Consider the following 57671-nt stretch of genomic DNA (forward strand, 5'->3'; position numbering starts at 1 on the left):
GCCGATGGTACTGCACTCGTGGGAGAGTAGGTCGCCGCCTTTTTAAAGCTCCAATACAACAGTATTGGAGCTTTTTTTATGCCATAAAGTTAAGGGGATGTAAGTGTTTAACCCGCTGTTCCTTAATTAAGTGGGTTGTTGGACTCGATTGGTAGCTATCTAAAATTAAATTTGCTTAATTGAAAGTTCTTGTGCTTTCTACCGACTCTTACTTTACAATTTTAAACTACAAATAAAGTATAGAGTTTCTTTCTTTCATGTTTATCTGATTGTTAGTTACAGAGTCTTTATATGATATTTTATGACCTCTTGTAATTCTCTTTTCTTATATTCAGATTAATTTTATACAAGATAATGTTGTTGTGTAAATAGACTTATACCAGTAAAAAACTATAATTAAGAATGTATGCGAAGAGAAATCGTTAGTGTTATCAATCAAAATCTAGGAAATGCAATTACTTTAATAGATACTATATCAGAAGATACCTACATTGATAATAGTGTTGGTCCCTATTATAGTAGTATAGGTTCCCATATCAGGCATGCATTAGACTTTTTTGACTGTATCATCAATGGTATACAATCTAATAATATTGATCTTACAGCACGCAAGAGGGATGAAGTTATTTCAACAAATCCAGATGCTGCAAAGAATAAGATATATGAGATCCAAGAGCAATTAGTATCATTTATAGGAGTCAATACAGACTACTTATTGCATGTTACAGACAACCTAGGGGCCGGTAAAGAAACAATCATGTACACACTTGAGAGTGTACTTGCTCAAGCTAATACGCATGCCACACATCACTATGCAATTATAAGTTATATGTTGCAAACCCTTGGAGTAGAAACTGTGATCGAAGGTTTTGGATATAATCCATCTACGCCAGTTCCCAAAAGAGAGGGTATTTAAAATCTATTTAATCATTAAATAATGCCTTCATAAGCATTTTTATTCCCTTGAATCCAAAATAAATAGCAGCTACAAATAGTATTATCCCTATGCCTAGAATAGGAATAAACATCGGGTGATCCTGATTTTTAAAGGAAGAGTTAAGAATTATAGGTGCTGTAACTAATAATAAAAGGGTTCCTCCCATAAGCTTAACACCTTTGGCAAGCTTTTCTTTATTTGTGTGCATGATATTCATTTATTGCTTTACGTACGCTGCCGTGGGTTAATAATAAAGTATTCGCTTCTTTTTCAGGTATATTTAGTGAGGACATTATCATATTAGTTCCTCGTTGTACTAACTTCTCATTACTGAGTTGCATATCTACCATTTTATTTCCTTTAATATGTCCTAGCTTAATCATGGTAGCTGTAGATATCATATTGAGGACTAACTTTTGAGCTGTTCCTGCCTTCATGCGTGAGCTTCCCGTAACAAATTCTGGACCCACAACTGGAACTATTGGATATATAGCAGTTAATGCTAGAGGACTTCCTTCATTACATGTTATACAGCCTGTAGTTATTCCTCTATTATTACATTCTTTAAGAGCACTAATAACGTATGGAGTAGTTCCTGAGGCCGCAATGCCAATTACAACATCCTTTGCAGAAATATTATGTGAATTTAGATCTTCCCAGCCCTGATTACTACTATCCTCTGCAAATTCTACAGCATTTCTTATTGCATCATCTCCACCCGCAATTAACCCAATTACCATTTCTGGTGATACACCAAAGGTAGGAGGGCACTCACTTGCATCTACAACACCTAGGCGACCGCTGGTTCCCGCTCCCATATAGAAAAGTCTTCCACCTTTTTCTAATTTTGATACAACAATATCAACTAATTTTTCAATCTCTGGGATTACCCTCTCAACTGCGTTTGGAACAGTTTTATCCTCGTTGTTAATATTTGAGAGCAGCTCTGTGGTAGTCATCTTTTCAAGATCATCGTAGTGCGAGTCTTGTTCTGTTGTTCGTGTAAATGTCACTGTGTGTGGTTTTGTCTTATGTAAAGGTACAGTGTTTCTTTTTATTTGCTCTTCATGTATAGTTAATTGTGCTACTACGCTATCAGATAATAGATTGACAGTGGTTAAATCATGTTTTCGCGTAAGCATAATTTATATCCAATAAAATTTAACTCGTATCCATTGTATGAGTATCTTTCAAATGTTAACTTTGTGTAACGTAGTAAATGCAGACATGTTATGAGTAGTCTTTCTAAAGTTGTGGATTCTCTTGAGTATAGAGTCGCTACTTTGTTGAAAAAATACGAAGATGTTAAGCAAAAGCGGATAGATCTAGAAATAGAACTTACCGCAGTGCAACAAGAAAACAAACAACTGAGAGACGCCATTATGGCGAGTGAACAGAAGGTGAAGACTCTTAAAACGGCAAATGCATTGCTAGGCAGTAACGATTATAAAAGGGAAACCAAACTGAAGATAAACGCTCTTGTACGTGAGATTGACACGTGTATTGCGTCACTGGCTGAATAATTATGGCAGACAAACTTAAAATCAAATTGTCTATTGCAGATCGCGTATACCCGCTTACAATTGATCCAGCTCAAGAGGAAGGATTGCGTAAAGCGACTAAAGAGATTGAGGCAATGGTGAAGCAATTTGAAGAGAGTTATGCCGTTAGAGATAAACAAGATGTTCTTGCCATGTGTGCATTGCAATTTGCCTCAAAGGTTACCCAAAAAACTATAAATGAGGACTCTCTGAGTGATGAGACTGCGGCTAGATTACAAAAGCTGGCTGTACTTCTTGATGAGAGCTTAACATAGACGTTCTTTACATACAACAGCATATTACTGCCTGCATTGGATATTTTTTTGATAAACTCAACAGTTATTTTTTATAAAGAGTGACTCTAAGTTGTAAAAGCATGCCGTTACTAGACTCGTTCTAGGTAGACGGAACCTTGATCAGCTTTCTAGCTCTAATCCTTACTATTAGGAGTTTATACAAAATGCACTTCTAATGCAGGCTTTTTTATATCTCATCGTGAGATGTTAAGGTTGTAAAACCTTATAAATCAACCATTAGTATTGCTCTTTAGGGCATTAAAAATATTTACTAGAATTATGGAACATAACGCACTCTTGTTTATCGTAGGTGTGATTGCACTAGCTTTAGGTTTTCTAATAGCAAAAATGCTAGAACGCAATAATGCATCGCAGATTATCAAACGCGCAAAGAAAAGTGCTCAGGGTATCTTAAAAGAAGCTAAGTCTGAGGGCGAGTCTATTAAAAAAGACAAAATACTTCAAGCCAAAGAAAAATTTATCGAGCTTAAAGCAGAGCACGAAAAAGTAATTCTAGGAAGAGATAAAAAAATGAACGATGCAGAGAAGCGCACTCGTGACAAAGAATCTCAAGTAAGTGGTGAGCTTTCGCGAAATAAAAAATTAAATCAATCTCTTGAAGATAGAATTAAAGATTACGATAAGCGTTTAGAATACGTTGATAAGAAAAAGGCCGAAGCTGAAAAAATGCACCAGAGTACGGTGCAGCAACTTGAGGTAATCTCAGGACTTTCTGCCGAAGAAGCAAAAAGTCAACTTGTAACTACTCTGAAGGACCAAGCCAAGGCAGATGCTATGAAGCACGTGCAAACTTCTATCGAAGAGGCAAAAATGACCGCAGAGCAAGAAGCCAAAAAGATTATCATTAACACCATACAACGCATAGGAACAGAGGAAGCAGTAGAAAACTGTGTATCTGTTTTTAACTTAGAAAGTGACGATGTAAAAGGTAGAATTATAGGTAGAGAGGGTCGTAACATACGTGCTATAGAAGCAGCAACTGGTGTTGAGATTATTGTAGATGATACTCCAGAGGCAATTATACTTTCTTGTTTTGACAGTGTGCGTCGTGAGGTGGCTCGTTTATCACTACACAAACTTGTAACAGATGGTCGTATACACCCAGCAAGAATTGAAGAAGTTGTACAGAAAACAACGAGACAAATTGAGCAAGAGATTGTAGAAGTAGGAAAGCGCACAGTAATCGACTTAGGAATACACGGTTTACACCCAGAGCTTATTAAAGCGGTAGGGCGTATGAAGTACCGTTCTTCTTATGGTCAAAACCTACTACAACACAGTAGAGAAGTTGCAAAACTTTGTAGTGTGATGGCAGCAGAGTTAGGCGTAAATGCAAAACTTGCTCGTAGAGCTGGACTTTTACACGATATAGGTAAAGTGCCAGATACAGAGACAGAAACACCACACGCAATCTTAGGAATGCAATGGGCAGAGAAGTATGGAGAGAAGCCAGACGTGTGTAATGCTATAGGTGCTCACCACGATGAGATTGAGATGACAAGTTTACTTTCTCCTATTGTACAGGTTTGTGATGCTATAAGTGGAGCGAGACCAGGTGCACGCCGTCAGGTATTAGATTCATACATACAACGTCTCAAAGATCTTGAGGAAATAGCTTTTGGATTCCAAGGTGTTAAGAAGGCTTATGCTATTCAAGCAGGACGTGAACTACGTGTTATTGTAGAGAGTGAGAAAGTTAATGATGATAAAGCTTCATCACTATCTTTTGAAATTTCTCAGAAAATTCAAACAGATATGACCTACCCAGGTCAAGTAAAAGTTACCGTAATACGAGAGACCAGAGCGGTCAATATTGCTAAGTAACTGTAAGATTTAGTTATTATTTTTATAAAGAGGCTAGCGTATTATGCGCTAGCCTCTTTTGTTTTAAACGCCTTACGTTGAGTATTTCACAATCTAAAACCCATTAAGTAAGATTCTTATAGTAAAGTCTAAAAATCTTATTTAATTATATAAAAAAGGTAGTTTTTATATAATTAATTCTAAAAGTGTATTGCTAGCTCAAATAAGTTGCTACCTTTGACCCATTAGTATGAATAGAATAATTGCACATATCTCAAATAGCCTTACAGCACTTCTTGCTGCAAGACCTGCTATGCAATTACTTCCTGTTCCTGTACGACGCTTCCGCCGCCGCCCGTAAGGGTAGCTCATTAATGAGGGATGGTAGGTGAGTCCTATCCCGTTTTCCACAAAAGGAACCGTCACATTTTCAATATACATTTTAACTTAAATCATCGCTATGCAAATTGTTGTAGCCACGATTTCGCACACACCATATGCTCAGATTATCTGTGATACCATCGCAGAGTCATCTAAGGTGCGTGGTACAGGAATCGCTCGTAGAACTCCAGAATATGTCATCTCAAAGATGGAAGCAGGTAATGCTGTCATCGCTTTAGAGGGAGATGTTTTTGCGGGCTTCTGTTATATAGAAGCCTGGGGACACGAAAAATTTATTGCCAACTCTGGACTTATTGTTCACCCAGACTTCAGAGGACAGGGACTTGCCAAAAAAATTAAAGGAGAAATATTTACGCTTTCGCGAAAGCGTTATCCAGATGCAAAAATCTTCGGAATCACTACGGGTCTTGCCGTGATGAAGATTAATAGTGACCTAGGTTATAAACCCGTCACGTTTTCTGAACTCACAACAGACGAAAGCTTCTGGAAAGGTTGCCAAACCTGTAAGAACTTTGATGTACTCACACGTACAGAGCAAAAGATGTGCTTATGCACAGGGATGCTCTATGATCCATCAAAAGAATCCAAATCCACAGAAAAAAATACTGTAAAGGCACCTGTTTTTAACAGGCTAAAACAAATAAAGGAAAAGCTATTCCTTAAAAAAAATAAGTAATGAAAAAATTAATCTTAGCATATTCAGGAGGACTCGATACAAGCTATTGTGTAAAATATTTCACTGCAGAAATGGGGTATGAAGTACACGCTGTAAGTGTAAATACAGGTGGATTTACAGATCAAGAAATCGCAAATAACAAAGAGAAAGCGCTTGCCCTAGGAGCGACATCATATACTAATATAGATGCTATAGCTACCTTTTATGATACGGTGGTGAAGTATCTAATTTTTGGTAATGTACTTAAGAACAACAGTTATCCACTTTCTGTAAGTGCAGAGCGTATCGTGCAAGCCATAGAGATTGCAAAATTTGCCAAAGCTCAAAACGCAGATGCTATTGCTCACGGTAGTACGGGTGCAGGTAATGATCAAGTACGTTTTGATATGACGTTCCAGACTATTGTGCCAGAATTAGAAATAATAACGCCGATAAGAGATCAAACGCTTTCGCGAAAACAAGAAATCGATTATCTACAGAGTCACGGTATTTCTTGGTCTTGGGAGAAAGCACAATATTCTATAAATCAAGGTTTATGGGGTACAAGTGTAGGAGGTGCTCAAACCCTAACCTCACATCAAACACTGCCTGAGGATGCATATCCTAGTCAGCTAGAGGCTAGTGATTCTCAAACCTTAAAAATTGGATTTACACAAGGAGAACCTACTTCGCTTAATGGAAAGCAAGGTTCACCAGTGGAGATTATAGAGCAACTAGAAGACATTGCAAGTAAGTATGCCATAGGTCGCGGGATGCACGTGGGAGACACCATCATTGGTATAAAAGGAAGGGTAGGTTTTGAAGCTGCAGCTCCTATAATTATACTAGAAGCACATCGTACTCTTGAAAAACACACACTTTCAAAATGGCAATTACAACACAAAGAAAACATCGCGTTGTGGTATGGTACTCACTTACACGAGGGATTATACCTAGAGCCTGTAATGAGAGACTTTGAAGCATTTTTACAAAGCAGCCAGAATACGGTGACTGGAGAAGTAGAAGTAGTATTACATCCATATAGATTTGAGGTAGTAGGCATCACATCAGATTATGACCTTATGCAATCTAAGGTAGCGAGTTATGGAGAAGAAAACCAAGGATGGACCGCCGCCGAAGCAAAAGGGTTTATAAAAATACTAGGTAACCAGTCTAGAATCATAGCAAACCAAAACAAATGAAAAAAATAGGAATCATAGGTGGTGCAGGTTATACTGCTGGGGAGCTCATTAGACTGCTTATTCATCACCCAGAAGTTGAGATAGATTTTATATATAGTACAAGTAATGCTGGTAATGCAGTAGGCGTGGTGCATCAAGATCTTGCTTATGTAGATCTTGCTTTTACAAGTGATGTAAACACAAAGGTAGATGTAGTTTTTTTATGTTTAGGTCACGGTAACTCTGGTAAATTTCTGGAGCAATATAGCTTTTCTTCAAGTACGAAGATCATTGATTTGAGTAATGAGTATAGACTTAAAAGTGATGTCACTTTTAAGGATAGAACATTTGTTTACGGCTTGCCAGAAATCAATAAAGAGAAAATTAAAAACGCGCAAAATATTGCAAATCCTGGATGTTTTGCAACTGCTATTCAGCTTGCATTATTGCCGCTGGCAAGCGCTTCTTTACTCAGCCAAGATGTGCATATTAATGCCGTAACAGGCGCTACGGGAGCCGGAGTAAAACCTAGTGCTACCACGCATTTTGGGTGGAGAGATAATAACTTCTCACACTACAAGGCTTTTAACCATCAGCATCTTGGGGAGATAGGAGAGTCGGTTGTGCAGCTGCAAGAGAGTTTTAACAGCGAACTTCATTTCATTCCGCAGCGTGGTAATTTTTCTAGGGGGATTTTTGCAACTGCCTACACATATTTTGAGGGTACGATTGAAGAGGCATATGCGCTTTATGAGGATTTTTATAAGGATTCCGCTTTCGCGAAAGCGGTAAAAGCACCTTTACACCTCAAACAAGTGGTAAACACAAACTACTGCTTTATACACTTAGAAAAACACGGCAATAAATTATTGATTACCAGTGTGATTGATAATCTATTAAAAGGAGCGAGTGGTCAAGCTGTAGAAAATATGAATCTAATGTTTGGTTGGAAACAAGATACGGGACTCCAACTCAAAGCAAGTTATTTCTAATAGTTAAGATATAGACATATGAAAATAGCAATCATAGGAACGGGGAATTTAGGTCTTGCCATCGCAAAAGGACTCATCACAAATAATGCGGTGACTAGCTTATATCTTACGAAAAGAGATATTTCTAGTATCGAAAAATGGGATGCGTACAAGGAAGTAACAACTACGAGTGATAACCGTGAGGCTGTTGTAAAAAGTGACATTCTCATTTTTGCAGTACAGCCAGGTCATTTTGCAGGTATACTTGAGGATATTAAAGAATTGCTTACTGAGAAACACATTATTATCTCTACGATAACTGGTTTTAAAGTGCCACAAATCGCTGAAATTGTAGGAGACAATCAATTTATAATACGAGCGATGCCCAACACCGCTATTGCTGTAGGTCAAAGTATGACCTGTTTATGTAGTAATACACTAGGTGAAAAGCGCATTGCCATAGCCGAAGCCATTTTTAACAAACTAGGCACAACTCTTATTATTCCAGAAGGACAAATGCAAGCTGCTACGGTAATCTGTGCGAGCGGTATTGCTTTTTGGATGAGATTGATAAGGGCAACTACGCAGGGAGCCATACAGTTAGGTTTTGACGCAAAAGAAGCGCAAGAACTTGCTATGCAAACCTGTCTAGGAGCTGCCACGCTCGTTATTAAATCTGGAAACCACCCAGAAGCAGAAATTGATAAAGTAACTACGCCTAAAGGCTGTACCATAGAAGGTCTCAATGAGATGGAACATTCAGGTTTAAGCTCTTCTCTCATAAAGGGAATCGTGGCTAGTTATCAAAAAATTAATAGCATCTCATAGTGCAAAAAAATAGAGAGTATGAAATTATTTGATGTATATCCACTTTATGATGTTGCTCCTGTTAAGGCACAGGGATGCTATGTGTATGATCAAAGTGGTCAAGAGTATCTTGATTTATATGGCGGTCACGCGGTGATCTCTATAGGTCACGGGCATCCTCATTATATAGAGAAATTAAAAACGCAGATGGATGCCATAGGGTTTTACTCTAACGCAGTTCAAAATCCGCTGCAGGTGGAGGTTGCTCAGAAATTAGGAGCGCTTTCTGGTTGTGATGATTATGATTTGTTTTTCTGTAACTCAGGAGCAGAGGCAAATGAGAACGGATTAAAACTAGCGTCATTTGACACAGGTAAAAGTCGCGTGCTAGCGTTTAAAAACAGCTTTCACGGGAGAACATCTGCCGCCGTAGCAGCTACTGATAATCCTAACATCGTGGCACCTATAAATGCACAACACAAAGTATCCATACTTGATCTGGGCAATACAGAGCAACTAGAGGAAACTTTGCAACAAGGAGATTGCTGTGCAGTGATTTTAGAATTTATACAAGGTGTAGGAGGTTTAGATCAATCTACAGAAGTGTTTTATCAAGATGTTGCCGCGCTTTGTAAAAAGTATGATGTAAAACTCATTGCAGACGAGGTGCAATCTGGTTTTGGTAGATCTGGAGAGTTTTTTGCTTTTCAGAAATATAATATCACGCCAGACATTATCACCATTGCAAAAGGAATGGGTAACGGTTTTCCTGTGGGCGGTGTGCTGGTGCATCACTCTATTGAGGCGCGATATGGGATGCTGGGAACGACCTTTGGCGGTAATCATCTTGCTTGCGCTGCTACACTGGCAGTTCTCGAAGTGATTGAGAAGGAGCATTTGATGGCACACGCAAAGGAAATAGAAACCTACTTTAGGGAGAAAGCACTTGCATTTGGCAATCGGGTGACTGTTAAAGGTCGCGGACTAATGCTAGGGCTAGACTTAGGCTACGATGTAGGAGCATTACGCAAAAAACTAATCTACGAGTACCACATTTTTACGGGAGGGGCAAAAAACAAACACGTGCTCAGAATACTTCCACCACTTACGATTCAAAAACCACAGATAGATTTACTATTTGAAGCATTACACAAGGAGTTATGAAGAACTACATATCTATAAATGATATCCCAAATTTAGAAATGGCGATTAAAGAAGCGCTGTATATGAAGGAGTATCCGTACGCTTTCGCGAAAGCGGGAAAACAAAAAACCTTAGGTCTTCTATTTTTTAACTCGAGCTTACGTACAAGATTAAGCACAGAAAAGGCTGCCAAAAACCTTGGGATGGAAACAATGACACTCAATGTAAATAGTGATAGCTGGCAACTAGAGTTTGAAGATGGTACTGTGATGGATGGCACAAAAGCAGAGCATATTAAAGAGGCTGCGCAGGTGTTATCGCAATATTGTGATGTGCTTGCCGTGAGAGCTTTTCCTGGGCTGGTAGATAAAAGTCAAGATGAGCTAGAGGTCGTACTTTCTGCATTTATGCAATATGGGAGTGTGCCGGTTGTAAATTTGGAGAGCAGTACGGCGCATCCGCTACAAGGCTTTACAGATGCAATCACGATTTACGAACTCACCGAAAGTTTACGTGCAGTAAATAAAAAACCTAATGTCGTGTTGACCTGGGCGCCACACCCTAAAGCCTTGCCGCACGCAGTTGCAAACTCATTTGTACAGACTATGCAAAAGGCAAATGTAAATTTCACAATTACTAATCCAGAGGGTTATGATCTTAACCCAGAGATACGTGGTGAAGTACCGGTGATTCATAACCAGAAAGAAGCCTTTGCAAATGCTGATATCATTTATGTAAAAAACTGGAGCAGCTATGAAGATTATGGTAAGGTGCAATCGCAAGACAGTAACTGGATGATTAATGCCGAAAAACTTAAGGGAACCAATCAAGCCAAAGTAATGCATTGCCTACCTGTGCGTCGTAACGTTGTCATTGCAGATGATGTGCTAGACACCGAGTCAAGCGCTGTAATCGAGCAAGCTGGTAATAGAACGTGGGCTGCACAATGGGTGCTTAAAAACATACTCGACAATGATGAATAAACAGCAACTTACCGTAGTGAAAATAGGTGGAGACATTGTAGATTATGATGAGCTACTCACCTCATTTTACACGCATTTTAAGGCAATTTCTGGTCCAGCTATAATCATACACGGTGGAGGAAATAAAGCATCTACTTTACAAGAGCAGCTGGGTTATGTTCCAGTAAAAGTAGACGGGAGAAGGGTAACAGATGAGACTACGCTGGAGGTTGTGACAATGGTGTATGCTGGACTTCTCAACAAGAAACTTGTCGCTGGCCTGCAGGCAAAAGGTAAAAACACCATAGGACTTTCTGGAGCAGATGGTGATGCCGTGAGAGCGCATAAACGCGAAGTGACGACGGTAGATTATGGTTTTGTAGGAGATATTAATAGAGTGAATGTGAGTTTTATAAATGACCTCCTTTCTGATGGTAAAGTACCTGTGTTTTCTGCAATTACGCACGATGGTAATGGGCAATTACTCAACACCAATGCAGATACACTCGCTGCCAAAATTGCGGTAGCAATGAGCTCTCTCTACAACGTTCAGTTGTTTTATTGTTTTACAAAACCAGGTGTTCTTGAAGATGTAAACAATGATGAATCGATAGTAACGCGCATAGATAAAGGGCTTTATAAAGAGATGAAAACAGCAGGACAAATATTTGAAGGTATGATTCCAAAACTAGATACTGCTTTTGAGGCGCTAGATCAAGGCGTTATGAGAGTGCATCTGGGCGAGGTTGATATACTGAGTGATAACACTATAAAACACACGACACTATGTCTTTAAAAACTCAAATAGATAGCGCCGTAGGACTACTGCAATCACTCATTGAGACCCAAAGTTTTTCTAGTGAAGAAGATGGCACAGCTCTACTTATCATAAACTGGCTAGAGGAGAAGGGGATTACGCTTTCGCGAAAGCGTAACAACATCTATGCATTTAATAAACATTATGACGCATCAAAACCGTTATTGCTTCTCAACTCGCATCACGATACGGTTAAGCCAAATAAAGGATACACAAGAGATCCTTATAATGCCGAAATTAAGGACGGAAAATTGTACGGTCTAGGAAGTAACGATGCAGGTGCAAGTCTTGTAGGGTTGCTTACTGCGTTTGTACATTTTTATGAGCGTGAGGATTTGTCTCATAATATTGTAATTGTAGCTTCTGCCGAAGAAGAATCAAGTGGTCCTAATGGTCTTAATAGTATGCTTGCGCATCTGCCAGAGATAGATGTTGCCATTGTAGGCGAGCCTACACTAATGAACCTCGCCATTGCCGAAAAGGGGTTGGTGGTTTTTGACGCCGTAGTAAAAGGAACGGCAGGTCACGCAGCTCATATAAAGGAGAATATGGCTATTTATAATGTGATAGAAACCCTGCAGTGGTTTGAAAATATAACTTTTGATAAAGTGTCTGATACGCTGGGAGCTACTAAGGTTACAGTTACTCAAATTAATGCAGGTAGTCAGCATAATGTAGTGCCTAGTCAGGTAGAGCTCGTTATAGATGTGAGAGTAAATGAACATTACAGCAATCAAGAAATCGCCGATTATATGGTGGCAAATGTGCCGTGTGACACGATACAACCACGGTCATTGCGGCTAAATAGTTCGCGTATCCCAAAAGAGCACAAGCTCGTACAAGCAGGAATAGCGTTAGGCAGAGAGACCTATGGATCACCTACCTTATCTGATCAAGCCTGCTTGTCTTGCCCATCTTTAAAACTAGGTATAGGTGACAGCACTCGCTCTCATATGGCAGATGAGTTTGTCTATGTACACGAGATAGAGCAGGGGATTCCATTATATATTGATCTTCTAGAAAAATTTTTAACCGCATAAATAATAAGGGTTGTTGCAATAGTGTGAACAGCATAACCTTCTAATAAGATACCTATGAAACTTTGGGAAAAAGGAATACCAACAGATCAAAAAATAGAAGCATTTACGGTGGGTAATGATCGTGAGATTGATATCCATATTGCTAAGTATGATTTGCTAGCCAGCAAGGCACACGCAACAATGCTTGCATCTGTAGGCCTACTTACACAAGAGGAGAGCGAGCAGTTAAATAAGCAATTAGACCTTATGCTCAATCAAGAGCAGGAAGGAGCATTTGTTATAGAAGCAGATTTTGAAGATGTACATTCTAAGATAGAAAGTGACCTTGTAAAAGCACTGGGAGATACCGGTAAAAAAATACACACAGCGAGATCTCGTAATGACCAAGTTCTTGTGGCGTTAAACCTTTATTTCAAAGCAGAGTTATCTCAAATAACTGAAGGCGTAGAGAAGTTGTTTGACACACTTCTCAAACTTGCAGAGGCGCATAAAAACACCTTGCTGCCTGGATATACGCACCTTCAAGTGGCAATGCCGTCATCATTTGGGCTTTGGTTTTCTGCCTATGCGGAGTTACTTATAGATGATCTTTACTTACTCAAAGCAGCGCAGAAGGTAGTAGATCAAAATCCGCTGGGGAGTGCAGCTGGATATGGATCTAGTTTTCCTATCGATAGAGAGATGACTACCGCGCAACTTCAATTTGCCGATTTGAAATATAATGTAATTGCAGCCCAACTCTCAAGAGGGAAGTCTGAGCGTACGGTAACGCAAGCAGTTGCAAATATTGCAAATACCTTGAGTCGTTTTGCAATGGATATATGTTTGTACTGCTCTCAAAATTTTGGATTCATTAAGTTTCCAGATGCACTTACTACGGGCAGTAGTATTATGCCGCACAAAAAGAATCCAGATGTATTCGAGCTTTTGCGTGGTAAGTGTAATCAGTTACAAGCAATCCCACAGGAAATGATTATGATAACAAATAATTTGCCAAGTGGTTACCATAGAGATTACCAGTTACTCAAAGAAAATGCTATCAAGTCTGTTGAGGATCTCAAAGTAGTGCTAGATATTTTTGAGTTCTCTATTGCTCAGGTACAAGTGCAGGATGTTAATCTAGATGATGAGAAGTATCAACACCTCTTTACAGTAGATGCTATTAATGATCTTGTAACCGCAGGAGTGTCTTTTAGAGAAGCATATAAGCAAATAGGGGAGCAGGTAGAAAATGGTTCTTTTAAAGCGGGAAATACAAAGGAGCACTCACACTTAGGAAGTATACATAACCTAGGTCTAGATAAGATACAAGCCAAATTTGACAAGGCGGTATCTTAATGAGTATAGAAGACTTTAGACACATAATGAGCTTGTGTAAAATAGTATCTTCGCACTATGAGTAGCATTAAAACCTTTTTGCGTTCATTACTAGAAATAGTAGAAAACGTATATGAAAACTCTCGCAAGGCAAGTAGAAAACGTACTTGGCATCAGCACGTGGTCCCCTATGAAGGGGACTGGGCTGTAAGGCGCGAGGGTAACAAGCGTATCACTTCAAAGCATCAAAAGCAGAGTACTGCCATACGTAAAGCAAAGAGTATTGCACGTAAACGCAAGGCAGATGTGATTATACACCGTGCAGGTGGTGGCATACGCGAGCGTATAAACTACGATTAAATAATCGTGCTTTGTCCTGCGTGAATGTTTTTAAAATTACGGTTTGTGTCTTCTGGGTTTAAGATATAGTCTGCAATAAAATCACCCACTTTTGAAGTGCTTAATGGGTTTTCTGGTTTGAGATCTTCTGTTGTAAAACCTAGTTCTAAAGATTTTTCTACAGCGGTTTCTATGCTAGCAGCCTCGTCTTGAAGCCCTAGATGTCTCAATAACATCGCAGCAGATAAGATAGAAGCCAGCGGATTTGCAATTCCCTTGCCAGTAGCTTGTGGGTAAGAGCCGTGTATAGGCTCAAAAAGTGCATTTTCTGTACCTACAGAGGCAGAAGCTAAAAGTCCTATAGAACCTCCTATCACACTTGCCTCATCAGAAATAATATCACCAAACAAGTTTTCTGTCAAAATCACGTCAAACTGCTTTGGGTTTAAAATCATTTGCATCGCTGCATTGTCTACAAAGAGAAAATCTACCGCTACATCTGGATATCCTTTTGCTATCTCAGTTACTGTTTTTCTCCACAGCCTTGACGTTTCTAGCACGTTTGCTTTATCTACGAGCGTCAATTTTTTTCGTCTGTTTTGAGCCTCTTTAAATGCTAGATGTGCCATTCTTGTAATTTCTTTTACAGAATATGAGCAACCGTCTGAGGCTACTTGACCATCATCACTAAGGTGTTTCTCACCAAAATAGATACCACCTGTGAGTTCGCGATAGATAGACATATCTGCGCCAGAAATGATCTCTCTTTTAAGAGGTGAATTATCTATAAGTTGCTCGTAAGCCTTCACAGGGCGTACATTACAAAAGAGTCCTAGTGATTTGCGAAGTCTCAAAAGGCCTTGCTCTGGACGAACTTTTGCTGTAGGGTCGTTATCATATTTGGGATCACCAATGGCCCCAAACAGTATAGCGTCTGATGCCTCGCAAATATCTAGTGTTTCCTCAGGAAGCGGGTTGCCCGTTGCGTCTATGGCGCAAGCACCCATCATTGCTTCTGTATATGTAAAGTGATGTCCGTATTCATCTGCTACTGCCTCTAGGGCTTTTTTTGCTTGAGCAGTAACTTCTGGTCCTATCCCGTCTCCAGGTATGATTGCAATATTAAAATCCATAGTGTGTGTTTGAATTATGTACTAAATCCCCGCCTTAGTAGGCGAGGATCTGGTAACCATTTATATATTGTGTTTTCTTAAAACACCATTCGTTCTTTTTCAAAGGCTTCTATTTCGGCCTTTTTACTTAGTAGAAAGTCGATATCATCATATCCATTAATCATACAAACCTTCTTGTAAGGATCTATTTCAAATTCCGCTTTCGTACTTCGACCTTGCTCAGCATAAACTCCGGCCATCTCAACTACCTGATTTTCTAGATCTATTGTAATAGGTAACTCAGGGTTTGCTTCTATACCTGCTAGTAATTCCTTAAGATACTTCGGCGTCACCTGAATAGGAAGCAAGCCGTTGTTAAGTGCATTACCTTTAAAAATATCTGCAAAAAAACTTGAGATCACGACCTTAAAACCATATCCTACAATTGCCCAGGCAGCGTGCTCACGGCTAGACCCACAACCAAAGTTATCTCCAGCTACCAGAATTTTTGCTCCAGCATATTGTGGTTTATTAATAGGAAACTCTGCATCCAGCGTTCCATCTTTTTTAAAGCGCCAGTCTCTAAAGACGTTATCACCAAATCCTTTTTTATCTGTCGCCTTCAGGAAGCGCGCAGGGATAATCTGGTCTGTGTCTATGTTTTCTATAGGTAGCGGTACCGCTGTGCTTATGAGTTTTGTGAATTTTTCCATTAGGCTACAGCTTCTTTTGTGACGTCTACTATTTTTCCTGCAATGGCAGTTGCGGCAGCTACAAGGGGAGAAGCGAGTATTGTTCTCGCACCTTGACCTTGGCGGCCTTCAAAATTTCTATTTGAGGTAGAAACACAGTACTCTCCAGCGGGAATTTTATCATCATTCATCGCTAGACAGGCTGAACAGCCAGGCTGCCGTAAGGCAAACCCAGCCTCTTCAAACACCTCTTTAAGCCCCTCTTCTTCGAGTTGCTTTGCTACTTGTTGTGAGCCAGGTACGAGCCAGGCGTTCACATTTGCAGCTTTATGTTTTCCGCGCACGTATGATGCGGCTATTCTAAAATCTTCTATTCTTGAGTTTGTACAACTTCCTAAAAACACATAATTAATCGGCGTGTCTAGTAATTGTGCTCCACCTTTGAAGTTCATATACTCCAGCGCTTTCTCAAAGGTCATATCGCCTTTTTCAGGTATGGCGCCGTTTATTTTTATTCCCATTCCTGGGTTTGTGCCGTAGGTGATCATAGGTGCTATATCTTCGGCATCAAAGTGATATTCTTTGTCAAAAGTGGCGTCTTGATCTGTAGGGAGTGTTTTCCAGTAGGATACCGCTTTCGCGAAAGCGTCACCCTGCGGAGCAAATTTGCGTCCTTCTACATAATCAAAAGTGGTTTGATCTGGGGCAATCATACCGCCACGAGCACCCATCTCGATACTCATATTACAAACCGTCATACGACCTTCCATACTCATCTCCTCAAAAACATTACCCGCATACTCACAGAAGTAACCTGTACCGGCATTAGTGCCAATTTTTGAAATGATGTACAAAATCACATCCTTAGGAGAAACGTGTGGTGCAAGTGTTCCATTTACAGAAACGCGTAAGCTTTTAGGCTTGTTAAGTAACAAGCTCTGACTCGCAAATACTTGTCCCACCTGACTCGTCCCGATACCAAAGGCAATAGTGCCAAAAGCTCCGTGCGTTGAGGTGTGACTATCGCCACAAACCATAGTCATACCTGGTTGTGTGATGCCCAGTTCTGGTGCCATCACGTGTACAATACCATTGTACTTGTGACCTAGACCATAGAGGGTGATGTTGTGTTTCTCACAGTTTTCTGTGAGTTGTTGTAATTGCTTGCGAGACATCTCATCTCTAATAGGTAAATGCTGATCTTGAGTTGGGGTATTATGATCCGCCGTGGCAACTATTTGATCTGGACGCGCTACAGCAATGCCACGTTCCTCAAGCTCATTAAATGCCTGCGGACTTGTCACTTCGTGTATCAAGTGCTTGTCTATATATAAGATTTGGGGTCCGTTATCTACCGTGTCTACCACGTGTGCATCCCAGACTTTATCAAATAGTGTTTTTCCCATTGCTATGTATGCTCTCGTAAATTACGTGTGTAATTATGATTTTTTATAAGTTATGCTACGGCTCCAGCTTTGCACTGTATGTGTTGCATAATCATATGTATGTCGTTATCTTTTACTTCCTTTTGTCTATCTGCCACATTAAGAAACTGCTCATAAGCAGCATCTAGTTGAAGTTTTGTTAGTTCGTATCCTACTTTTTTTGATCTGTAGGCGAGTGCTGCTCTACCGCTTCTTGCTGTAAGCACGATAGATGTCTCGTTTACTCCTACATCTTTAGGATTCATAATCTCGTAGGTCTCTCTATTTTTAATCATACCATCCTGATGGATTCCTGAGCTGTGTGCAAAGGCATTTGCACCTACAATGGCCTTGTTAGGTTGTACGACCATTCCCATTTTATCGCTCACCATACGGCTCGTATCAAAAAGGAGTTGGGTATTTATATCTGTATGAAGATTAAGTGTGGGGTGTTGTTTAAGGATCATTACTACTTCCTCTAGGGAGGTGTTACCAGCACGCTCTCCTATACCGTTTATGGTACATTCTATCTGTCTTGCTCCGTTTATAACACCTGCAATACTGTTTGCAGTGGCTAGACCAAGGTCATTGTGACAGTGGCAAGAGAGGGTTACGTTTTCTATACCCTTCACATTTTCACGTAAGTATTTAATTTTTGCTCCATACTCTTCAGGTAAACAATAACCTGTAGTATCTGGAATATTAAGAACGGTTGCCCCAGCTGCGATTACTTGCTCAAGCACCTTTGCAAGAAATGCATTATCTGTACGACCCGCATCTTCTGCATAGAACTCTACATCATCAACAAAATTTTTAGCGTAGGCGGTTGCTTTTACAGCGCGCTCTATAATCTGCTCAGGAGTGGCGTTAAATTTATACTTCATATGCGACTCACTAGTACCTATACCCGTGTGGATTCTAGGTCTAACGGCATATTTTAAAGCTTGTGCGGCAACCTCAATATCCTTCTCTACTGCGCGAGTGAGACCACATACGGTTGCATTTTTTACGAGTTTTGAAATCTCCTCTACAGAGCTAAAATCTCCAGGAGAGGAAATAGGAAAACCGGCTTCAATAACATCTACGCCTAAAACATCGAGACGCTCTGCTATAGAGAGTTTTTCTTTTTTGTCTAGTTTACAACCAGGTACCTGCTCTCCATCACGAAGAGTCGTATCAAAAATCTGAACTTTGTCGTTTTGCATAGCTTTCATTTCTACACGAATTTATACCTTGCTTATTCTTTGAGAATCTTTCAAATGAGAGGTCTTACGATATCAAGGTTAATTTTAGTCTAATCAAATAACTGTATTTCAATTAGTTATGAGAAAAATCATTACAACGCTTAATGATCATAATGACTCTTTATTTATTTTAATAAAGTCATTATCTAAGAGTGAAAAGCGACAGTTCAAGCTGTACGTAGGCCGACTAGTGGGAAATAGCGAGGCAAAATTTTTACAACTTTTTGAATTTTTAGACAAAGAGAAAACATACAATGAGGCTGCTATTTTAAAGTCTGGAATTGTTACCAAAACACAACTATCTAACCTCAAAGCGCATCTTTATAGACAACTTTTAATAAGCCTGCGGCTTACTCCTGCACATCAAAATATACGTGTGCAAATACGAGAGCAGCTAGACTTTGCAACCATACTATATCAAAAGGGGTTGTATAAGCAAAGCCTTAAAATTCTAGATAAAGCTAAAAGTATGGCACTAGAGAATGAGGAGAAAAATGTTGCCTACGAGATTGTAGAGCTAGAAAAAATCATAGAAACCCAGTATATCACTAGAAGTATAGCAACTCGAGCAGATGAGCTTGCTGTGCAGGCCAAAAGCCTGAGTGAACAAAACGTGATGGCGAGCAAGCTATCTAACTTGTCGCTGCAACTTTATAGCATTATGCTCAAGACGGGCTATGTAAAAAGTGATAAGGAAAAGCAAGAGCTCACAGCTTACTTTGATGGGCACTTGCCTAATTATGATTACGACTTGCTCAATTTTAGAGAGAGGATGTGGTTATATAAAGCGCATCTCTGGTACAGTTTTCTTATTCAAGATTTTCTTTCTTGTTATAAATATGCAGATCGCTATGTACGCTTATTTGATGAGAATCCTTTAATGATAAAACAGAACCCAGTTTTTTATCTCAAAGGCATACATTATTTGCTAGAGTCATTATTTTACCTCAAACACGAGTCAAAATTTAGAGAAGCGCTAGAGAAGCTCACCACGGTAAAGGAAAATCCTAATTTCCCTAAAGGTGATAACCTGGATACACTCCTGTTTTTATATACGAGTAGTAACCGCTTTAATCATCGCTTTATGATAGGCGAGTTCAAAGATGGTGAAGATCTCGTTAAGGAGGTGCTCAACGGATTAAAATCACCCAAATATCGTATAGATGAGCATCACGTGATGATCTTTTATTACAAGATGGCGAGTCTATATTTTGGGGCGGGTGATAACATAAAATGTATCGAGTACTGCCAGAAAATTATAAATAACCACAGCCTTAAGAGCCGTGAGGACTTGATGTGCTTCTCACGTATTCTTAATCTCATCGCTCATTATGAAGCTGGCAAAGATTACCATCTTGAGTCATTGTTAAGAAGCACCTATAAGTTTCTTATTAAGATGGATGATATGCACGAGGTACAAAAGGAGATGATTAAATTTGTGCGCAACCTGGGAGATATCTATCCTCACGAACTTAAAGCCGAGTTTAAAAAACTTCACAGTACGCTCAAGCAATACGAAGACGATCCGTATGAGCGCAGAGCCTTCTTATATCTAGATGTGTTGTCTTGGCTAGAGAGTAAGATAGAAAACAGACCCGTTGCAGATGTGATTAAAGAAAAAGCGCAAAAATTAATAAGGTAATCTTCTACTTTATCTTTTTACAACATACATACCCTAACACCATTTAATGTCAAATAACACCACCCGCCATATATTAGAAATTAACCTAGCAATGCTTTTTGTAAGCACCTCGGGAGTACTAGGTAGATACATTGATTTGCCACCAGCCGTAACCATCGGTATACGCTCATTTCTTGCAATGTTACTACTGGGACTATTCGTAAAGTGGAAAGGTTTTTCTTTTACGCTTGCGCGAAAAGATATACTCGGAATTGCGCTATCTGGAGTTTTTATGGGGCTACACTGGATTACCTATTTCTACTCATTACAATTGTCTAACGTGGCAATAGGGATGCTGTCATTATTTACATATCCTGTGATGACAAGCTTACTCGAGCCTGTATTTTTAAAAACACAGTTTTCAAAAATGCACTTGCTACTAGGAGTACTTGTCTTGATAGGTATTTACTTTCTTGCGCCTTCTTTTGATACAGAAAACGACTACTTCCTTGCGATATTAATAGGTTTGCTGTCGGCATTATGTTTTGCAATACGTAACCTCTTGGTAAAAACAAAAATAGGCTCCTACAACGGGTCTGTAGTGATGTGGTATCAAACGCTGGTGATAGCAATAATGCTTATACCTGCATATTTCATTTTTGATGCCCAAGGATTTGTAAAAGAGCTTCCTTATATAGGGATGCTTGCCCTTATAACTACTGCTTTGGGACACACGATGTTTCTCTTTAGTATTAAAAGGTTTTCTGTGACGGCTGCTAGTTTAATGGGAAGCGTACAACCTATTTACGGAATCATCCTTGGTATTATTTTTCTTAACGAAATACCTGGATGGCGTACCGTTTTGGGAGGTTCTCTTATTTTATTTAGTGTAGTGGTAGAGAGTTTAAGATCGTCTCGAAATAAGTAGGAAATCCCTAATTACAGGCCTTCCACACAGCATCTCCTTCGGGCACTTGAGCTACAAAGGTCATTTCTTCCTTTTTTACCGGGTGGGTGAGGGTAAGCTTTCGCGAAAGCAAACTTATACTACCATCAGGATTACTGCGGTCAAAACCATATTTAAGATCTCCCTTTATAGGGCAGCCTATGGCGGTAAGCTGGGCGCGTATCTGGTGATGTCTCCCAGTGTGTAAGTCTATCTCAAGAAGATAAAATGTCTTAAGCTTTTTAATCACTCTGTAATCTAGAATAGCCTTTTTACTGTCTGGCACCTCGTGTTTGTGAGCGTAGCTTTTGTTTTGTTTTGGGTTGCGTTTTAAAAAGTGTGTAAGCGTGCCACTCTCTGCCGGAGGCGGATTTTTTACAAGTGCCCAGTATGTTTTTTTAGTCTGTCGCTCAGAAAACATCTTGTTGAGACGTGGTAACGCCTTGCTGGTACGGGCAAAAATAACAATGCCAGAAGTAGGTCTGTCTAGCCTGTGTACCACACCTAGATAAACCGCTCCTGGCTTATTATATTTTACGGCAATGTATTTTTTTACAACTTCACTCAGTGGCAAGTCTCCCGTTTTATCTCCCTGGACAATATCACCACTACGTTTATTAACCACGATAATGTGGTTATCTTCATATATAACGTTGAGGTTTTCTGGCGTGGAGTGCATTGTGGGTGGTTACCGCTTTCGCGAAAGCGTACTATTAATACTGCTCATCTTCATTAGGAAAGTCCTGTGATTTTACGTCTGCGCTGTACTTCTCAAAAGCAGAGGTCATCTCAGTATGCATATCTAGATAACGACGTAAAAATCGTGGGTTGAACTCGTGGGTCATACCCAGCATATCGTGTGTTACCAGTACTTGACCATCTACGCCACCACCAGCGCCTATACCTATAACAGGGATTGTTAAGCTATCTGCAACCTCCTTTGCAAGTTGTGCCGGTACTTTTTCAAGCACAAGGGCAAAACAACCTGCTTTTTGAAGCATAAGGGCATCTTCTTTAAGTTTTTGAGCTTCTTCTTCTTCCTTAGCTCGTACTGTATATGTACCAAATTTATAGATACTTTGTGGTGTAAGTCCTAGGTGACCCATTACCGGGATACCTGCGTTAAGGATACGCTTTATGCTTTCTTTTACTTCTTTACCACCTTCAAGTTTTATAGAGTGACCTCCAGATTCTTTCATAATACGTATGGCAGATCTTAGCGCTTCTTTAGGGTCACTTTGATAACTACCAAAAGGTAGATCTACAACTACTAGCGCGCGGTTTGCCGCTCTTACAACAGAAGAGGCGTGGTAAATCATCTGGTCTAGAGTGATAGGTAATGTAGTCTCGTGACCAGCCATCACATTTGATGCACTATCACCTACAAGAATCACATCTATGCCTGCACCATCTACAATTTGAGCCATTGTATAATCATAGGCTGTGAGCATTGATATTTTCTCTCCTCGAGATTTCATCTCAGTAAGAGACTTTACGGTTACTCTTTTGTATTCTTTTTTGGCTGTAGACATTTGTTTATTTTTTCTGTTACAAAAGTAGTAAATTAGATACCTATGTGTTAAACATTATAGATGCGACTCAAATATCTTTTTATTCCTATGATTGCGGTGTTCTTATTATTTGCCTTTGTAAAGGCAGATAAAGATTACTACAGGACTGCAAATCAAGATGTTTATAGTGAGAAGGTTGTAAAGGAGGTGGTGCAAACTTTTTTTGAAGGCTTTCATACACAAGACTCAATTTTGATAAAAAAAGTAGTGCATCCAGATGTGATGATGCAATCTATAGGAAAGGGAGAGCTAGGCGAGGTACAACTGAGCAAGCAAGATTTTAGCGGATTTTTAAAGTCTATTTGTAGTATACCTGCGAGTACAACGTTTGAAGAGCGTATAGATAGCTATGAGATAAAAATGGATGGCAAGATGGCAAATGTCTGGACGCCATATTCATTTTACATAAATGGTAGTCTAAGTCATTGCGGGACTAATAGTTTCCAACTTTTTAAGCGCAACGGTGTCTGGAAGATATTTTATATAGTAGATACTCGTGATCGTGAGGGCTGTGGCGAGAAGCGAGGGTAGCGATAGGGACTCTCTAGTCTAGCTTGTAAATTAATCTAAAATCCATATTAAACTCAACACCGGTAGAGAATCCCTCATCACGTCGCGGATTTGTATCATTAAATAAAAAGTTGTCTTCAAAATCAAATCCTCTAAAGCTTGGATTTTCGATATTACTATATCTGTTATCCTTAAAACGAACGCCTAGCCCAAAGTTTACACGGAGCATAAGTTTATTTGATAATCTAGTATACTCTCCAAAGTTTACTAAAACCCCATTCTTTACACGTTGATAGTCTGCACGGTCAAAAGCTATGAGCTCTACGGTGCCGTTTGCATCATTTACAGGATTAAACGTGTCAAAAAGTAGTGTTTCTTTACTGTTTATGTAAAACAACTCTAGCCCTATATAATTTGTGTATTTTTCTCCTTTGCCTATAAAGTAAAGTACTTCTGGACGTATTTCATAAAGGCTATAATTGTTTGAGTCTTCATTTGTGTAAGGTAAGCCTTGAAAACCTACTCCCAGGCTACCTCCCACAGACCAGTGACTGTTAAGAGATCTCGTGTACCCTACATTTATTCTAGGAAAAGGTGTGATAGGACTTACTAAACTAAGACTCACATATGATTTTACAGGTACTCTTGAGATACTATCCCTACGCTCAATTTTCTTTATACGTTTTTCTACGCGTATTGCTTTCTTTTCTTCACGGGTGGTCTGTGCCTGTAGGTTTTGAAAACAACATAAAATGATAACGAGGGCAGTTGTAGTAATTCTCATTTAAGGTAGGATTTAGTGAGGATTCTATATCAAGATACATTCTCTATCAGAAGGTTGCGTGATAAGTGGCTTTATATTTTTAACAATCTGACATTGCAACATTTATCGCAAGGCCACCTTCTGAGGTTTCTTTGTATTTTGTATTCATATCTTGTGCTGTTTGCCACATTGTCTCTATGACTTTATCTAGTGGGACTTTTGCATTTGCAGCATCTGCATCTAGCGCCATCTCACAGGCATTAATTGCTTTTATAGCTCCCATTGCATTACGCTCTATACAAGGTATCTGTACAAGACCGCCTATAGGGTCGCAGGTAAGACCTAAGTGATGCTCCATTGCAATCTCTGCAGCCATAAGAACTTGCTCTGGAGTACCGCCCATAAGCTCTGTAAGACCTGCTGCTGCCATAGCACTAGAGACTCCTATTTCTGCTTGACATCCACCCATTGCGGCAGAGATGGTTGCTCCTTTTTTAAAGAGGCTGCCTACCTCTCCAGCTACAAGTAAGAACCTTTTGATATCTTCAAAATTTGCATCGTGATTTTCGATAACGATGTAGTACATAAGCACAGAAGGGATTACGCCTGCGCTCCCGTTAGTAGGAGCGGTCACGACACGTCCTAGTGATGCATTTACCTCATTTACTGCTAGGGCAAAGCAGGATACCCATTTCAATATTTCGCGAAAGCGTACTTCTTGCCCACGTATAGCTTCTATCCACTCGTGCTTATCTGTGTATGCTGTGTTTTTTTGTAAGCGTAAGTGCGTGTCAAAAGCTCGTCTTCTCACATTGAGACCACCTGGGAGCGTTCCCTCGGTGTGACAGCCTGTGTACATAGAGTCAAGCATTACATCCCAAATCTGTCTAAAACGCTCATCAATCTCCTCTTGAGTATTGAGGTACAATTCATTTTCTAAAATAATTTCAGAAATGGACTTGCCTTCTTGCTTACAGAATTTAAGTAATTCGGTTGCTTTTTCTATAGGCCTAGGGAAACATTCAAAGGCTATCTTCTTGCGCTGTGCTCTCTTTCTTTCTTTTTGAATTACAAAACCACCGCCTATGGAGTAGTACACCTCTCTTACTTTCTTGCCGTTTGTAAGTGTTGCTGTAAAGCGTATTCCGTTAGGGTGAAAAGGGAGAAATTTTCTATTAAAAATAATATCCTCTTCTGGGTCAAAACTAAAGGTGAGTGACCCATCTAGCTCTAACCTTCTAAAGAGTTTTATGTGTTCTACCGTAGTCGGGATGTCTTCTATACTGCAGGTTGTAGGGTCTGCACCCGTAAGTCCCATAATAACGGCAACATCTGTGGCGTGCCCCTTACCGGTGAGAGATAATGAGCCGTATAGGTCTACTTTTAAACTCTCTATAAGCTCAAAGTTACCTTTGGTCTTAAGTTTTTCAATAAATCTAATGGCCGCTCTCCACGGTCCTAGCGTATGAGAACTAGAAGGTCCCACACCTATTTTAAGCATATCAAAAACAGAAATAGCCTCTATTTGCTTGTTCATAGATCAAGTCGCATTATATAATCGGTTTGAATCTCTGCAATCATATCATAATCGTGAGTGCCTACTATCTTAAAACCGTGTCTTTTATAAAATTTTATGGCTTCTGGGTTTTCTTCCCAAACGCCCAGCCAAATGTAGTTTTTTTCTAACTCCTTTGCTTTAGAAATCGAAAATTCTATAAGCTCGCTTCCGTAGCCTTTTCCTAAGTAGGGGATATCTATGTAGATACGTTCTACTTCTAATCCATTTTCTTCTTGAAATTCTGTTTGGGCGTTGCCTGTATTGAGTTTTAAATAGCCTAGAATTTCATCCTTCTCTTTATAAAAATACCAGTATGAATCTGGGTTGGATAGTTGTTTGTTGAGGTTCGCTTTCGCGAAAGCGTCTTCATAATACCTCTCAATCACACCAGGTGCATTTTTTGAAGCAAAAGCTGCCGAGTATGTGCGCATAGCAAGATCACGTAGGGTAGAAAGATCGTTTAATGTGATAGGAGTGAGACGCATACTGATCTAGCTTGTTGTGGTGCGAGAAATAATTAAAATAATGATTACAAAACCGTTATTCATCGCGTGGAGTGCCATAGGCCAAACGATGTTTTTATTTTTGATTTTAAGTAATCCCATCATAAATCCTGAAATTATTCTAGGTATAATAAGCGCAATAAGCGCTGCATTAAGGACAAAAGTATCTACATAATTATTAATATGTACCATACCAAAAAGTAGCGAACTCACAATAAGAACAACCGTAGAATGTCGTGATAAGAAGTTGCGTATTTTGAGGGTGCTTTGCTCGGGTATAAGCTGTTTGAGAATCGTAAACACGGTAAATAAGAATACGGCTATAAACCCAAGTTTTACAGCCCAATGCACATCTGTAGGGATAAATTTATTTGAGTAAAAAAGTGGCCAAGAGCATAAAAGCAATATCACATCTGCGTGAGAAGGTTTTATAAGCGTGCGGAACATCATCTCCTCGATAATGGGAGCAAATATTACCGCGAGTACAAATAACTTAAGCGGGTTGTCTTGCAAGAGTTCCTTTAAGAAACTTTGCTCATATTGCTCTTCAAATAGATCTGGAAACTGAGTCTTTACAATGCCAAATGCAATGAAAAATACGATGTATAACGCCCAGAGATAGAGGTAATACCTTACGAGATTTGAGGTCTTATTGATAATTGTGTGTTTTAAACAGCCCTTGAGTGGTGTTTCAAGGGCTGCTGTTTTTTTATATTATGAGAGTGACTTATCGGATTTCTTTAATGTTTTGCTCCATTTTCAATACCCACAGAAGATTTTTTGATAAAATCACGTAAATCATCATTTGCATTGATAAGATCTTCATTGCGTAAGTACATCATGTGTCCAGACCTATATCCTTTAAAGCTTAATCTGTCAGCCAACTTGCCACTTGCGTTAAGTTGCCACATCACATATTTTGCATTAAAGTAGGTGGTTGCGCCATCGTAATAACCGCTTTGTATCATTACGTTGAGGTTAGGGTTAACACCCATTGCTTTACGAAGACTTGCTCCAGCATTGTTGTTAGAGCGATCCCATGGACGCACAGGGCCAAACATATTATAACTAAGGTCTGTTTTCAATCCTAACTCTTGATTGTAATAATAGTTAATGGCTGGAGTAAAGGAATGTAGCCATGATGTGAGTTCGCTATTGTAATCTGGTCTATCACCAGCTTCTTTTACGTCTAATCCTTTATAACGAGAATCAAGACGTCCTATGGTAAGTCCGTCGCGGTTTCTTAATAAATCTTTCCAGAAGTAATTAAAAGGAACTTCAAGGTTGTTTTGTCTTATGGTAGTTTCTGAGAGTCCAGAGTAGTAGGCCATTTTTTTGGTAGCAGCCTCTTTTTTATCTGCTTCTAGATAGCCAGATTTCACCAGTAGTGGTAAGAGTTCGTTTACGGCATAGTGTTCACTTTCGGCGAGTACTTCTGTTAGATCTTTTTGCTGTAGGGCTGGAGGTAGCATATTGTGGTACCAAGCAGCAGCCGTAAAGTAAGGAAGGCGGTTTGCAACCTCTACGGGGCCATCAAAAGCAAAACCTATCTCTGTAGGTGATACGAGCACAACGCCATTTATGAACATCCATTTATTGTCTTGAAGTTCGGCGGCAAGTCCAGATACGCGGGTGGTACCATAACTTTCACCAATTAAAAACTTAGGAGAGCGCCAGCGATTATTTCTTGTTACAAAAGTATTTACCCAGTCGGCTAGATATTTAATATCTGCATTTACTCCAAAAAACTGTTTAGAGTCTGGCATTTCTCCTTTTTCATTAGACAGCATTCGGCTATATCCAGTATTTACAGGATTTACAAAGACGATATCTGCTACGTCTAAGATTGAATTAGGGTTACTTTTTATGCCGTAAGGTTGTACTGGATAACCTTCGTCGTCTATTTTAAGGATGCGTGGTCCTGTATATGCAATGTGCATCCATACAGATGCAGATCCTGGACCACCGTTAAAAGAAATAACTAAAGGTCTAGTCTCATCATTTTTAATGTCAGAACGTTTGTAGTAGGTGTATAATAAACTCGCAACAGGCATTCCTTTATCATCCCAGACTGGTTGAAAACCAGCTGTAGCTGTATAAGGAATCGATTTTCCCTTAATAGTGATAGAGTGATTTGTTACGATGGTCGTGTCTATTGGTACAGAGACTTTTTGAGAATACGCTTTCGCGAAAGCGGAAACAACAATTATACCCGTCAGAATGTGTTTGAAATACATGGATTGTAAATTTTGGTTGTACTTATAAAAATAGTGTGTAGTAGTTAAACATAAGGGAATAAAGACCTTTTTAACGAATATGCTATGGCGCGATAAAGAGTGTGTATAATAATGCACAACCTATGGCAATGGCAAAACTCAGCATGGTGCCTATGAGTACATACTCCGTTTTAAGATAGTCTCCATCTTTGAATCTCAAAATGGATTTTGCAGTAATCAAAAACCCTACTGCGCTGAACTGCCCCACGATGATAAGCACGAGTACCAGCCACCTCTCTGTAATACCTATGAGTCTGCCAGCATTAGGTAAGTCTTGTGATTTTTCTGTAAATGAAACAGAGAATAGGTTGAAAATTTCTTTAATAATAATATTTGCTGGCTTTGTACAAAGTAAAAACATAGCAATAAGGCATATTAGAGGAAAGTAGGAGGCATCTAGTACAAGTGGTTGCCACCCCAAGATATTTACATAAAGAATACTTGCTACCACATAAGTGATGATGTGAAGTAATTGGTCAATAAAGAATGCACCTTTATGTAGCCATTTGTTGTTAAGTAATTGAGGTTTTAAGCCGTCAATAATCCAGTGTATGCCTGCGATTACTATTACCCAAGGAAGAAACCTATAATCTAGAGATGTGATAAAAGAAGCAATAAACACGGTGAGGATATGCCACTTGAGATGCTTGCTTTTGAAGCCTTTTTTTGCCTTTGACTTTGCAGTTTTCTTAGATTGAAAAGTGTAATCTGCAAGCAGATGACCTATGGTTTGTAGGGCGATAAGAGTTGCTATGTCCATTATGAAATCTTGCTTAAGGTGTGATTAAAATACTTGATGGCTTTGTCCATTCCATTCCATCCAGAGGCTGTGGAGTGCTGATTAATAGAAGACTGACTTACGCCTAGTTTTTTTGCAATAACCTTCTCGCTATTACCCATAATTTTTAAAAACAAGACCTCACTCTGTCTGCTAGTTGCTCGTGCTAGTAAGTGATCTAGTAATGAGATAATAGCATCTATGTTGAGGTTTAGCTCTTCGTTTATTGAGCTAAAGAATAGCGTGTTTTTTATAACCATACGCTCCTTGTTGTGGGTGCTCTCACTACTTATGGCGCGACCACTTCTATAAATGGCGTCCCCATCTATAATATTTTCTTCTCTATTGAATCTATCTAGCCTACCTAAACCCATGGCAAGGCGTATGCTATAAGTTTGAAAAACTCTTGTTCTATTATTCTCTACCTTTTCCTCAATTTCTAAGGACTTTATGAATGTTTTGATAGCTAGCGCCACAGCAAGCCCATTTTCAGGATCAGGAACCACACACTCAAGATAATCTCCTTTGATGAGCCTAGAGAACGTATTATATTTAGCCTCTAGTTGTTTAAATAACTGCAATAGTTGTACTTCGAGCGTTTTCTTTTCGTCCGTGCTTAAACTTGTGTAGGCAATAAAATCGCCAGAAATTACTATATGATTGGTATAATCCACTTTTTGAATACTTTGAAAATCAAATATAAGCAAATATGCTTATAGAATACATTTATAAGTAAATAAGCTTATAGAGTATATTTATAAGTATATATGCTTATAAAGTGTATTTATAAGTGAATAAGCTTATAAATCTATTTTTCAGTATGTACGATAGTACCATCCTTAATTACCGTGTTTATATCTTGCGTAGCGCTTATGTCTAGTAGCGGATTACTATTAAGAAGTACTAAGTCTGCTTTGTTACCTACGGCTAGATGGTAGCCTTTCTTATGTAAAAAATTTGCGCCTTGATACATTGTTGCAATTGCATTTGCTGGAGTAATCCCAGCTTTTACCATTTCTTCTAACTCTCCATGTAACGATGGTCCTGGGTAAGTATATGAATTGTAAGCGCCACTATCTGATCCCGAAAGGAGATTAACCCCAGCTTTATTTAATGAAATTACCAGCTTTAGAAAAAATTGCTGTAGCTCTTTTCTATCTTGCTTAGCTTTTGGACTTGCATTCAGAGCGCCTTTATTCCTTCCTTCATAAGTGGCTATAAAATCTGCATCTAGCGTTTTTAAATAGGCATCATCACTATGATTTACTTCGTCCATATAGCTCAGCACATCGCCTATGTATAAAGTAGGAGTGACGTACACATTGTTACTTTTTAATTTTTTAAAAGTTTGTTGTGCTGTTTGCTCATCATAACTTGCTATAAGCTGTTCCATACTTCCCCAGAACCCTAGCTTTCCATCTCTTATGTTTTGAGTAATCTCTTTTTCACGAGAAGAGCATCCTTTTAAAATGTAATAAAGGTGTTCAATATTATCAATTCCAGCAGCGATGGTTTCATCTAGTGTCACGGTAAAAGGCATGTGCCCGGAGGTAATCATTCCGCGCTCTTCGGCTTGTGTTATTATGGATAGGTAAGTCTCTCTAGCGATTGTACTATCATAAAGTTTTACATAATCGACGCCTAGTTGCTGCAAAGAATCTAGGGCTTTACTTATCTCATCGTCTGTAGTAACACCTATAGAGCCTGCCCATCGAGCGTTCTTTCCATCTAGTTTAGGTCCAGATGTATAAATAGTAGGACCTGTGCGCTTTTTATTTTTTATTTCTTCATTCCATTGCTGTACTTGGGTAGTGAGATCGCCTCCAGCATCGCGTACCGTTGTAATTCCATATTTTATAAATTGTTCAAGAAATTTTTCATTCTGCGGAATAAGAGCTTCGCCTCCGCGAAAATGAGTATGATTATCCCAAAACCCAAGAAGTAAAAACTTACCAGTGCCGTCTATTTCATGACCCTCCTTAGTGTCTGAAGGTGTTCTGACTTCTTCAATTTTGTAAATCGAATCATTGCTTAGGTACACGTTTTTATTAGTGCTTAGTACTCCATTTTCGTCTATAATGGAGACATTGCTTATCTTGAGATCATATGCTGGCTTTGTGTCCTTAGGCTTACAGCCTACAAGTAGTAAAAGTATCGCTATGATTGAGTATGTGTGCTTCATATAATTGATATTGTCTGTTTGTGGGAGTTTTACTGTTACACTTTCGCGAAAGCGTAGTTCCTCAAAGCTAAGTCTTAAAATTACAAAATAGCCAACTATTTATAGGAGGGATGTCGCTCGCTCTAAATTATCAATTACATTGCGCTTTAAAGAAATACTATGAACACTGAAAATCTCCAAATTATATCTGATATGTTACTCATGGCAAAAGCAGATAATAAATTACATGAACGTGAGTATAATTTCATACTTCAGGTGGCAAAGCGTATGAATGTCTCAAAAAAAGAGGTTGATGCGCTTGTAGAAAACCCTCAGAGTAAGATGGTTTTTAAAACAGAAATGCAGCGTCTCACACAGTTTCATAGGCTACTCTTAGTAATGAATGTAGATGAAGAAACTCAATTTGTAGAAATTGACACCTTACGCAATTATGGTTTAAAGCTAGGAATACTTGCAGAGGCCGTGCAGCAAATACTAAGCGAAATGGCAGATTATGAGCACAAAATGATACCTTCAGAACGTCTTGTAGAGATTTTCAAACGCTTCTATAATTAATGCAAAGCGTCAAAATGACAGTGTAAACTATATTAAAACTGTCAAAAAGTCATAAAATTTATATTGGAACTGAATTTGCCTAATCCATAACAGAATCAGTTAAACTTTAAATTTATAATTATGACTTTAGTTAGAAAAAATACAGCTCCATATTTACCATCAGTTTTTGAAGAATTATTAAATACTGACTGGCTAGGAGGAAGAACAAACACATTTGCCACAGCAACCCCTTCTGTAAATATTATAGAGGCAGATGATTCATTTGCTTTACAAGTAGCTGCCCCAGGACTTAAGAAAGAGAATTTCAATATCCAATTAGATAATGATTTACTCACAATCTCTTCTGAGATTAAGAAAGAAGCAGAGAGTCAGGATGCTCAAGCAGCAGAAAATCAGAAATTTACGAGAAGAGAATTTAATTACACTTCATTTAAACGCTCGTTTAATTTACCTGAATCTGTAAATACAGCAAAAATCACTGCCGAATATGTAGATGGTATTCTCACAATAGGATTGCCTAAACGTGAGGAAGCACGTGTGCAGCCATCTCGATTAATCGAGATAGCATAACAATTTAAGTTGGTTAGTTTGAGATTGGGTTTCCGTAAGGAGACCCTTTCTTGTTTATGCGAGTTCCTTAAGCTTTTCTTGATAGACCTTAATTTGATCTCTCAGTTTTGCGGCCTGCATGAAGTCTAGTTCCTTTGCTGCGGCTTCCATGGCTTTACGAGTGCTTCTTATTTTCTTTTCAAGCTGAGGTTTTGTCTCATACTCTTGAGCATCTTCGGCCGCTAGGTTTACGAGTTCTTCAGCTTCTATTTTGTAAGCTTCTTTCTGTGTGATTGCATTATCAAGTGATTTTTTTATTGCCATAGGGCTCAAGCCGTGCTTGGTATTGTAATCTATTTGCTTTTGCCTGCGGTAATTACTGTCGTCTATGGTTTCTTGCATAGAGCGAGTAATTTTATCTGCATACATAATCGCCTTACCGTTTATATTACGGGCAGCACGACCTATCGTTTGTGTGAGTGATCTGTTACTACGTAAAAAACCTTCTTTATCTGCATCTAGAATTGCTACAAGTGACACTTCAGGAAGATCTAGACCTTCTCTTAGTAAGTTTACACCCACGAGGACATCGTATAATCCTTTACGTAAATCCTGCATGATTTCTACGCGCTCAAGCGTATCCACATCAGAGTGTATGTAGCGGGTTCTTATGTCTATTCGCGTTAGGTACTTTGTGAGTTCTTCTGCCATACGCTTGGTAAGTGTAGTGACTAGAATGCGTTCATCACGTGCAGTAACTTTTGTGATTTCCTCTATAAGATCATCTATCTGGTTAAGTGATGGGCGTACTTCTACTATAGGATCAAGTAAACCTGTAGGTCTTATAATTTGCTCCACATAGGCGCCTTCGGTTTTTTGTAATTCATAATCTGCTGGAGTTGCAGATACGTAGATGACTTGGTTCTGCATCGCTTCCCATTCCTCAAATTTAAGAGGTCTGTTATCCATCGCTGCGGGAAGTCTAAAACCGTATTCTACTAGGTTTTCTTTTCTGCTTCTATCACCACCATACATAGCGCTTACTTGAGAGACTGTTACGTGACTTTCATCTACTACCATTAAATAGTCGTCTGGAAAGAAGTCTAATAAACAGAACGGTCTTGTACCTGGCTCACGCCCATCAAGATATCTTGAGTAATTCTCTATTCCTGAACAATAGCCCAGCTCGCGTATCATCTCAAGGTCAAAATTTGTTCGCTCATCAAGGCGTTTTGCTTCTAGGTGTTTGCCTACGCCTTCAAAAAAGCTAACTTGCTTTGTAAGATCTTCACCTATTTGATTAATCGCTCCTTGAAGTACATCTTGCGAGGTTACAAACATATTTGCAGGGTAGATGCGCAATTGTGAGTACTTCTCAATCACCTCTGCAGATGTAGGGTCAAAGGCTTCAATCTCTTCAATCTCATCACCAAAGAAGTGAATTCTAAACGCCATATCTGCATACCCAGGAAAAACCTCTACAGTATCTCCTTTGATTCTAAAATTCCCATGATTAAACTCACTTTCTGTTCTGGAGTATAAGCTTTGTACTAGCTTTTTGAGAAGCATCGTACGCGCGATAACTTGATCTTGCTTAATCTCAATGATGTTTTTTTGAAACTCGGCAGGGTTTCCTATACCGTATAAACAAGAAACCGAAGCAATTACAATCACATCTCGCCTACCTGAAAGTAGGGAAGTGGTGGTGCTTAATCGCATTTTTTCTATCTCCTCATTTATAGAAAGATCTTTTTCAATATAAACTCCAGAGGAAGGAATAAACGCTTCTGGCTGGTAGTAATCATAGTAAGAAACAAAATACTCTACGGCGTTATTTGGAAAAAACGATTTAAACTCACTGTATAATTGGGCGGCAAGTGTTTTGTTATGCGCTAGTACTAATGTGGGTTTTTGCGTTTCTTGAATCACGTTTGCCACGGTAAATGTCTTTCCACTTCCGGTCACACCGAGAAGTGTTTGATATGCTTCGTTAGCATTAACGCCGTCTACTAGTGATTTAATAGCAGTGGGTTGATCGCCAGTAGGTTTAAAGGGTGATTCAAGTTTAAATTTCAAGAGCAGAATTTTTTATAAAATTACGAGTTTTTACGCTTTCGCGAAAGCGTGACACTCCCAATGAAATGTTAGAAAAAAAATGAAACTGATGTTATTTATAGAGAAAGGGCCTGATGAGCTTCATTCAAAGCGCCTAAAAGAATCTCACAACCTTCCTTGATTTCATCTGTAGAAATGGTGAGTGGAGGTGTGATTCTTATGGCAGTACTTTCAAAAAGTAGCCAGAATAAAATCAATCCGCGATCTTGGCATTTAAGGATAACTTCAGAAGCAATCTCTGCCGAAGGTGTCATGGCAGCTAGCATGAGTCCGCGGCCACGTATTTCTGTGATAAGCGGGTGAACTAGTAGTGATCTGATTAATTGTTCTTTTTCTAATGCTTCTTGCATTAGGCTACTCTCGGTAATTTCTTGAAGTGTAGCCAGTGCTGCAGCTGCAATTACTGGGTGACCGCCAAAGGTGGTAATATGACCAAGTTTTGGGTTGTCTGAAAGCAAAGACATGATTTCTCGTGAGGCAGTAAACGCACCTATAGGCATGCCTCCTCCTAGTCCTTTGCCAGTGACAAGAATGTCTGGAACTACATCGTAATGTTCAAAACCAAAGAGCTTACCAGTACGACCCATTCCTGGTTGAATTTCGTCCAAAATAAGTAGGGCACCTACTTCCTGACATCTCGCTTTTACTTTTGTTAAAAAATTATGTGTAGGTTCTATAAAGCCAGCTCCGCCTTGAATTGTCTCAAGGACAACTCCTGCTGTTTTTTCTGTAATACGCTCAAGATAGCGCTCGCAATTAAACTTAATAAATGCGACATCACCTATCATAGGGCGGAAGGGTGCTGTACGCTCTTCATTACTCATCAAGCTTAACGCTCCATAACTATTGCCGTGATAAGCATCTACCGCAGCAATAATTTGGGTTCTGCCTGTTGCTCGTCTTGCTAGTTTTATCGCACCGTCTATGGCTTCTGTGCCACTGTTTACAAGATATGTGCTTTCTAGTTTTTCAGGGAGGTGTTGTGCAAGAAGTTTTGTGAGTTGTACGGCAGGAGATTGTGCATATTCTCCATAAACCATAACATGTAGGTATTTATCAAGCTGGTCTGTAATTGCTTTTTTTACTCTAGGATGTTGATGTCCTAAGCTGCAGGCAGAAACTCCAGCAACAAAATCTAAATACTTTTTATCTGCAGTGTCATATATATAACTTCCTTTTGCACGAGCTACTTCCATCGCTAGTGGATGCGGAGTGGTTTGCGCTTGGTAGGTGAGGAAATCTGATTTCATATAATAGTTGATGACACTGGAAAATCTCAAATTTTCGCGAAAGCGAAATCAAATACACTTTTTTCTAAAGAATAATAAGGATGATGTTATCTCCCTTGTCTTCTTCCAGCGCGTGCAGATGTGCGCTGTCCGTACTGGTGCTTAGGCTGGTTTCCAGCACGCTTCATGTTTTCCTTCATCATTTTGAGTTGTTCACCTAGCATATTGTGCTTGTCGTGAGACTCTGCTTCTTTCATGAGAACTTGTGCTTCTCGCTTGCGGTTTTTACTCATAGCTATACCTGCAAGGCTCAGTTTTGCCATAGCAAGATCTGCATCCATAGATAAACCTAATTCAATAGCCTTTTTAAAATACTTTTCAGAAAGACTCATATTGGTTTGTGATACCATCAGGCCTTGTAAGTAATTATAGTAGCCTTCTTGTTTTTGGACGAGTGCTGTGCTCGGGTTTTTAATCTTTTTGAGCCATTTTTGTGCTCCAGGGAAGTCTTGTTTACGTAAACGTAAGAAGGCTAGGAGTATAATTTCGTTCTTAAAGTATAAGAATATAAATATTCCCATTAAAAGTAAGAGCATGATGCCGTTACCTATTTCATTCTCTATAAACTGCCATACAGCAGCGGCTAGTGTAGCTAGGGCAAGAACAAGTTTGATGTTTTTATTGAACATATATTGTATTTAGGTCGAATGATTTGTTATTTTTGCCTCACTCTGCAAGGCGATTGCAAAGGTATACAAAAGGAGATAAAATATTTTCATTTTTCCATTTGCAGAAGTAAAAACTTCTCGTATATTTGCGCCCAGCTTAGAGAGCTGTAATAAAAAGAAATTAAAGGCGGTCTTAGAAAGACCTTAAAGAAGATACAAAATGAGCAAGAGAACGTTTCAGCCATCAAAAAGAAAAAGAAGAAACAAACACGGTTTTAGAGAGCGTATGGCTTCTGTAAACGGTCGTAAAGTTTTAGCACGTCGTCGTGCTAAAGGAAGAAAGAAAATCAGTGTATCTTCTGAAACTCGTCACAAAAAATAATGCATCTTTAAGATGTATATATAAGGTGTTGCTTTTTTTAAGTAACACCTTTTTTTATACCCTGTAAGTTCCTAATTTTAGAAAACATTAGAAAAATATTAAGTAAATGCCTAAAAATCAAAACTTAAAATCGATTCTGCTTATAGGCTCAGGGCCTATAGTCATTGGTCAAGCGTGTGAATTTGATTATGCTGGATCTCAATCTTTACGTTCTTTAAGAGAGGATGGAATTGAGACTATTCTTATTAATTCTAACCCTGCAACCATTATGACTGATCCGACAATGGCGGATCATGTGTATTTATTACCATTAAATACAAAATCAATTGTTCAAATACTAAAAGAACATCCTCAGATTGACGCAGTACTCCCTACAATGGGTGGACAGACTGCGCTTAACCTTTGTATTGAGGCAGATGAAAAAGGAATTTGGAAAGATTTTGGTGTAGAACTCATAGGGGTTGATATTGATGCGATTAACATAACAGAAGATCGAGATCAGTTTAAGAACCTAATGCGCAACATAGGTGTACCAATGGCACCACAAGCAAGTGCAAACTCTTTCTTAAAAGGAAAAGAGATTGCTCAAGAGTTTGGTTTTCCGTTAGTAATACGATCTTCATTTACACTAGGTGGGGCAGGAGCTTCATTTGTATTTGAAGAAAAAGATTTTGATAAATTACTTTCTCATGGTCTTGAAGTATCGCCTGTACATGAGGTGATGATTGATAAGGCTCTTTTAGGCTGGAAAGAATATGAGCTAGAATTATTACGTGATGCAAATGATAACGTAGTAATAATCTGTGCGATAGAGAATATGGATCCTATGGGAATCCACACTGGAGATTCAATAACAGTAGCTCCAGCAATGACACTTTCTGATGTTACTTATCAAAAAATGCGTGATATGGCTATCCATATGATGCGTAGTATAGGTGATTTTGCAGGAGGATGTAACGTACAGTTTGCAGTAAACCCAGATAATGAAGAGGAGATTATTGCAATTGAAATTAACCCACGTGTGTCAAGATCATCTGCACTTGCATCTAAAGCGACTGGATATCCTATTGCAAAGATTGCAACTAAGCTAGCAATAGGTTACCACCTTGATGAACTTGATAATCAAATCACTAAGTCAACATCGGCACTTTTTGAGCCTACACTAGATTATGTGATTGTAAAAATCCCACGTTGGAACTTTGATAAGTTTGAAGGAAGTGATCGTACCCTTGGCTTACAGATGAAATCTGTAGGAGAAGTAATGGGAATAGGTCGTTCTTTTCAAGAGGCATTACATAAAGCGACGCAATCTCTTGAGATTAAGCGTAACGGATTAGGAGCAGATGGTAAAGGCTATAAAAGCTATGATCAGATTATAGAGAAGCTTACAAACGCGAGTTGGGATCGTGTATTTGTGATCTATGATGCCATCCAGATGGGTATTCCATTAGCTCGTATCCATGAGATTACAAAAATTGATATGTGGTTCCTTAAACAATATGAGGAGCTATATGCAATGGACAAAGAAATATCTACGTATAAATTAGATACGCTTCCGCGAAATTTATTGATGGAAGCAAAGCAACGTGGTTTTGCAGATCGTCAGATTGCCCACATGTTAGGATGTTTAGAGAGTGAAGTTACGCACAGACGTGACGAGCTTAGAATAAATCGAGTTTATAAGTTAGTAGATACTTGTGCAGCAGAATTTGTTGCAAAAACTCCTTATTTCTACTCTACTTTTGAGAATGATATGCAGCTTGCAGATGGAACATTAACTACTCATAATGAGAGCGTTGTTTCAGATAAGAAAAAGATTATAGTATTAGGTTCAGGTCCCAACCGTATAGGTCAAGGAATAGAATTTGATTACTGCTGTGTGCATGGGGTAATGGCAGCTGCAGAGTGTGGTTATGAAACAATCATGATTAACTGTAATCCAGAAACGGTATCTACAGATTTTGACACGGCAGATAAGCTTTACTTTGAGCCTGTATTCTGGGAACACATTTACGACATTATCCGTCATGAAAAACCAGAAGGAGTCATTGTTCAACTAGGAGGTCAAACTGCACTTAAGTTGGCTGAAAAGCTAGATCGTTATGGTATCAAAATTTTAGGAACTAGCTATCAAGCACTGGATCTTGCAGAAGATAGAGGAAGTTTTTCTTCGCTATTAAAAGATCTTAATATCCCTTATCCAGAATTTGATGTTGCCGAAACAGCAGATGAAGCACTAGCAGTAGCAGCAAAACTTGATTACCCTATTCTTGTAAGACCATCATATGTATTAGGAGGTCAAGGAATGAAGATTGTAATCAATGATAATGAACTTGAAGAGCACGTAGTAGACTTACTGCGTAAAATTCCTAATAATAAACTGTTACTAGATCACTACTTAGATGGAGCAATAGAGGCAGAGGCAGATGCTATTTGTGACGGAGAAGACGTTTATATAATAGGTATTATGGAGCATATAGAACCTTGCGGAATTCACTCTGGAGACTCTAATGCAACCTTACCTCCTTTTAATCTAGGAGACCTTGTCATGGAGCAAATAAAAGACCATACTAGAAAGATAGCATTAGCTCTTGATACTGTAGGTCTCATTAATATCCAGTTTGCAGTAAAGGATGACAAGGTATATATCATTGAGGCAAACCCTCGTGCATCTCGTACGGTTCCATTTATTGCAAAGGCCTATAAAGAGCCTTATGTGAATTATGCTACAAAAGTGATGCTAGGTGCTAAGAAGGTAAAAGATTTTAATTTTAATCCGCAGCTTGAAGGGTATGCAATTAAGCAACCAGTGTTCTCTTTCAATAAATTTCCTAATGTAAATAAGAATTTAGGACCAGAAATGAAGAGTACAGGAGAAAGTATACTGTTTATTGATAACTTAAGAGATGATGCATTTTACGATCTATATGCTCGTAGAAAAATGTATTTGAGTAATTAAGTACAATCTCAGTAATAATTCTTAAAAGCCTACTACTAAAGTAGGCTTTTTTTAATACTAAAACCCTGCTCAATTTAAAACTAACAATCTGTAGATTAGCGTTTAATGTTTATCTAATTCCTGTAAATTTGTTAAAAAATATGCGCTTTAACGTGCTATTGTAATATAATTGTAGGTTTATTCTTTCAAACATGAATTTTTTAAAAAATCAATCTTATATTGTAAACACATTCAATTAATTTCCCCCATTGATGATTAAAAAATTACTCTTATTGAGCTTCTTTTTCCTTTCTGTAGGATCGATTATGGCTCAAAATAATGACTATAAAGGTGATAGTAAAGATCAGACTTCACTAGCAGAAGAGGTTTCTATTTACCCTAATCCCGCGATAGATAAAGTTCAAATCTCTAATGATGGGAAAAATAAACTAAAGGTTGTTGTCTATAATATTTTGGGAGATCCGATGTTGGACAAAAACATCACTGGAAATGATGATTATTTGGATATTACGAGACTACAGGCGGGTATCTATATTGTTTCTTTTACAGATGGTAAACGAACTACTACTAAGAGACTAGTTAAAAATTAGCACTAAATCATACTCATAAAAAAAGCCGCAAATTGCGGCTTTTTTTATTGTCTATTGAAATGTGGCGATTGTTCCGGTACTACTTTTGTGACAAAGTATTTTGAATCTCCCCAAAAGGAAAACGTTCCAAACCGCTCTATATATTCAAGCTTTACATATTGACCTTGATATTCTTGAAGTGCTTCAATAGCTTCTTTTTCTTGGTCTAATACCGAGAAACTAAATATTTGTGCACCACTTATACCTTGGCTTATTTCTCCTTCCCAAGTTTTAAACACTACTCCTTTATTTGAAAACTTTATGAGTTCGCCAGCGCGAGTTCCTTTACTATAAGGCACGTAGTATATAAATGCAAACCATCCGGCAGCCATAAGAAATATGGTGGTTAACACTACAAATAATATTTTTTTCATAATTGATTTATTCGATTAAAGTTATATCGTCGTCACTCGTAATAGCGCGGTTAACGATGTTTTCTGGAAGTTGCTTCTTTGCTTTTGCTCCCATTTTTTTTAGTTTTTCAACGCGTGTAATTAGGTTTCCGTTTCCTTCTACAAGTTTATTCATTGCTGCCGAATATCCTGTCTTAGCATCGTCCATTTTTTTGCCTACAGCAGTTAGATCGGTCACTAAGCCATGAAATTTATCATATAATCCTCCTGCTTGCCTCGCAATCTCTAGCGCATTTTGTTGTTGTTTCTCATTATTCCACATAGAGTCTATAGTGCGTAATGTGGCTAAGAGCGTAGATGGAGTGACTATCACAATATTCTTTTCAAATGCCTGATTGTATAATTGATTATCATAATTAATTGCAACTGCAAATGCTGGCTCAATCGGGATGAAAAGTAATACAAAATCTGGACTTTCAATCTGGTAAAGATCGTGGTAATTTTTATCACTGAGCTGTTGTATGTGACGTTTTAGAGCAGCAACATGATCTTTTAAATGCGTGTCACGTAGATGTAATTCTTCCTCATTTACAAATCGCTCATAAGCGCGCAGCGAGACTTTACTATCTACAATCATTTTTTTATTATCGGGAAGGTTTATTACCACATCTGGTAATACTCGGTTACCTTCTTCTGTTGTAAAGCTCTGCTGTATAAAGTACTCTCTATCTTTTTCTAGACCAGATTTTTCAAGGACTCTTTCTAGCACAAGTTCTCCCCAGTTACCTTGCATTTTACTGTCTCCTTTGAGTGCCTTGGTTAGATTATTTGCCTCCTTTGTCATTTGCTCATTTAGAGCGGTAAGACCTTTTATTTGCTCGTGTAAAGCAGAGCTCCTGTGTATTGCTTCCTTGTTAGTAGACTCTACTTTGAGTTCAAATTTTTCTATCTTTTCTTGTAGAGGTTTTAATATACTATCAATATTTTTTTGATTCTGTAAGGTGAATTTATTTGACTTTTCGTCAAGTATTTTATTAGCTATAATTTCAAAATCCTTGGTAAATTTTTCTTGGAGTTGCTCAAGCTCTTTCGTTTTCTCGTCCATACGGAGTTTGAGATTCTCATAGGCAACGTTGCGTGCTGTGAGCTCATTTTGAAATTGATCCTTTTCTTCTCTTATGTAAGCTATTTGCTTGTCACTTTCAAGTCGCAACTTTTGAAGTTGATTGCTGTTTTCTTGTCTAAGCTGGGTGTTTTCTTGTTGCGCTTTCGCGAAAGCGGTCTTACCCTCAACTACCTTTTCTTGTTCGTTATGCAGTCGTTCCTGTAAACTAATGAACTGTCCTTTCTTCTTAAGATTTGCAATGTAAAAACCCAAAAATCCACCCACGAGAATGCCCAGGCAACCAATGATAATAAGAAGAAGTGTATTGTCCATATTACTAAAAGGTAAAACGTTTTTTAAAGGATAACTTTATACTATTTAATCAATTTGTGTGTCTGGTAAATCGAGCACGGCAGATGTCTCAAGTGCATTACCAGCAATTCCCTTGATAGATCCAAATAACGCCGAAATATTTTCTTGAACCACCCAGATTTGCTTCTCTCGGGAAGCCCAAATCCTGTGCATTGCCTTTTTCTCAGAGTTGAGCTGATTGATCATACCATCGTAATTCTCAACAATACGCTTTATATTTTGCACAAACTCATTACTGGTGAGGTAGCCATAAAGAAGTTCCATTTTATCTCCTTTATTCTCATCAGATGATTTTACAGATTGCGTTTTAATGAGCATTTCCCTAAGAACAAATGAGACGCTTTTTACCTCATGAAATCCACAAATCCATACACCATCTTTCTCCCCAAAACGGTCCATATCGCTAGGAAATGTTTCTGTAACAATAACAGCAATATCTGCCTTACATTGTACTTGGTCTTGCTTAAGTTTTTCTATCCAGTCGTTTGAGAAATTCTTGGTACGTTTACTTTCATAAACGATAGAGCCGCATGATTGCTGGAGTCTATTCATTACATTTTGAATACAGTCTGCACCTCGTATTCCTTTACCTACTTCCGTAATATTATCAAAAGGGTAGGAGTGTGCGAGTAGCTCTTCGAGTGCAAGTTCTTGCACTTCTCCTTGCATTTGCATGCTTCCTTGCTCTGCCTTGCGCTTCATCTCATCAATAAGCTTTTTTTGATCGTTAAGCTTTTTTTCAAATTCCTTTTCTTTAAGGAACATAGCTTCACGTTCTTTGGCGCGAGCTTTGTCTTCTATGGCTTTTTGACTTTCTAGAAGCTGCTTTTGCATAGTGAGTTGTAACTCTTCTGCTTGCTCTTTTAGCTGGTTTTCACGTTTTAGTAAATCTATCTCAGCCGATTTTAATGCGCGGTTTTCTTCCTTACGCTTTTCATTTTCAGACTGTAGTGATTTTAATTGCTGCTCAAAAGCTTCTTGAGTTGACTTTTCAATTTTTTCCTGCTCTTTGACTAGGCGCTGCTCTAGTTTTGCCTTAAAAAGCTCATTTTCACGCTCCTTCTTTTCTTCAAAGAGTGCTACTTCCTTTTCAAGCTTTGCACGTTCTGCATTGAATTTTTCAGCTTGTTCGGCTACTTTGCGCTCATATTGCGCTTTAAATTGCGCCTGTAATTTTCCTGATAACGCCTCTTCTACGTCAAAGTTGTGAGCACAATTAGGGCACTGTATTTTATCAGTCATCGATTTTATTTTTGATAGTAATTCCTAATATTTGGAAATATGCTATAAAGATAGGAGAAGTAGCAAACATACACTCGGTTTACTACTTTGCTTTTTCAACAAAAGCTTGTGATATTATCTCCACAGAAAGATTGTGATTTATCTAATTACGGTTTAAAAAAAAAGATACCCTTTTCTTTATCAAATCCCACATGCTCAGAAGGAAACAATGTGTCAAAAACTCCATCACTTACCAATCTAGAAGGCGTGTTAAAGTGCGTTGTACCGCTTTTCATTACTATCATTTTGTCACAAGCATTTAGCGCATATGGGATGTCATGTGTGGAAAATAATATTGTTTTACCATGTTCATGAGCAATAGAAGTAAGCAGTTTTAATAACGAAGCTTTGTGATGTAAGTCGAGATGAGTCATGGGTTCATCAAGCAAAATCACATCTGTATCTTGTGCTAGTGCTCGTGCAATTAAAACACGCTGTAGTTGACCATCACTAAGCTGGTAACATTTTTTATCCTTTAGGGCGAAGGTCTCCGTGTTTTTAAGTGCCTCGATAATTACTTCTTTATCACTATCAGCGATGGTTCCTAGCCAGTTCGTGTAGGGTTGTCTTCCTAATGTTACAAGTTCGGCAACAGATAGATTTTTTGAGATAGGTTGGTTCGTTAGTACAACACTCAATTGTTGTGCGAGTAGGGAAGGAGTAATGTTTTTTATTTGCTTTCGCGAAAGCGTAACCTCACCACTCACAGTAGGTTGTAATCCTGATAATGTGCGAAGTAATGTGGACTTTCCTGCGCCATTAATTCCCACAATACCTACGAGTTCACCTTGATTAATATCTAGGTTTATGTCGTTAGCAATGACAGTGTTTGCTGACGATGCCAGATAGCCTATAGAAAGATCTCTAGTTTGTAAAATGCTATGTGAACTTGAATTATTCATCTAGAAAAGTAATTTCTTTTTACGCACTAATAACCAAATTACAACAGGAGCTCCTACCATCGCAGAAATTGCGTTGATGGGAAGTGTGAATTCGCTAAAAGGTACTTGCGCAATCGTGTCACAAATAAGCATTAAAATGGCGCCTCCCATGATTACCGCTGGTAATAATATAATGTGTTTTGTGGTTTTTATCACCTGACGAATAAGATGCGGAACTGCAAGCCCAATAAAAGCAATAGGACCTGCAAAGGCAGTGATACTACCTGCTAGTAGGCTAGTTGCGATGATAATAAGTAATCTTGAACGTGAGAATCTAGTACCTAATGTTCTTGCGTAAGCATCGCCAAGTAAAAAGCTATCGAGTGATTTTATACTTGTGATGGATAAAACTAATCCTGCACTAAAGCAAAGTGCCAAAATCCCAACGCCATTCCATGATAAATCACCAAGACTCCCGAAAGACCAAAAGACAAAGCGCTGTAATTCCTCTGCTTTACTAAAGTATGCTAGAACACTCACTACGGCGCTAGTAAGGCTGCCTACCATAAGACCTATAATGAGCAGTGCCATGGTGTCTTTTACACGTGTAGCGACTCCTATAACCATGAGTAATACCAAAAAACTACCTGCGCTTGCGGCGATTATAAGACCCCATTTACCAGAAAGAAGTGCTGTAGAAAGTCCGAGAGCAGTACCTCCCAGAATGTACAAAGCAACCCCTAAACTTGCTCCACTACTAATACCTAATACAAAAGGACCAGCCAGCGGATTACGAAAGAGTGTTTGCATGAGCAATCCAGATACCGCAAGTCCAGATCCGGCAATAATCGCTGTGATTGCTTTGGGTAACCTATAATCTACAATAATATATTCCCAAGAAGATTTTGAAACCTCAGAACCTGTAAGACTCGCAATAACATCCTTTATAGGGATAGCAACAGATCCTAGACTGAGATTTGCTAGTACACATACCAGCAACACTAGCGTAAGAATGAGAAATGTAGGGATGTAGCTCGTGTTATTCATCTAGTGTGTCAAAAAAAGTAAAGGCTTCTGTGATTATTTCTGGATGTAAGATTTTGGCAAGATCTCGCAATACTAAATCAGGTCTGTTAGGTGCTAGTTCATAATATAACAATCCGCCAGTTTCTCCTTTATATTTTGCAAATGTGTAAACTTTCTTGTTTTTAAATGCGTCAAACTGAGCATAAGCAGGGTTATCACTCGCAAGCTTATTATAACTCGTGTACTGTCCTGGTGCTATCCAGAAGTCGGCTTGCTGTCCTTTTTCTAGCACAGATTCTATACTTAGTGCGATACTTCCAGCTCCCTCAGTCTCAGACCACAAGTAATTACCGCCAGCATCTTCAAGTACTTTTGCCTGCCAGCTGTCACCCTTAGGTAGATACCAGATATCTTTAAACATACCTCCACTTAAAACTGTTGGCTTATTTTCTATAGCCGCTATTTGCTCTTTTAATAGGTTGTAGTCGGTTTCTATGTGATTAAAAATGCTATCTGCCTCGCGCTCTTTGCCATAAAGTGCGCCAAAAAACTTAATCCATTCTGCTTTTCCTAGTGGGTCTTTCTCTACCCAATCTCCATTATATAGTACAGGAATTCCAGCTCGTTCTACACTGTTAAGCGACTTGTTTTCTCCCTCTACACCAAAGCTTATAATTGCTTCTGGACGCAGCTCGATAGTGAGTTCTGTATTGAGTGATTCATTTTGACCAAGGTCAATAATTTCTTTGTTTGCAATACGCTTTCGCGAAAGCGGACTAGAGATATAATCAAGGTTAGGAAAACCTTTTAGCGTCTCTGCTACACCCAGCATTTCTAACGAAGGGATATGTGTGGTGGAAGTAACGACAACAGTGTTTAACGGTGTTTTTAGAATGGCATCTACACCCTGTGATTTAAGAGTTTGCTCTAATACGTTTAATTGCTCCTCATCTGTGTTATTTCCAGAAGAATCTCTCGGTATTAGTGCATATTTAAACTCCTTTTGCGCTCCAGGAAATGCTTCTGTAACTGTTATAATTGTATGATTTGAGTATAGTTTTATAGAGAATCCATTTGCATAATCTATAGACAATGAAGTGCCTTGGCCATCGCTGTTTTTAACATCTTTTGATTTCTCCTTACATGAAATGAAAAGTGATAATAAAGTAACTAGAAATAGGGTAGTATTCTTCATCTGTCAAAAGTAGCATTAAAATAATCAATGCGACAAGCGCTCATTTAAGATTACAAATGACCGACTTGAGCTTGTGATTAGTTTTTAAATATTTATAGATAGACTGAAACTTAGTTGTGTATATTTGTGCCGAATTTTGGTTCTAATGTGCTACACGAGCACGGAGGATTAATAGGGAATTCCGTTAAAAACGGAAGCTGTTCCCGCAACTGTAAGCTAAGCCCTTTATGGGTTTGTTACTACTACAAAGCCACTGTCACAAGGTGTTGTGATGGGAAGGTGTAACAAAAGCAAGCCAGGAGACCTGCCACAATTCTTAATTAAAATCAAGCGACTCTCGGGTAAAGAGGCGGTAGATAATGAGACATATTTTCCTTTTTATTGCAGTGATGCTGTATGCACACGCGTCTGTTGGACAGATAGATACACTTCAAGTTTTACCTGAGGTGATTTTGAGTGACGTAAAGTTACGAGAGCATAGCGTGGGGATTGCAATTCAAAAAGTATCTGATAGTATATTACAGCAATCTAGAACATCACTTACTGATGTTTTGAAGAATAACACAAGTATATATTTTAGAGAAAATGGTCCTGGAGGTGTTTCTTCGGCGTCTTTTAGAGGGACAAATGCTTCTCAAACAGCTGTGGTGTGGAATGGTATCAACATAAATAGTCAGCTCACAGGTCAAACCGATTTTAATACCATTTCCACTAATAATTACGATAATCTTGATGATCGTGCAGGCGGTGGTAGCATCATTTATGGTTCAGGAGCAATAGGAGGGAGCGTCCACCTTAATAATGAAATCCAGTTCTACAAACGTGCTGAGACTAATATTTCTGCGGGTTATGGAAGTTTTGATACGCAGGTAGCACATGCAAAAACAAGATTTTCTACAGACAAATTTTATGTGGACGTAGGAGCCGATTTCCAGCAGTCTGAAAATGATTTTGACTATCTGGATACAGATAATTTGTTCAATGCTAACGGTCAATACGAAAATCTAGATCTCAATCTCAATGCGGGATACCTATTATCCAGTAATGGTGATAAGACTCATATTTTAAAATTACACCATAACACATACGTAGGCAATCGTAATTTTTCTGGTACCCTTACCGCACCCTCTAATGATGCTTATGAGGATCGCAACACGAGAACCTTAGTAGCTTGGGAAAATCTAAGCAAGCGCTATGATGGAACTTTAAGACTAGCTCATATTTATGAGCAATTCAGATATTTTGCAAACAATGAGTCAGACCTTAATGATTTAGGCAAAGCCGCTCGTTACCTAGCAAACTATGAGGGAACTTTAAAAATAGATTCGTCCAAGAGACTTACGTTTTTGGGAGAAATAAACACCATATCGGCAGCGGGAGCTTCTATTGAGAAGGCATCTAGAACAAGCGCGGCTGCTGTGGGATTATGGAAACATCAAGTGCTATCGGCATTAAGTTATGAAATACAGGTAAGGCAGGAAGTTGTTGAAGATTATCGTAGTCCATTCTTACTAGGGGTTGGTTTGGATTACGCTTTCGCGAAAGCGTATAAAGTTTCATTCAACGCTTCCCGCAATTACCGTGTACCTACATTTAATGATACCTACTGGGCGGGACCTGGAGCTATGGGGAATCCAGATATTCAACCAGAAACTAGTAAACAAGCCGAGCTAGGGATTGCTAGAAGTAAGAACAACGTCTCTTTAGGTTTAAGAGGTTTTTATATAGATACAGACGATCTTATTAAATGGCAACCTAACAGTGCAGGAATATGGAGTGCCGTAAACATTGCAGACACACAACACTATGGAGCCGAATTGTCTTTTAAACTTGATAAGAAATTGGGACAACATCAATTTACAGCTACTGCAGCATACGCTTATACCATTGCAGAGAACACAGAAACTAATAAACAACTTATTTATGTGCCTAAAAATAAGGGTACTGTTGGTGTGAGTCACAATTATAGTTGGCTTAGTTCATATGTGCAGGGTATTTATAATGGAAGTGTTTTTACTACAACAGATAATACATCAACAGTAGAAAGTTCTTTTGTTGCAAATGCAGGCTTAACTGCGGAACTTTTTAAGAGTGGAAATCATAGAATGATATTATCCGCACAAATAAATAATGTCTTAAATACAAATTACCAAACGGTCGCTTTTAGGCCTAATCCTGGGCGCAACTTTTTAATACAAACAACGTATACCTTTTAAACACAATTATGAAAAAAACAATTTATTTATTATCCGTAGTATCGCTATTTGCCTTTTCTTGTGAAAGTGATGATGACTTTACAGAGCCAATTATAGAAGTAGAAGTAGAAGATGAGGCTTATGAGAATGGATTTTTAGTGACTAATCAGGGACCTTTTAATAATGGTTTTGGTACGGTGTCGTTTATCGATGAAGGATTTAGTGCTATCGAAAATGATATTTATCAGACGGTAAACAATGACAATCTAGGTAACATTGTGCAATCTATAGGGTTTACAGAGGATAATGCCTATGTGGTTGCAAATATTGGGAATAGACTTACGATAGTAGACAGATTTACCTTTGAAGAAATAGCTCGTATAGAGACTGGTTTATCTAATCCAAGATTTTTTGCAAGTGTTGACGGTAAGGGATATTTGACTAACTGGGGAGATGGAGCAGATGCAACAGATGATTATATTGCTGTTATAGATCTAGCCACTAATACAATCACAAATACTATCGCAGTAGAAGAAGGACCTGAAGAAATACTTTACAACGGGACTTATCTTTATGTTACAAATCAAGGTGGTTTTGGTGTAAATGACATTGTTACTGTAATTGATCCTGCTACAGATACTGTGGTTACAACAATACCAGTAGGTGATGCACCTAATGGATTAGAGTTAGATAGCGCAGGTAATTTATGGGTGCTTGCTGGAGGTTCTCCTGCATTTACAGGCACAGAGACTGCAGGAAGTCTATCTGTAATCAATACAACTACAAATACAGTATCTGCTTCATTTGATTTTGGAGCGACAGATCACCCTAACTCTATTAATATAGAAGGCCAAAATCTTTATTACTATTTAAATGGAGAGGTTTTTGTGTCTTCTACCACAGACTTTGAAATACCTACGACTCCAGAATTAACTGGATTATCACTATTTAATATGATTGTAAGAGGGGATGTATTAATAGGCGCAAATCCAGGGGATTTCTCTAGCAATGGAACTATAGAGGTTTATGATCTTACATCTGGGTCTATTATCACTTCACTTAGTGCCAGCTTAGGAACAGATCAGATATATTTTAATGAATAGTATTCATTGCTCTAATGAATTATATTAAAAAAGGGGTAACTATATGTTACCCCTTTTTTGTTACTCTTAAATTACTATTTATAAATCGATACGATCTACCATCATACGTTGATATAATGGATCTTCTTGTTCTGAATCGTAAATAGAGCGCTGAATATTAGTATTGTAGTTCGTACTACTTCTACCATTAAGAATAACGTCTATAGCCGCATCTAGTAATGGCTCTCCTTGTTCTCCTAGTTGTCCAAAGTTTTCAAAATCTTCGGCAATTAGTACATCTGGTGTAAAACCATCAAAGTAGTCTGTTAATCCATCTGCATTTACAGATTTTAATACTAATGGCAACATTACATAACGATGATTAGGGTTTGCTTCTGAACGACGGAAATTAGGTGCAGGGGCATCATATAATAAAAATGAACCTTCAAATTTACCTACGGTATTAGTTCCTATTTGAATTACCTCAATGTAAGGATCAAGACCGCTTAGTATCAGTTCACTCGCACTTGCACTTCTACCTGTTGTAAGAACAAAAACTCTGGTTAAGCCTAAGCTATTTATGGCTGGTCCATCATCTCCAGAGCCAAGATTGTTATTAAATCTTCTTACGAATTCATTTGCTTGATTTCTATCTGCATTATACTCTTGGGTTATGAATTCTTCACCATTAAACTGTCCAGTTATCATAGTAGAAAGATCGTTTGCACTTTCTATAGATCCGCCTCCATTATATCTTAAGTCAAGAACAAGATCTGTAACACCCGCACTTTGAAATTGCGCAAAGGCAGCGTTTAGTTCGCTATCAAATTCATTTGTAAAACCTGTGTAGTGTAGATATCCTATTTCGTTACCTCCCACGCTCAGTACGTTTACCGTATGAACAGGGTTTATAGTGAGTTCTGTTTTATTAATTACAATCTCTTCTCCTGTTACAGTAAAGTCTGTTCCATCATAGGTCGCGAGACCTATAGTGTAACTTTCTGGAGCAAAAAAGCTATTAAAGTTTGTACTTCCATCTATTGCTTGTCCATCAGCACTTGCGAGAGGTTGTCCATCTACTAGTGTAAATATCATTCCTCGTTCTGCTCCTGCAAGATCTGCCGGGCTGTCATTTACTACATAGCGCACAATACCAAAAGCGGTAGTAGGATCATTAGGCATAATAAGTAAAGAAATATTTAATCCAGAAGAAGTACGTATACCTGCGAGAGAGTTTTCAAGAGCAACATAGTCATCTCTTAATATACTAAAACGATCTCTTGTAGATGTGAGCGCATCAAAAGCTGCTTCTGGCGATGAGAACTGACTTAAGTAGTCAAATCTAGCGGCGTCGTTCTCAAAAAAGTCATTTGCTAGTTCTGGAACGTCTTCTTTGTACAGTGACCAATAATTTAAACCTCGATATACAAAGTCTGAGATTTCAATATTTTCTGCTGGTATTAAATTATCATCAAGGTCATCATCACAAGAACTTAAAAAGGCAAGAAGTAAAAGTGATAGGAGTGCTACGTTTTTCATTAATTATGAGGGTTTAATGTGACTTACTGTAAATATAGTTAAACGTAATTGTACGGCAAAGATTACAAAGGATTGTATAATTTCATAAAAAAAGCCTCTCTATACATAAATATAGAGAGGCTTTTATGAAGTAATCAGATCCTTAGAACTGGTAGTTAAGAGATAAGTTAAACATCGTACCTAACTGGCTAAAGTGATAACCGTCATACGTCATTTGAGAATAGCGCTGATTGAAAGTTATTAAATTAGATTGGTTTTGCGTTGCTGCTGCATCTGCTAAAATAGCTGATCCTGCAGCATTTTCTGCTTTAAATTCCCACTCTGGTAATACATTCAATAAATTGTTTACGTTAAGGGCAAGCGTGATCTTTTCTGTTACGTTATAGTTGATACCAAGATCTGTAACAATCTTAGGGATAAACTCTGTGCGTAGGTTATCATCAAGTCCTTGCTGCTTAAATGTAGTCTTCCCGAAATAGGTGTTGTTTAATGAGAAAGCAAACTTTCCAATATCATAGTTACCACCCAAAATCCATTTAGTTCTAGGTCTAGAAGTAAAGAATAGCGCTTCTTGGGTAGCATTTACTACAGATTGTCCAGAATCCTCCACAAGTTGTGGATTTTTTACAGCACCATCACGTTCATTTGTAATTGTATAATTACCAGATAGATTAAGTCCAAGCTTACCGTTACCTAACTCGATATTTCTTTTACTAATAACTACGTCAAGTCCAGAAGTTCTTGTATCAATAGCATTAGAGAAGAAACTTACATCACTCAAGTTATTGTCTCTTAGAATATCATCTAGTGGAGTAGTACCTATATTATTACCATCATCATCAAATTCAGTTCCTGTAATTTCAGATCCTAAAACGATACGATCTTTTACAGCAATGTTGTAATAATCTACTGTAAACGTAAGATTGTTTGCTAGTTTACCACCAAAACCTATGGTGAAGTTATTTGATGTCTCTGCATCTAGTTCATCAATTCCTAATAATTGGGCTTGTGTAGACACGTTATTTACTAAACCTCCCACTTGAATACCTTGACCTGGGATAAAGCTATATTGTGCTTTTTGTGTATAAATCTGGTGTAATGTAGGAGCTCTAAATCCAGTAGATAATGAACCTCTTACTGTGAGATTGTCTGTAAGCTTATAGCGTGAGCTAAATTTATAAACAAATGTATTACCAAAATCAGAGTAATTTTCTGTTCTAACTGTTCCGCTTAATAAGAAAGCATCAGTAACGTCATAATCTAAAGAGAAATACCCTCCAAAGTTGTAACGGTTAAACTTTCCAGAGTTTTCAGGGCTGTTACCTGCAAAAGAATCTGCTCCACCACCATCATAAGAATCAAGCTTTCCTTCAATTACCTCAAATACCTCATTTCTAAACTCAGCACCAAATCCAATACTTACTTTGTCTGAAAGTACTCTAGAGATATCAATGTTACCTACATTATGAGTAAATTTTGTTCCACCTGGATCAAATTGGCGTGCGCTATTTTCTCTGTATAATTGAGATCCTTCAGTAATTTCACCATCATCTACAGTTCCATTCCCGTTTGCATCAACAAAAACAGATGGGGAGAATACAACGTTTCTATTGTGAGAGTCACTTACGCGGTATGTTTGTGTGTTTCCTCCGGTAGTGTAACTAGCGTCCACATTCCATTCATTGATGCTAGTTCTAATTCCAATCGTACCATTATAATCGTTAAGAAGACCTTCAAACGTAGGTACATAACCATCATAACCACCTGGATTATTAGGGTTATCACCTGGAAAGAAATCGGCTAAATAAGGGAAGTCTGTAATAGTTCTCCAATATGGAGTTCTATAATTTGCAAAACTGTTAACCTTTTTATAGACATAAGCGGTATTGAAATACAACTCAGTATTATCACTTAGGTCAAAACCTCCATTTACTAGAAATTTAGAAGATGCCGTCTCTGGTGATCCGTTAATGTTATTTGCATCTGGATTACGAGATAAAAACTCCTCTACCTCACCTAAAGTGATTGGAACAGCGGCTTCATCATCAAAAAAGTCTCCAAATTCGCCAGCAGCATCCACTTTACCTGGTCTATTTGCAAGATTTACTTTAGAGAAGTCTACAGTATAATTGATAAACCCTTTATCATCGCCAATTGTGTTTCCATTGTTCACACTGATTCCTACCATCTCACCATCACCCTCAGAAGTAATCCCAGTTCTTAGCGTTGCCGATCCTTGATTATCATTATCTTTTAAAATAACGTTCATTACACCAGCTATTGCATCAGAACCATATTGTGCAGATGCACCATCACGTAATATTTCAACGCGCTTGATTGCATCTGTAGGGATTGCAGAGATATCTGCACCCGTCTCTCCACGTCCTGGAGAAGTTTGAGTATAAAGAAGTGCACTTAGGTTTTTTCTTTTACCATTAACTAATATTAATGTTCTAGAAGGACCCATATTTCTGATTTCATATGGATCTAGAAGAGAAGTTGCATCATTTACAGGAGTTTGTACGGTATTAAATGATGGTATCTTATACTGTAACGCTTTGTCAAAGGTTACTTGACCAGTAGTTTGTAGCTCTTTGGCAGATACTACATCTACAGGTACAGCCGTGTCTACCTGACTTCTAGGGGCAGTTCTTGATCCTACAAGTACCACCTCACCAAGGCCTACGCCTTCTTCAAGTGTAACATTAATAGATGATTGGCCATTTACAGCTACGCGCTTGGTATCAAAGCCTAAGTAGCTTATTTCTAAAGTACCGTTACTTTGAACTGTAATATTGTAATTACCATCAAAATCTGTGATAGCACCATTTGAAGTTCCTTTTTCAATGACGTTTGCACCAGAGATGGGAACGTTGTTTTTATCTGTCACAGTACCTGTAACAGTAACTTGAGAAAATGAGGTCACACCAATTAATAGACCTAAAATAGTTAACGTGAGTTTAAACATATTTGATTTGTTAGTTAATAAATTTTAATAGATATTGAATATCTGTTAATTAATGTTAAAACTAATACAAAATCGCAATGTAAATAACTGTTTAGCGCTTAAATTTCAGATAAATACAATTTTTAAGATATTTATTATTAACTGAAAGTTTGTGAGTAGCCATTATCACTGGCCTTAGAGGGAAATCTGTAATTTTTAACCTATCATGTTGATTAACAATGCGATATCGTTGTAGATGCGAGTGTATGTCTCTTTGCGGGTTCTATAACCTAGAAAAGAGGAACAATATATTAAGGTTTCTAGTTCAGTTATATTATATAAGTCATCAATCTTCTCAAAATGAGATGCGTCTGGCACTCGTTGTTCTAATGTGTAACCAATCCACTCTTGAGAAAAGAATGTCGCTCCTTTTCTATTAAAAAGTAAGATTAGTTCGGGTGAAACATGCTCAATAACCTCTCTGGTGATTTTTAATTGGCTTTTTAAGAAGTTGCGGCCTTTCTCATCTTTAAGGAAATATTCTATTTGTTTTTGCTCTGTATGACGCTGATAAAATAAATCACAGTAGGTAATTCCCAATCCCTCAAGGCCTTTAAGTAATGTGGAGAATTTTTTAAAATAACGATCAGAACTTAAGTGGTCATAGTTGTAGCTATATCCATTACTCCCTACAAAATCATTTCTTAGAGAGGGATTAATACCCATTACTAGTATTTTGGCTGTAGGGTTTACTTCGGAGAATACAAATCCTTCTTCAGCTATAGCTAGTTGCTCTGCCGTTATAGACTGACTTTTAAATTGAGTGAAAACCTGTTCAATTTTCGCTTTAAGCGCACTATTAAAAGAATCGTTATTCATACATAAGGTACTGCTTACGTATGTTTTTAAAGTTTTCTATATCCTTTATCCAGTCACGTTTAATCTCTTTGAAGTTATATCCATCTTGGATTTGCTGCTGTAGTTTTTTATTTCCAGCATGAAGTGTAAAACTAGCAGTTTTAAAGAAGTTCTTCTTATCAGCGCTTGCAGTGTAAGCCTCTATGAGCCACTCTAGATTAACGTGATTCATGTACTCTTGTGTGCGCAAGTCTACACCATAGCACAGCTGCCCATTATGTTTAGGGTTTTTTGACCCAAAATTAGGCTCTGGAGTGTAAGAGTATGCAAAGTTGCTAGGTGAAAAATCTGGAGCGCCAAAGATTTGAAACTGCATTTCTGTTCCTCTTCCCGCATTAATGGTAGTTCCTTCAAAGAAGCCTAGGCTAGGGTAGAGGTTAATACTTTTATCGTTAGGAAGGTTAGGAGATGGGCGGGTAGGTAGTGAGTACGGCGTAGAGTATGTCCAGTTTTTTAACGGTATTACTGTAAGGTCACACTGCATGCTGCCTTTAAGCCAGCCCTCACCATTCACCATCATAGCATATTCTCCTATAGTCATACCGTATACTAAGGGTACTTCATGCATCCCTAAAAAACTTGAGTGCTCCTTTTCCAGCGTAGGACCGTCTATATAATGAGCATTAGGATTTGGTCTATCTAGCACAATCACGGGAATTTCTTTTTCGGCAGCGGCTTCCATCACGTAGGTGAGTGTAGAAATATAGGTGTAAAATCGAACACCCACATCTTGTATGTCAAAGAGGATTATATCGAGACCTTCTAATTGCTCCTGGCTAGGCTTTTTATTTTTACCATAAAGGGAAATAATATCGAGTCCAGTTTTTGGATCTTTTCCATCTTTTACTTGCTCCCCAGCATCTACATCACCGCGAAACCCATGTTCTGGTGAGAAAACACGTGCTATATCAATTCCGCTTGAGACAAGAGAATCTACGAGATGTGTACTTTCCTTTTCGGTGTGCGGAGTACTTTTAAATATGAGTCCGCTTTTGTTTGTGACTACACCTATCTTTTTACCTTTTAATAATGGTAAGTATAAGGATGTTCTGTTTGCGCCTGTAATAATGTTTTTCTGAGGTAAAGTTTCCTTTATGAGTGGTTGAGTATTAGATTCCGCTTTCGCGAAAGCGTTACTATCTCCACCACTATTTGCACAAGAAATTAAGAGTGTGAGCGTTAAAAAAAGGGTATTTTTGAAGAAAATGAGACGCATTTGAATTTAGAGTATTTTATAGCCAAACGCCTAAGTAGCGCGACATCGTATAAAAGTAGTGCTTCCAGTACGATAATTAAAATTGCTATCGTAGCAATTGCGATTGGTATGGTGATGATGCTTATATCTATTGCTACAGGATTAGGACTCCAGCGAGAAATTAGACAAAAAGTATCTGCTTTTTCTGGAGATATTGTGGTGTCAAATTTTGACGGAAATAACAGTGAAGAAACTCCAAATCCAATTTCTATAAATCAAGATTTTTACCCAGATTTTAATGCAGTACCAGAGGTAACACATGTGCAGGCAATTACTGTAAAAGCGGGTGTAATAAGGACTGCCGAGACCTTTGAAGGAGTAATTTACAAAGGTCTAGGTGACGATTATGACTGGAATCGTATAGAGGAATACATAGTTGAGGGGAGAAAACCAGCACTTACGGGAGCGCTTAATAATGAGACTATCTTTAGTACTTATCTTGCAAATCGCTTAGGCTTTAAAGTAGGCGATAAAGCAATCATACAATTTGTAAATAAAGATAACACGCGTTTTAGACCAAGGGCTTTAGAGATTGTAGGGCTTTATGAAAGTGCATATCAAGAATTTGATAAAGTGTACATCATGGGTGATCGTCGTCACCTCGCTCGCATAAATAACTGGGAGAAAGACGAGGTAGGGGCTTTTGAGGTTTTTGTAGATGATTTTGATAACCTAGAGGCACTTAATAATAAAGTGTATGAAAATTCTGGTTCTACGTTGAGGTCTATCTCTGTGATACAGAGTAATTACAATATTTTTGAATGGATTAAATTATTCGACTTCAATATCATTTTGATTATTGTTATCATGATATTGATTGCAGGTATTAATATGATTGTGGCGTTGCTTGTACTAGTACTGGAGCGTACAAAAATGATAGGCGTGCTTAAGGCGCTCGGAGCGTCAGACTGGAGTGTACGTAAGATTTTTATCTATAATGCCATGTATCTTATAGGCCTTGGACTCTTCTGGGGTAATCTAATAGGTCTAGGAATTCTGTATGCTCAGAAAATATTTGGATTTG

General features: G+C 38.4%; 54 protein-coding genes, 1 other RNA gene and 1 riboswitch (1 of these 56 cut by a window edge). Of the genes, 26 read left to right on the top strand and 29 right to left on the bottom strand.

Translation table 11 applies throughout. The annotated features are described in order from the left end of the window. Positions 1–406: 406 nt before the first annotated feature. Entirely contained in the window at positions 407–916 is a 510-nt protein-coding gene (locus D017_RS10170; RefSeq protein ID WP_035336336.1) for a hypothetical protein, read from the top strand. A gap of 7 nt (positions 917–923) precedes the next feature. Here D017_RS10170 and D017_RS10175 read toward each other — a convergent pair whose 3' ends face one another. Together D017_RS10175 and murQ are read right to left on the bottom strand one after the other, a co-directional pair. Further along, on the bottom strand, positions 924–1145 hold the full coding sequence (locus D017_RS10175; RefSeq protein ID WP_343215416.1) for a DUF6095 family protein: 222 nt from the start codon (positions 1143–1145) through the stop codon (positions 924–926). Further along, on the bottom strand, positions 1132–1950 hold the full coding sequence (gene murQ, locus D017_RS10180; protein WP_035338181.1) for an N-acetylmuramic acid 6-phosphate etherase: 819 nt from the start codon (positions 1948–1950) through the stop codon (positions 1132–1134). Before murQ ends, D017_RS10175 begins: the two co-directional genes overlap by 14 nt. A gap of 219 nt (positions 1951–2169) precedes the next feature. Here murQ and D017_RS10185 point away from each other — a divergent pair, with 219 nt between their 5' ends. From D017_RS10185 to D017_RS10245, 14 genes are all read left to right on the top strand, one after another. After that, positions 2170–2460 (top strand): hypothetical protein, encoded by a 291-nt coding sequence (locus D017_RS10185; RefSeq protein ID WP_035336337.1) that lies wholly within the window; start codon positions 2170–2172, stop codon positions 2458–2460. 2 nt (positions 2461–2462) lie between these two features. Continuing rightward, a complete protein-coding gene (locus D017_RS10190) occupies positions 2463–2753 on the top strand; it encodes a cell division protein ZapA (protein WP_035336338.1) in 291 nt (96 codons plus the stop codon). Between the two features lie 55 nt (positions 2754–2808). After that, positions 2809–2931, top strand: a non-coding RNA gene (gene ssrS / locus D017_RS15200) — 6S RNA. A 122-nt stretch (positions 2932–3053) separates the two neighbouring features. Then, positions 3054–4619: a ribonuclease Y gene (gene rny, locus D017_RS10195; protein ID WP_035327372.1), complete on the top strand. Its 1566-nt coding sequence runs from the start codon at positions 3054–3056 to the stop codon at positions 4617–4619. A gap of 439 nt (positions 4620–5058) precedes the next feature. Beyond that, positions 5059–5676, top strand: a complete 618-nt coding sequence (locus D017_RS10200; protein WP_035336340.1) for a GNAT family N-acetyltransferase — start codon at positions 5059–5061, stop codon at positions 5674–5676. Then, a complete protein-coding gene (argG, locus tag D017_RS10205; RefSeq protein WP_035336342.1) occupies positions 5676–6857 on the top strand; it encodes an argininosuccinate synthase in 1182 nt (393 codons plus the stop codon). Before D017_RS10200 ends, argG begins: the two co-directional genes overlap by 1 nt. Next, complete coding sequence (argC, locus tag D017_RS10210) at positions 6854–7828, top strand: N-acetyl-gamma-glutamyl-phosphate reductase (RefSeq protein ID WP_035336343.1); 975 nt, start codon at positions 6854–6856, stop codon at positions 7826–7828. Before argG ends, argC begins: the two co-directional genes overlap by 4 nt. An 18-nt stretch (positions 7829–7846) precedes the next feature. Next, positions 7847–8635 (top strand): pyrroline-5-carboxylate reductase, encoded by a 789-nt coding sequence (proC, locus tag D017_RS10215; protein WP_035336344.1) that lies wholly within the window; start codon positions 7847–7849, stop codon positions 8633–8635. A gap of 18 nt (positions 8636–8653) precedes the next feature. Next, positions 8654–9778 (top strand): aminotransferase class III-fold pyridoxal phosphate-dependent enzyme, encoded by a 1125-nt coding sequence (locus D017_RS10220; RefSeq protein WP_035336345.1) that lies wholly within the window; start codon positions 8654–8656, stop codon positions 9776–9778. Continuing rightward, a complete protein-coding gene (locus D017_RS10225; RefSeq protein ID WP_035336346.1) occupies positions 9775–10740 on the top strand; it encodes an N-acetylornithine carbamoyltransferase in 966 nt (321 codons plus the stop codon). Before D017_RS10220 ends, D017_RS10225 begins: the two co-directional genes overlap by 4 nt. Next, entirely contained in the window at positions 10730–11515 is a 786-nt protein-coding gene (gene argB, locus D017_RS10230; RefSeq protein ID WP_035336347.1) for an acetylglutamate kinase, read from the top strand. Before D017_RS10225 ends, argB begins: the two co-directional genes overlap by 11 nt. After that, complete coding sequence (locus D017_RS10235) at positions 11506–12576, top strand: M20 family metallo-hydrolase (protein WP_035336348.1); 1071 nt, start codon at positions 11506–11508, stop codon at positions 12574–12576. Before argB ends, D017_RS10235 begins: the two co-directional genes overlap by 10 nt. Before the next feature lie 54 nt (positions 12577–12630). Beyond that, a complete protein-coding gene (gene argH, locus D017_RS10240; RefSeq protein ID WP_035336349.1) occupies positions 12631–13914 on the top strand; it encodes an argininosuccinate lyase in 1284 nt (427 codons plus the stop codon). Between the two features lie 57 nt (positions 13915–13971). Next, on the top strand, positions 13972–14253 hold the full coding sequence (locus tag D017_RS10245) for a DUF2188 domain-containing protein (protein ID WP_035336350.1): 282 nt from the start codon (positions 13972–13974) through the stop codon (positions 14251–14253). Here D017_RS10245 and leuB read toward each other — a convergent pair. From leuB to D017_RS10265, 4 genes are all read right to left on the bottom strand, one after another. Continuing rightward, a complete protein-coding gene (gene leuB / locus D017_RS10250) occupies positions 14250–15365 on the bottom strand; it encodes a 3-isopropylmalate dehydrogenase (protein WP_035327391.1) in 1116 nt (371 codons plus the stop codon). The two genes, D017_RS10245 and leuB, sit on opposite strands and share 4 nt — an antisense overlap. Before the next feature lie 77 nt (positions 15366–15442). After that, positions 15443–16057, bottom strand: a complete 615-nt coding sequence (gene leuD, locus D017_RS10255; protein ID WP_035336351.1) for a 3-isopropylmalate dehydratase small subunit — start codon at positions 16055–16057, stop codon at positions 15443–15445. Further along, positions 16057–17442, bottom strand: a complete 1386-nt coding sequence (gene leuC, locus D017_RS10260) for a 3-isopropylmalate dehydratase large subunit (RefSeq protein ID WP_035336352.1) — start codon at positions 17440–17442, stop codon at positions 16057–16059. Before leuC ends, leuD begins: the two co-directional genes overlap by 1 nt. A gap of 50 nt (positions 17443–17492) precedes the next feature. Next, a complete protein-coding gene (locus tag D017_RS10265) occupies positions 17493–18665 on the bottom strand; it encodes a 2-isopropylmalate synthase (RefSeq protein WP_081804715.1) in 1173 nt (390 codons plus the stop codon). Positions 18666–18783: 118 nt separating this feature from the next. Between D017_RS10265 and D017_RS10270 the strand changes: the two genes are divergently transcribed. Continuing rightward, complete coding sequence (locus D017_RS10270) at positions 18784–20346, top strand: hypothetical protein (RefSeq protein WP_035336353.1); 1563 nt, start codon at positions 18784–18786, stop codon at positions 20344–20346. A 46-nt stretch (positions 20347–20392) separates the two neighbouring features. After that, positions 20393–21253: a DMT family transporter gene (locus tag D017_RS10275; RefSeq protein WP_035336356.1), complete on the top strand. Its 861-nt coding sequence runs from the start codon at positions 20393–20395 to the stop codon at positions 21251–21253. A gap of 7 nt (positions 21254–21260) precedes the next feature. On the opposite strand, the gene D017_RS10280 is transcribed toward D017_RS10275, so the two are convergent. Both D017_RS10280 and panB read right to left on the bottom strand, forming a co-directional pair. Then, a complete protein-coding gene (locus D017_RS10280; RefSeq protein WP_035336357.1) occupies positions 21261–21950 on the bottom strand; it encodes an RluA family pseudouridine synthase in 690 nt (229 codons plus the stop codon). 34 nt (positions 21951–21984) lie between these two features. Continuing rightward, the gene (panB, locus tag D017_RS10285) at positions 21985–22803 is read right to left on the bottom strand and encodes a 3-methyl-2-oxobutanoate hydroxymethyltransferase (RefSeq protein ID WP_035336358.1); all 819 of its coding nucleotides are present in this window, start codon (positions 22801–22803) and stop codon (positions 21985–21987) included. 60 nt (positions 22804–22863) lie between these two features. On the opposite strand from panB, the gene D017_RS10290 reads away from it, so the two are divergent. Beyond that, a complete protein-coding gene (locus tag D017_RS10290) occupies positions 22864–23373 on the top strand; it encodes a nuclear transport factor 2 family protein (RefSeq protein WP_035336359.1) in 510 nt (169 codons plus the stop codon). Positions 23374–23386: 13 nt separating this feature from the next. Here D017_RS10290 and D017_RS10295 read toward each other — a convergent pair whose 3' ends face one another. The 8 genes from D017_RS10295 to D017_RS10330 form a co-directional block, all read right to left on the bottom strand. Further along, positions 23387–24136, bottom strand: coding sequence for a hypothetical protein (locus tag D017_RS10295; RefSeq protein WP_035336360.1), 750 nt, complete (start codon positions 24134–24136; stop codon positions 23387–23389). A gap of 79 nt (positions 24137–24215) precedes the next feature. After that, a complete protein-coding gene (locus D017_RS10300) occupies positions 24216–25652 on the bottom strand; it encodes an L-serine ammonia-lyase (protein WP_035336363.1) in 1437 nt (478 codons plus the stop codon). Beyond that, positions 25649–26158 carry a GNAT family N-acetyltransferase gene (locus D017_RS10305; protein WP_035336365.1) on the bottom strand — a complete coding sequence of 170 codons (510 nt, stop codon included), beginning with the start codon at positions 26156–26158 and terminating at the stop codon, positions 25649–25651. Before D017_RS10305 ends, D017_RS10300 begins: the two co-directional genes overlap by 4 nt. 6 nt (positions 26159–26164) lie before the next feature. Continuing rightward, complete coding sequence (locus D017_RS10310) at positions 26165–26689, bottom strand: CPBP family intramembrane glutamic endopeptidase (protein WP_051583873.1); 525 nt, start codon at positions 26687–26689, stop codon at positions 26165–26167. A gap of 227 nt (positions 26690–26916) precedes the next feature. Continuing rightward, the gene (locus tag D017_RS10315) at positions 26917–28413 is read right to left on the bottom strand and encodes a carboxypeptidase (protein ID WP_035336367.1); all 1497 of its coding nucleotides are present in this window, start codon (positions 28411–28413) and stop codon (positions 26917–26919) included. Between the two features lie 82 nt (positions 28414–28495). Continuing rightward, positions 28496–29212, bottom strand: coding sequence for a DUF3307 domain-containing protein (locus tag D017_RS10320; protein WP_035336368.1), 717 nt, complete (start codon positions 29210–29212; stop codon positions 28496–28498). Then, on the bottom strand, positions 29212–29904 hold the full coding sequence (locus D017_RS10325) for a fumarate hydratase (RefSeq protein ID WP_051583955.1): 693 nt from the start codon (positions 29902–29904) through the stop codon (positions 29212–29214). The genes D017_RS10320 and D017_RS10325 overlap by 1 nt, the downstream gene beginning before the upstream one ends. 134 nt (positions 29905–30038) lie before the next feature. After that, positions 30039–31412: an amidohydrolase family protein gene (locus D017_RS10330; RefSeq protein ID WP_035336371.1), complete on the bottom strand. Its 1374-nt coding sequence runs from the start codon at positions 31410–31412 to the stop codon at positions 30039–30041. 159 nt (positions 31413–31571) lie between these two features. Here D017_RS10330 and D017_RS10335 point away from each other — a divergent pair, with 159 nt between their 5' ends. Beyond that, positions 31572–31967, top strand: coding sequence for a hypothetical protein (locus tag D017_RS10335; protein WP_035336373.1), 396 nt, complete (start codon positions 31572–31574; stop codon positions 31965–31967). Between the two features lie 120 nt (positions 31968–32087). Beyond that, entirely contained in the window at positions 32088–32537 is a 450-nt protein-coding gene (locus D017_RS10340) for an Hsp20/alpha crystallin family protein (protein WP_035336374.1), read from the top strand. 54 nt (positions 32538–32591) lie between these two features. On the opposite strand, the gene uvrB is transcribed toward D017_RS10340, so the two are convergent. The 3 genes from uvrB to D017_RS10355 form a co-directional block, all read right to left on the bottom strand. Continuing rightward, positions 32592–34592 (bottom strand): excinuclease ABC subunit UvrB, encoded by a 2001-nt coding sequence (gene uvrB / locus D017_RS10345; RefSeq protein ID WP_035336375.1) that lies wholly within the window; start codon positions 34590–34592, stop codon positions 32592–32594. Between the two features lie 95 nt (positions 34593–34687). Continuing rightward, positions 34688–35881 (bottom strand): aspartate aminotransferase family protein, encoded by a 1194-nt coding sequence (locus D017_RS10350; protein WP_035336376.1) that lies wholly within the window; start codon positions 35879–35881, stop codon positions 34688–34690. Between the two features lie 86 nt (positions 35882–35967). Then, a complete protein-coding gene (locus tag D017_RS10355; protein WP_035336378.1) occupies positions 35968–36549 on the bottom strand; it encodes a hypothetical protein in 582 nt (193 codons plus the stop codon). A 199-nt stretch (positions 36550–36748) separates the two neighbouring features. On the opposite strand from D017_RS10355, the gene rpmH reads away from it, so the two are divergent. From rpmH to D017_RS10370, 3 genes are all read left to right on the top strand, one after another. Continuing rightward, positions 36749–36910: a 50S ribosomal protein L34 gene (rpmH, locus tag D017_RS10360; RefSeq protein WP_013751688.1), complete on the top strand. Its 162-nt coding sequence runs from the start codon at positions 36749–36751 to the stop codon at positions 36908–36910. Positions 36911–37016: 106 nt separating this feature from the next. Next, on the top strand, positions 37017–39869 hold the full coding sequence (gene carB / locus D017_RS10365; protein WP_035336379.1) for a carbamoyl-phosphate synthase large subunit: 2853 nt from the start codon (positions 37017–37019) through the stop codon (positions 39867–39869). Between the two features lie 272 nt (positions 39870–40141). Next, positions 40142–40459, top strand: a complete 318-nt coding sequence (locus tag D017_RS10370) for a T9SS type A sorting domain-containing protein (protein WP_160164969.1) — start codon at positions 40142–40144, stop codon at positions 40457–40459. Between the two features lie 44 nt (positions 40460–40503). Here the strand turns inward: D017_RS10370 and D017_RS10375 are convergent, their stop codons facing one another. The 6 genes from D017_RS10375 to D017_RS10400 form a co-directional block, all read right to left on the bottom strand. Beyond that, complete coding sequence (locus D017_RS10375; protein WP_035336382.1) at positions 40504–40872, bottom strand: hypothetical protein; 369 nt, start codon at positions 40870–40872, stop codon at positions 40504–40506. 7 nt (positions 40873–40879) lie between these two features. Beyond that, positions 40880–42289 (bottom strand): DNA recombination protein RmuC, encoded by a 1410-nt coding sequence (rmuC, locus tag D017_RS10380; RefSeq protein ID WP_035336383.1) that lies wholly within the window; start codon positions 42287–42289, stop codon positions 40880–40882. A 45-nt stretch (positions 42290–42334) separates the two neighbouring features. Then, the gene (locus D017_RS10385) at positions 42335–43570 is read right to left on the bottom strand and encodes a DUF2130 domain-containing protein (RefSeq protein ID WP_035336386.1); all 1236 of its coding nucleotides are present in this window, start codon (positions 43568–43570) and stop codon (positions 42335–42337) included. 146 nt (positions 43571–43716) lie between these two features. Next, complete coding sequence (locus D017_RS10390) at positions 43717–44511, bottom strand: ABC transporter ATP-binding protein (RefSeq protein WP_035336388.1); 795 nt, start codon at positions 44509–44511, stop codon at positions 43717–43719. After that, the gene (locus tag D017_RS10395; protein ID WP_035336390.1) at positions 44512–45537 is read right to left on the bottom strand and encodes an iron ABC transporter permease; all 1026 of its coding nucleotides are present in this window, start codon (positions 45535–45537) and stop codon (positions 44512–44514) included. It lies immediately after the preceding gene. Beyond that, positions 45530–46711 (bottom strand): ABC transporter substrate-binding protein, encoded by a 1182-nt coding sequence (locus D017_RS10400; RefSeq protein WP_035336391.1) that lies wholly within the window; start codon positions 46709–46711, stop codon positions 45530–45532. Before D017_RS10400 ends, D017_RS10395 begins: the two co-directional genes overlap by 8 nt. A 120-nt stretch (positions 46712–46831) precedes the next feature. Further along, a riboswitch (cobalamin riboswitch) is annotated at positions 46832–47038 on the top strand. Between the two features lie 32 nt (positions 47039–47070). Here D017_RS10400 and D017_RS10405 point away from each other — a divergent pair. After that, entirely contained in the window at positions 47071–48927 is a 1857-nt protein-coding gene (locus D017_RS10405) for a TonB-dependent receptor (protein ID WP_035336392.1), read from the top strand. Between the two features lie 8 nt (positions 48928–48935). Next, positions 48936–50009, top strand: a complete 1074-nt coding sequence (locus tag D017_RS10410) for a DUF5074 domain-containing protein (RefSeq protein WP_035336393.1) — start codon at positions 48936–48938, stop codon at positions 50007–50009. Positions 50010–50087: 78 nt separating this feature from the next. Here D017_RS10410 and D017_RS10415 read toward each other — a convergent pair whose 3' ends face one another. The 4 genes from D017_RS10415 to D017_RS10430 all read right to left on the bottom strand — a co-directional run bounded on the left by D017_RS10415 (position 50088) and on the right by D017_RS10430 (position 56608). After that, complete coding sequence (locus D017_RS10415) at positions 50088–51527, bottom strand: S41 family peptidase (RefSeq protein ID WP_035336394.1); 1440 nt, start codon at positions 51525–51527, stop codon at positions 50088–50090. Between the two features lie 142 nt (positions 51528–51669). Beyond that, positions 51670–54495 (bottom strand): TonB-dependent receptor, encoded by a 2826-nt coding sequence (locus D017_RS10420; protein WP_035336395.1) that lies wholly within the window; start codon positions 54493–54495, stop codon positions 51670–51672. A gap of 195 nt (positions 54496–54690) precedes the next feature. Next, positions 54691–55353, bottom strand: a complete 663-nt coding sequence (locus D017_RS10425) for a hypothetical protein (RefSeq protein ID WP_035336398.1) — start codon at positions 55351–55353, stop codon at positions 54691–54693. Further along, the gene (locus D017_RS10430) at positions 55346–56608 is read right to left on the bottom strand and encodes a DUF1343 domain-containing protein (protein ID WP_035336399.1); all 1263 of its coding nucleotides are present in this window, start codon (positions 56606–56608) and stop codon (positions 55346–55348) included. Before D017_RS10430 ends, D017_RS10425 begins: the two co-directional genes overlap by 8 nt. Between D017_RS10430 and D017_RS10435 the strand changes: the two genes are divergently transcribed. After that, positions 56609–57671: the 5' portion of an FtsX-like permease family protein gene (locus D017_RS10435; protein WP_035336401.1), read on the top strand. The gene runs 170 nt beyond the window's last position; 1063 of the gene's 1233 nt are visible here — the first part of the coding sequence; its start codon is at positions 56609–56611; its stop codon lies beyond the right edge, outside the window.

It is taken from the genome of Dokdonia sp. PRO95, from assembly GCF_000355805.1.
Classification (GTDB): Bacteria; Bacteroidota; Bacteroidia; order Flavobacteriales; family Flavobacteriaceae; genus Dokdonia.

Excerpts from the sequence above, each read along its gene's own strand:
- D017_RS10410 (WP_035336393.1), top strand. The coding sequence starts at position 48,936 with ATGAAAAAAACAATTTATTTATTATCCGTAGTATCGCTATTTGCCTTT.
- D017_RS10245 (WP_035336350.1), top strand. The coding sequence starts at position 13,972 with ATGAGTAGCATTAAAACCTTTTTGCGTTCATTACTAGAAATAGTAGAA.
- D017_RS10420 (WP_035336395.1), bottom strand. The coding sequence starts at position 54,495 with ATGTTTAAACTCACGTTAACTATTTTAGGTCTATTAATTGGTGTGACC.
- D017_RS10270 (WP_035336353.1), top strand. The coding sequence starts at position 18,784 with ATGAGAAAAATCATTACAACGCTTAATGATCATAATGACTCTTTATTT.
- argG (WP_035336342.1), top strand. The coding sequence starts at position 5,676 with ATGAAAAAATTAATCTTAGCATATTCAGGAGGACTCGATACAAGCTAT.
- D017_RS10340 (WP_035336374.1), top strand. The coding sequence starts at position 32,088 with ATGACTTTAGTTAGAAAAAATACAGCTCCATATTTACCATCAGTTTTT.
- carB (WP_035336379.1), top strand. The coding sequence starts at position 37,017 with ATGCCTAAAAATCAAAACTTAAAATCGATTCTGCTTATAGGCTCAGGG.
- D017_RS10430 (WP_035336399.1), bottom strand. The coding sequence starts at position 56,608 with ATGCGTCTCATTTTCTTCAAAAATACCCTTTTTTTAACGCTCACACTC.
- D017_RS10335 (WP_035336373.1), top strand. The coding sequence starts at position 31,572 with ATGAACACTGAAAATCTCCAAATTATATCTGATATGTTACTCATGGCA.
- argC (WP_035336343.1), top strand. The coding sequence starts at position 6,854 with ATGAAAAAAATAGGAATCATAGGTGGTGCAGGTTATACTGCTGGGGAG.
- panB (WP_035336358.1), bottom strand. The coding sequence starts at position 22,803 with ATGTCTACAGCCAAAAAAGAATACAAAAGAGTAACCGTAAAGTCTCTT.
- leuB (WP_035327391.1), bottom strand. The coding sequence starts at position 15,365 with ATGGATTTTAATATTGCAATCATACCTGGAGACGGGATAGGACCAGAA.
- D017_RS10280 (WP_035336357.1), bottom strand. The coding sequence starts at position 21,950 with ATGCACTCCACGCCAGAAAACCTCAACGTTATATATGAAGATAACCAC.
- argH (WP_035336349.1), top strand. The coding sequence starts at position 12,631 with ATGAAACTTTGGGAAAAAGGAATACCAACAGATCAAAAAATAGAAGCA.
- leuD (WP_035336351.1), bottom strand. The coding sequence starts at position 16,057 with ATGGAAAAATTCACAAAACTCATAAGCACAGCGGTACCGCTACCTATA.
- D017_RS10400 (WP_035336391.1), bottom strand. The coding sequence starts at position 46,711 with ATGAAGAATACTACCCTATTTCTAGTTACTTTATTATCACTTTTCATT.
- D017_RS10300 (WP_035336363.1), bottom strand. The coding sequence starts at position 25,652 with ATGAACAAGCAAATAGAGGCTATTTCTGTTTTTGATATGCTTAAAATA.
- D017_RS10190 (WP_035336338.1), top strand. The coding sequence starts at position 2,463 with ATGGCAGACAAACTTAAAATCAAATTGTCTATTGCAGATCGCGTATAC.
- D017_RS10275 (WP_035336356.1), top strand. The coding sequence starts at position 20,393 with ATGTCAAATAACACCACCCGCCATATATTAGAAATTAACCTAGCAATG.
- D017_RS10320 (WP_035336368.1), bottom strand. The coding sequence starts at position 29,212 with ATGGACATAGCAACTCTTATCGCCCTACAAACCATAGGTCATCTGCTT.
- D017_RS10350 (WP_035336376.1), bottom strand. The coding sequence starts at position 35,881 with ATGAAATCAGATTTCCTCACCTACCAAGCGCAAACCACTCCGCATCCA.
- proC (WP_035336344.1), top strand. The coding sequence starts at position 7,847 with ATGAAAATAGCAATCATAGGAACGGGGAATTTAGGTCTTGCCATCGCA.
- argB (WP_035336347.1), top strand. The coding sequence starts at position 10,730 with ATGATGAATAAACAGCAACTTACCGTAGTGAAAATAGGTGGAGACATT.
- D017_RS10385 (WP_035336386.1), bottom strand. The coding sequence starts at position 43,570 with ATGACTGATAAAATACAGTGCCCTAATTGTGCTCACAACTTTGACGTA.
- D017_RS10185 (WP_035336337.1), top strand. The coding sequence starts at position 2,170 with ATGAGTAGTCTTTCTAAAGTTGTGGATTCTCTTGAGTATAGAGTCGCT.
- D017_RS10330 (WP_035336371.1), bottom strand. The coding sequence starts at position 31,412 with ATGAAGCACACATACTCAATCATAGCGATACTTTTACTACTTGTAGGC.
- D017_RS10405 (WP_035336392.1), top strand. The coding sequence starts at position 47,071 with ATGAGACATATTTTCCTTTTTATTGCAGTGATGCTGTATGCACACGCG.
- D017_RS10425 (WP_035336398.1), bottom strand. The coding sequence starts at position 55,353 with ATGAATAACGATTCTTTTAATAGTGCGCTTAAAGCGAAAATTGAACAG.
- D017_RS10200 (WP_035336340.1), top strand. The coding sequence starts at position 5,059 with ATGCAAATTGTTGTAGCCACGATTTCGCACACACCATATGCTCAGATT.
- rmuC (WP_035336383.1), bottom strand. The coding sequence starts at position 42,289 with ATGGACAATACACTTCTTCTTATTATCATTGGTTGCCTGGGCATTCTC.
- D017_RS10305 (WP_035336365.1), bottom strand. The coding sequence starts at position 26,158 with ATGCGTCTCACTCCTATCACATTAAACGATCTTTCTACCCTACGTGAT.
- D017_RS10355 (WP_035336378.1), bottom strand. The coding sequence starts at position 36,549 with ATGTTCAATAAAAACATCAAACTTGTTCTTGCCCTAGCTACACTAGCC.
- D017_RS10295 (WP_035336360.1), bottom strand. The coding sequence starts at position 24,136 with ATGAGAATTACTACAACTGCCCTCGTTATCATTTTATGTTGTTTTCAA.
- rny (WP_035327372.1), top strand. The coding sequence starts at position 3,054 with ATGGAACATAACGCACTCTTGTTTATCGTAGGTGTGATTGCACTAGCT.
- D017_RS10395 (WP_035336390.1), bottom strand. The coding sequence starts at position 45,537 with ATGAATAACACGAGCTACATCCCTACATTTCTCATTCTTACGCTAGTG.
- D017_RS10220 (WP_035336345.1), top strand. The coding sequence starts at position 8,654 with ATGAAATTATTTGATGTATATCCACTTTATGATGTTGCTCCTGTTAAG.
- D017_RS10415 (WP_035336394.1), bottom strand. The coding sequence starts at position 51,527 with ATGAAAAACGTAGCACTCCTATCACTTTTACTTCTTGCCTTTTTAAGT.
- D017_RS10225 (WP_035336346.1), top strand. The coding sequence starts at position 9,775 with ATGAAGAACTACATATCTATAAATGATATCCCAAATTTAGAAATGGCG.
- D017_RS10235 (WP_035336348.1), top strand. The coding sequence starts at position 11,506 with ATGTCTTTAAAAACTCAAATAGATAGCGCCGTAGGACTACTGCAATCA.
- D017_RS10375 (WP_035336382.1), bottom strand. The coding sequence starts at position 40,872 with ATGAAAAAAATATTATTTGTAGTGTTAACCACCATATTTCTTATGGCT.
- D017_RS10170 (WP_035336336.1), top strand. The coding sequence starts at position 407 with ATGCGAAGAGAAATCGTTAGTGTTATCAATCAAAATCTAGGAAATGCA.
- rpmH (WP_013751688.1), top strand. The coding sequence starts at position 36,749 with ATGAGCAAGAGAACGTTTCAGCCATCAAAAAGAAAAAGAAGAAACAAA.
- D017_RS10175 (WP_343215416.1), bottom strand. The coding sequence starts at position 1,145 with ATGCACACAAATAAAGAAAAGCTTGCCAAAGGTGTTAAGCTTATGGGA.
- leuC (WP_035336352.1), bottom strand. The coding sequence starts at position 17,442 with ATGGGAAAAACACTATTTGATAAAGTCTGGGATGCACACGTGGTAGAC.
- D017_RS10390 (WP_035336388.1), bottom strand. The coding sequence starts at position 44,511 with ATGAATAATTCAAGTTCACATAGCATTTTACAAACTAGAGATCTTTCT.
- D017_RS10315 (WP_035336367.1), bottom strand. The coding sequence starts at position 28,413 with ATGTATTTCAAACACATTCTGACGGGTATAATTGTTGTTTCCGCTTTC.
- D017_RS10265 (WP_081804715.1), bottom strand. The coding sequence starts at position 18,665 with ATGCAAAACGACAAAGTTCAGATTTTTGATACGACTCTTCGTGATGGA.
- D017_RS10290 (WP_035336359.1), top strand. The coding sequence starts at position 22,864 with ATGCGACTCAAATATCTTTTTATTCCTATGATTGCGGTGTTCTTATTA.